Below are 55950 nucleotides of genomic sequence, written 5' to 3'. Positions count from 1 at the left end.
GCGCCCAGCCACCCGTAGCTAATGCGCCCAGAAGTGTGCAGCGGTTCTGGGACAACGACATGCATCAAAACAAAGACTTAAAGCGCGTCGCCTGAATCCGTTTCAGCGCGACGCGCTTTAGCAGCATAGGGCTGCGGCATTGAATTGACGCAGCGTTTGCGCCAAATAGGCCACAGCCGAAAGTTGGGGTCGATTTTTGGCAGCGCAGCGCGTAATTTCAAGATGTTATGGGCGTTTTGCGTCGAGCAAGGAGCCCGATGGTGAGTGCGATGAAAACGGCCAAATTCTCGATTGGGCAAGTGGTTCGCCATCGGCTCTTTCCGTTCCGTGGCGTGATCTTCGACGTCGATCCCGAATTCGCCAACACCGAGGAATGGTACGAAGCTATTCCCGCCGACGTTCGTCCACGCAGGGATCAGCCTTTCTATCATCTTCTGGCGGAGAATTCGGACACCGAATACGTCGCCTATGTGTCCGAGCAGAACCTGCTCGAGGACCGCTCAGGCGAGCCGGTGCGGCATCCGCAGATCGGCGAGATGTTCGACAAGCTGCCGGACGGCCGCTACGAGCCGAAACGCCACTCGAAGCATTGAAGCGCACAGGCTCGGCAACTTCGCCATGCAGCGGCGAAAACAAAAAAGCGGGACAAATTGCCCCGCTTTTTTCCGAGAAACGCTCGTCAATCAGTTCGCGGTCTTGGCCTTGTCCTGCTCATCCTTGAGCTTCTTGGCGAAGTCCTGGTTGTTCTTGGCAACGAAGTCCTGCAGCTTCTTCTGCCGGTCCTCGATGTCCGACTGCTGGAGCGGCGGACCGTCATAGGCGCCGCTGAAGCCGGTCAGCGCGACCTTGATCGGGTTCGGCTGGTTCTGGAAGTTGATCGACGTGAGCGTGATCTGCTGGCCCTTCTTGAAGGAGGCGACGAGCTGGTCGCTCAGCGGCACTTCCGCCACGCAACGGTCGGGGAAGCAGATCACATAGTCGAGCTTCTGCGCCTTGCCGGTATCGATCTGCAGGGCGATGCCCGGAGGGACGAGGCGGCCGGTCGGGACCGTGACCTGGAAGACCTTGCGGTTCACCTTGCCCTTGAGTTCGATCAGGCTGACACCGGTGACGAGCTGGCCGTTGCCCGCGGTGACGATGTTCTGCACATTGCAGATGTCGACGTCTTCCTGCTTGGTGCAGGCCTTGAACCAGCCCTGCGGGATCTGCGGCTGCTGTTGAGCCGAGGCGGTGAAAAGCCCGGCGCCCAGAACGCCGACCACGCCTGCAGCCAGCACCGAAAGGCGGTACGCGTTGATCGTCATATGGTGCACTTTCCTCTCAAATGATCCCGGGGACCGGCTTCTTCGTGCCGTGGTACAGCTACCTGTTGCCCAAATGAGGCAACAGGATGACTTCGGAGCGCGTGTTACACTGCCAGCGGCGTCGAATCCAGCCCGGTTTCCGCGATTTCTCGTGGTTTCGTGTCTCACGGGCGAGCATCGATTGGCGATGGAGCGGCAGAACCCGATTCCCATCGGCGCACCGATTCAATCGGGTAACGAAATGCTCTAGGGTGCATGGCGAATCACAAAACCGCCCGGCAAGGAGACGGTCATGGACCGCATTCTCGTTCGGCTGATCGCCGCGACCTCGTTTCTGGCCTTTACGCTCCTTCCGGCACAGTCGGAGCCGAAGCACGGCATAGCCATGCAAGGCGAGCCGGCGCTGCCGCCCGATTACCGGCATTTCGACTACGTCAATCCGGACGCGCCGAAAGGCGGAAACGTCACCTATTGCGTCGTCGGCTCCTTCGACAACCTCAACCCGTTCATCCTGAAAAGCCTGCGCACCACGGCGCGCGGCATGATCGATACTGTTTACGGCAATCTGGTCTTCGAGCCGCTGATGCAGCGCAATTATAACGAGCCCTTCAGCCTTTACGGACTGCTTGCCGACAGCGCCGACATGGATCCGGAACGCAAGAGCATCGAGTTCCATCTCAATCCCAAAGCCAAATGGTCGGACGGCCAGCCGGTGACACCGGAGGACGTGCTGTTCACCTATGACGTTTTCAAGGACAGGGGCCGCCCGCCCTACAGTGATCGCATGAGCATGATCGCCAAACTGGAGAAGACCGGCGAGCACAGCGTGAAATTCACCTTCAACGACAAGGCCAATCGTGAATTTCCGCTGATCGTGGCGCTGACGCCGATCGTCCCCAAGCACGCCTTCGACAAGAACACTTTCGACAAGACCACGCTGAAGCCGCTCATCGGCAGCGGCCCCTACACCGTCGACAAGGTGCTGCCGGGGCAGCGCATCGTCTTCAAGCGCAACCCGGACTATTGGGGCAAGGACGTCCCGTCGAAGCGTGGCTTCGACAATTTCGACCAGATCACCATCGAGTATTTTCTCAACGCCAACGCCAAGACGGAAGCGTTCAAGAAGGGCATCTGTGCCCTCGACGATGAGTCCGATCCGGTCAAGCGAGAGCGCGACGTCGACTTTCCGGCCTTTCGCAAGGGGGACGTCAAGCAGGAATATTTCGACACCGGCATTCCGCCCGTGATGACGGGCTTCCTGTTCAACACCAGGCTGCCGAAGTTTTCCAATCCAACCGTGCGGCGTGCGCTTGGCATGCTCTACGACTTCGAGTGGGCCAACAAGAACCTGTTCGCCGGCAAGTTCAACCGGACAATCAGCTATTGGCAGAATTCCCAGTTGTCCGCGCTCGGCCATCCGGCTGACGATCGCGAAAAGGCGCTGCTGGCCCCCTACCCCGGCCGCGTGCCGCCTGACGTGATGGACGGCACCTGGCGCCCACCGGTGACGGATGGCTCGGGCCAGGATCGCAAGGTGCTCAAAGCTGCCTTCGAACTGCTGAAAGGTGCAGGCTTCCACGTGCAGGACGGCAGGATGCTCGACCCGCAGGGAAACCCTTTCGGTTTCGAGATCATGACCTCATCCCAGGATGAAGAGCGGCTGGCAGCCGTCTACCAGCGCACGCTGGAAAAGATCGGCATCGACGTCGGCATCCGTACTCTCGACGGCGACCAGATCCAGTCGCGCAAGCAGCGTTTCGACTTCGAGGTCCTGATCGGCGCAAGCGGCTTCAGCAACTCGTTGTCGCCCGGCAGCGAGCAGCTCGGACGCTGGGGATCGGTCGCCGCGAAAACGGAAGGATCGTTCAATCTCGCCGGCGTTGCGGATCCGGCGATCGACGCCGCGATCGACGCGATGCTGAATGCACGCGCCAAGGACGACTACGTCGCTGCCGTCCGTGTTCTCGACCGGTTGCTGATCTCAGGCAACTACATCGTGCCGATGCAATACAACACCCAGCAGTGGCTCGCTTATTGGGGTTATCTGGAACATCCGCAAAAGACCCCCATATTCGGCTATCAGCTGCCGGCCTGGTGGCGAAAGCCCAACTGACGCAATCCCAACCCGATCGGAACCAGACAGGAGACGAGCATGAGCGCCGAGAACTCCATCACCGTCGATGTGGTGTCCGACGTCGTCTGCCCCTGGTGCTTCATCGGCCAGAAGCGGCTGGACAAGGCCATCGCCGCAGCCGACGTCGAAGTCCAGGTCCGCTGGCGGCCATTCCAGCTCGATCCGACCATCCCGCCGGGCGGCATGGATCGCCGCCAATACATGCTCGGCAAGTTCGGCAGCGAGGAACGCATCCAACAGATCCACGCGCGCATCGAACCGCTCGGCGAAGCCGAGGGAATCCATTTTGCGTTCGGCGCCATCAAGGTCGCCGCCAACACGCTGGACGCCCATCGCCTCATCCGCTGGGCCGGCGCCGCGGGTGAAGACGTGCAGAACCGGCTGGTCCGCCGCCTGTTCCAGTTGAATTTCGAGGAAGGCGCCAATCTCGGTGACCATGCCGTGCTGGCGAAAGCCGCCGGCGAAGCCCGCATGGATGCATCGGTGGTCGAGACGCTGCTGCCGACCGACGCCGATGTCGACGCCGTCCGCAACGAGATCGCCACCGCCTCGCGCATGGGCATCACCGGTGTGCCCTGCTTCCTGCTTGAGGGCAAATATGCCGTCATGGGCGCGCAGGATGCCGACACGCTTGCCGACGCCATACGCCAGGTCGCCCAGGCCAAGGCGCGCGGCGAGCTGGAAACCACAGGCTGAGCCGGAGTTACTTCGCGATCGCCTTGGTCGCCCGGCGAATTCCACCCTCGGCCGCAGCGCTGCCAATCCGGTCTGCCCACGCTGGTGAAACACGATCTGGTGAATCGCCTTCGACGCAGCGCTGATCTAGAGCAATTCCAGGAAAAGTGTGAGCGGTCAGGCTCGGCGGCTTCGCCGTAGCCTTCCGTCCGGAATTGCGTCAGGACAAAGAGATAGAGCGGTTCGCCGTTTCCGTGAAACGATGAAACGCTCTAGAGTTGGCAAGGCTGATTTGAGGGCAAGGGCATATGGCAGTCAGGCGTCGCGTATTGCTGCTGCTGTCTTTGCCTTTCGCCCTGGCGCTCCCATTGTCATTGCAACGCGTGTCCGCCGAGGAAGCCGTCATGTCGGCGACCTTCGACGGCAACCCCTGGACGGCGTCTTTCACCTTGGCCCAGACGATGCAAATGGCCGGCAAGCCGGTCTTGAACCTGTCAGGGACCGAGCAGGGCTCGCCGACCGGGACTTTCAATTCGATGCTGGAGTTGAAGGATCCGAACGACCTTGCCGGCAGCTATTCGCTCAAGGCCGGCTCCCCCGCGAACAGCGCCAACTTCAACATTCTCGAAGCCGGCGCCACGGTCGGCCATGTCCGCTTCAGCAACGGCGAGATCGTCATCGACAAGTACGACGCCGACAGCAAGACGACTTACGGCCATTTCAGCGCCTCCGGAAAAGACGAATCGGGGAAGCCTGAAGCGCTCACGGACGGTAGATTTTCGGGCATTCCGGCCACCGCGCAGTAGCCATTTCCGCTGACCGACACGCCTTTTCCGGTCACAAACCCGTGTTTTCCGCTTCCCTAAGGGAAGCTTTCCGCCGGCTGGCGCAATCACGTTTAACGGTCTGGAATAAAAGGCGAAATCCGCGCGATCGGCGGCCCCTCCGCATAGGCCTTCTGTTGCTCTCGCGCCACGGCAGGTAACCCTGTTCACATTCACCGGTAGAAAATTAATGGAAAATGATCAATTGGTGTTACTCTATGTAACAAAACTAAAAAAGGTTTGGGCGGGATCGTGATTGGGGTCGGTAGACCGCGACGTACAGTACCGGAGCAAACATCCAACGAGGCAAAGACCTCGTTCCTGACACCGGTATCGTCGATGCGTACATTCTGGGGGCTGATGCGAGCCTACTGGTTGTCCGACCGGTGGAAGGAAGCCTGGACGCTTACCATCGTCATCGCGCTGCTGACGGCGTTATCCAGCAAGGCTGGCGTCTGGTTTGCAATGGCGTTGGGTGAGTTGGGCAATTCGATCGCCTTCCTCCATGATGCCGCAAACCCTCACCCGCTGCAGACCATCCTGACCAATGCCGGCATATTGGTGCTGCTGGTGGCGCTGAAGGATGCCGGCTTCACCGGCGTGCGCAATCTCGTTTCAACGACTCTGCACCGCAAGTGGCGAGGCTGGCTGAACGGCCAGTTTAACCAAGCCCTGCTCGACGACAACCACACCCATTTCCATGCCCAGCATGGTTCGCCCGTAGGCGGCATTGTCGCTCCGGACAACATCGACCAGCGCATCCAGGAATCGATCAAGGACATGACCGGCGGTGCCATCGGGCTCGCCATGGGCGTGCTTGGCGTGGCGACTTCGCTCTATTTCATCGGCGAAAACCTGATTGGGTCCTCGGTCGAGGTCAAGGGCCTGGAATTCCTTGGCAGCTACGGCACCGCGGTGCTGGCTTTCCTTGCCGTCGCCTTCTATGTGCCGCTGAACACCTGGATCGCGGTCAAGCTCGGGCGCCTGCTTGAGCGACTCAATGTCCGCATGCAGCAGGCCGAGGGCAGCTACCGCAGCGAACTGACGACATTCCTGCGCCGCAGCTTCCACGTCGCCGCGTCGCATGGCGAGGGCGTGCAAAAGTCGATGCATGACAGGCTCTATGTCGATATCGACAAAACATGGGGGCGGCTCAATGTCGTCAACACCAGCTACACGTCGTTCGAGCTGATCTACAATTTCATCGGCGCCCGTATTGTCGCCTACGCACCGGGCCTCGTGTCGTTCATCCACAACCGCCTTGACTACAAAGGCTACATCACCGGCTCCGAGATGGTCGCCCAGTTGATCAGCCAGTGTTCGTGGTTCATCCATGTGATGCCGGCGATCGCGACGCTCAGAGCCAACAGCCAGCGCGTGACCGAACTCGCCGACGCCATCGAGAATGTCCAGCACCCGCGGGAATTCTATCAGCAGACCGGCCGCTCCGACTTCAGCTATGGCAGCCAAAACCCCGTCTTCGGTCTCACCATCCAGAAGCTGGAACTTGCGCACCAGGGCGAGGACGCGACGCCTTTCCTCAGCGCCGCGAACCTGCGCTTCCGCCGTGGCGAGTGGACCTTCCTCAAAGGCGAGTCCGGCTGCGGCAAGACCTCGCTGATCAAAGCGATCAACGGCCTGTGGCCTTATGGCCGTGGCACCATCGTATTCCCCGAGGGTGTGACGAATTTCTATGCCGCCCAGGAGGTCAAGCTGCAGCAGGTGTCGCTGAAGCAGCTCGTTTGCCTGCCGGGTTCCGAGAGCGATCACACCGACGCGCAAGTGGCTGCCGCGCTGCACAAGGCCGGCCTCGGCGACTTTATCGAACACCTGGGCGACGAGAGCCGCGAAGGCAAGGTCTGGGATCAGGTGCTTTCCGGCGGCCAGAAGCAGAAGCTGGTGGTCGCGCGCATCGTCCTGCAGCAGCCGGGACTGCTCTTCCTCGACGAGGCGACCGGCGCGCTCGATCCCGAGGGCAAGATAGCTTTCCACCAGGCGATCAAGGACAATTGTCCGAACGTCACCGTGATCAGCGTCATGCACGAGGCGGTGCCGCCACGCTCGCTTTCCGGCGAGGAATTCTACCATAGCGTGGTCGCGATCGCCGACGGCGTCGCCACCAAGAAGCCGCTCGCCCCCAGCCTGCCGCGCGAGCTCACCACCATTCTCGCCCAGCCTCAAAGGCCGGTCGAGGACAAATGGCTGCGCTTCCGCCGGCTGAAGCAGAAATAGCAGTCATATCAAGCCTTTGACCGGTCGCGCCGGCTCAGCTCAGGCTGCCCTCGATCACAGTCTCGCGATCGGCCTCCCCGCATTCATTTTCAGTTCTCTTCGCGATTGACTCGCAAAAATGGGCGCCTATGTTGCGCCCGCTCGCAGAATTCAAAACTCGAACCCGGCGAGCAGAAAGGTCACGCGCCATGCCTGGCGACAGTCACAGTCGAACGCAACCGCCGTCCGCTCTGACGTGACCTGAAGGCTCACGTCCTGCCGGACGGCAAGGAGTGAGCCATGAACGAATTCGCACCCGTATTGGACGACGAGGCGGTCGCCGTCGCCCGTGTCCTTGCCAACGATCACGCCGCCGACGTGGTCGAAGCCCTCAACCACGAACCCCGCGAGACGGCCATCGAGCTGCTCTGCGCCGTGCCGTTCGAGCGGCTGGTCGAGATTTTCGACCAGCCTGAACTCGAAGCCGCGCCTGAGCTCGCGGAAGCCCTGCCGCGTCCGAAGGCGAGCAAGCTTTTGACCGCCATGTCGGTCGACCGCGCGGCCGACATTCTGCGCGAGCTGGATGAACCGGCCCGCTCGGAGCTGCTCGGCGCGCTGGCCCCGCCGCTGCGCGCGACACTGCTTTCCATCCTGGGATATCCGGAGGGCAGCGCCGCGTCGATCATGACGACGGAATTCGTCAGCGTGCCCTCGGATTGGACCGTCGGGCGCACGCTCGACTACATCCGCAAGGTCGAGCGCACGCGTGAAACCATCTATGCCATCTACATCGTCGATCCGGAGACCCAGCTCCTGCTGCGCGCCACCGGACTGCGCCGGCTGATCACCGGCAATTCGGACGATTCGATCCTGTCGGTGGCGCCCGATCGCACGCCGGTGACGGTTACGCCGCTCACTGATCGCGAGAACCTGGCGCAGACCATCTCCAAATACGATCTGCTCGCCCTGCCCGTGGTGGACCACGGCAGAATCCTCGGCATCGTCACTGTCGACGACATCATCGACACGATGATCGAGGAGACGACCGAGGACGTGCATCGTTTCGGCGGCATGGAGGCGCTCGACGAGCCCTATATGAAGATGAGCTTCCTCGCCATGATCCAGAAGCGGGCCGGCTGGCTCTGCGCGCTGTTCCTCAGCGAGATGCTGACGGCCAACGCCATGCAGAGCTACGAAGGCGAGCTGGAGAAGGCGATCGTGCTGACGCTGTTCATCCCGCTGATCATGAGCTCCGGCGGCAATTCCGGCTCGCAGGCGACCTCGCTGGTCATCCGCGCGCTGGCGCTGCGCGAGATCGGCCTGCGCGACTGGTGGCGGGTGGCCTTGCGCGAGCTGCCGACCGGCCTGGTACTCGGCTCGATCCTCGGTGTCGTCGGCATATGCCGCATCGCACTCTGGCAGTATTTCCGCCTTTACGACTACGGCCCGCACTGGATGCTGATCGCGGCAACGGTCGGAGCGACGCTGGTCGGCATCGTCACCTTCGGCTCGCTGTCGGGATCGATGCTGCCTTTCGCCCTAAAGCGCATCGGCTTCGACCCGGCGAGCGCCTCGGCGCCGTTTGTCGCCACGCTTGTCGATGTCACCGGGCTGGTCATCTATTTTTCGGTGGCGCTGGTGATCCTGCGCGGCACGCTGCTTTGACCTTGGACACCGTCGCCGGCCTTGCGGCGACGGTGCCCGGTCCACGGTTTAGACGCGTTCGCCGTTCTTCACCCGGTAAGTCGGCTTGTACATGGTCACCAGCTCCTCGGCCGCCGTCGGGTGCACGGCCATGGTGCGGTCGAAATCGTCCTTGGTCAGTCCCGCCTTCAGCGGAATACCGAGAAGCTGCGCCATCTCGCCGGCGTCCGGCCCGAGGATATGGGCGCCGATCACCTTTCTGCTGGCGCCGTCGACCACCAGTTTGATCAGCATCTTCTCGTCGCGGCCCGACAGCGTGTGCCGCATTGGACGGAAGGATGCGCGATAGATCTCGACATCCGGATAGCGCTTGATCGCGTCGTCTTCCGACAGGCCGACGGTGCCGATCTCCGGCTGCGAGAACACCGCCGTCGGAATGGTGTCGTGATCCGGCGCCGTGGGATTGTCCTTGAAGGCAGTCTCGATGAAGCATATCGCCTCATGGATCGCGACCGGCGTCAGCTGGACGCGATGGGTGACGTCGCCGATCGCCCAGATATTATCGATGTTGGTGCGCGAATATTGGTCGACCACGATCGCGCCCGTCTTACCGAGTTCTATGCCGACGCCTTCGAGCCCCATATTTTCCGTGTTGGGGATGCGACCGATCGCCAGCATCACCTGGTCGGCCGTCAGTGTCTGGCCGGTGTTGAGCTGCACGTCCAGCCTGCCCTCTGCTGTCTTGCGCACAGATTCCGAAACCGCATGGCAGAGAATCCTGATCCCCTTCTTCTCCATCGTCTCGTGCAGAGAGCGGCGCAGATCAATGTCGAAGCGGCTGAGGATCTCCTGGCCGCGATAAACCAGCGTGGTATCGACGCCCAGGCCATGGAAGATGTTGGCGAACTCGACGGCGATGTAGCCGCCGCCTTCGATCACGATCGCTTTCGGCAGTTCCTTGAGATCGAAGGCCTCGTTGGAGAAGATGCAATATTCATGGCCGCTCAGCGCCGGGTGCGGCGCAGGCCGGCCGCCGGTGGCGATCAGGATCTGGTCGGCGCTGACGGTGCGGTCTTCGGCAACCAGATAGATGGAATGCCGATCGACCAGCACGGCACGCGAGTGAAAGGTCTCGCCGCCTGAGCCCTCGACATTCCTCTTGTAGATCGCTTCGAGCCGCGCGATCTCCTTGTCCTTGTTGGCGACCAGCGTCTGCCAGTCGAAGCTCGCCTCCGGCACCGTCCAGCCATAGCCGGCCGCGTCGGCGAAATGCTCGGGAAATTGCGAGGCATAGACATAGAGCTTCTTCGGCACGCAACCGCGGATGACGCAGGTGCCGCCGAAGCGGTACTCCTCCGCGATGGCGACGCGCTTGCCGAGGGCCGCCGCCACCCGGGCCGCCCTCACGCCGCCGGAGCCGCCGCCGATGACGAACAGATCATAGTCATAACCGGCCATCGTAGCGGGCTCCTGGGGATGAGAAAGACGCGTCACAGGTAGGCTGCAAAGCGGCAAAAGAAAAGCCCGGGCAAACCCGGGCTTTGTGGTCCAGCGGCCGTCGGCCGAATGAATAGGGTTCAGTTCTGCGAATCGTCCGCCGGGGCCGAATTGTCGGCCGGTGCGGAACCATCCGCCGGTGCGGCAGCGTCTGGAGCCGGTGCTGCCGGCGCGGCGGCCTTGGCCGCGGCGGCGATCGTTTCGCCGACCTGCTGGGCGAGATCGCGGGCAACGCCGTTCTGCCAGATGTCGGCGGCCTTCACGAGATCACGCGTCACCGCGGGGCCGCTGTCCAGCAGCTTCTTGCCGGCCTCCGAGCTGTAGAAAGCGGCGATGTCGTTGAGGTCCTTTTCGGAAAACACCTTGGCGTAGGCCATCGCGGCTTCCTTTTCGAGGTCGGCGCGCCGCGAAGCAAGGCCAATCGCCTTCTCGGACACGGTCTTGCCGATCAGCTCCTGCATATCGGGGTTCTTCTGGATGAGCTGCGCCTCAAGCGCGCCGGCCGCCTGCGGCAGGATGTTGTCGAACGAGTCCGTGGCATGGATCGCGGCGACTGCCGCGCGCGCGGCCTTCAGGTGCGATTCGCTCACATCCTGCGCAAACACCGGCGAGGACAGCGCAAGGACGGCCGAGGCCGCCAGAAGCATCGAAAGGCGGCGAACTCGTTTATGCAACATCATAGTCGGTAGAACTCCCTGGTTTCAGGCTGCATGGACGGTTTCGATACCGTCGCCGCTGGCGATGATGGCCGTTGACGCCAGCCCGATGAATAGACCGTGCTCGACGACGCCTGGAATGGCGAAGAGAGCATTCGATAGCGCTCTTGTATCCGGAATGCGGCCAAAAGATGCATCGAGGATAAAGTGGCCGCCGTCTGTAACAAATGGCTGGCTTCCCGTCATCCTCAATGTAACCGGGCCGGAAAGGCCGAGCTTTGCGGCGGCAGCGCCGATCGCGATCTCCGTGGCGCGCAGGCCGAATTTGTTGACCTCGATCGGCAATGGGAACCGGCCGAGGGTCCCGACCATCTTGGACTTGTCGGCAATGACGATCATGCGATCGGATGCCGCCGCGACGATCTTTTCGCGCAGCAGCGCGCCGCCGCCGCCCTTGATCAGGGTCAGGTCCGGATCGACTTCGTCGGCGCCGTCGATGGTGAGGTCGAGTTCGGGTGTCTCGTCGAGCGTCGACAGCGGCACGCCGAGTTCGCGGCAGAGCGCCGCGGTGCGCTCGGAGGTCGGCACGCCGATGACCTTGAGGCCGGTCGCGACCTTCTCGGCCAGCAGCCGCACGAATTCTTCCGCCGTAGTGCCGGTGCCGATACCGAGCCGCATGCCGCTGCCGATATGGGCGAGCGCTGCCCGCGCGGCTTCGACCTTCAACTGCCTTGCATCCATGGGGAGCCCCGATTTCGCCGGTTTCGCGCGCCTCCTATTGCATGTCGCCCAAAAGTGCGCAGCGGTTTTGGGAGAACGACATGCATCAAAACACTGACCTGAAGCGCGTCACTTGGATCCGTTTCAACGCGACGCGCTTTAGCATTTTTGCCTGTCCCGTCAAAGGCTCCTCCCTGAAGACTGTGGACCGATCGAGGCTTCTTGCTTGAACCCGGGCCAGCCTGTATCGGCTGCGGCAACGCAATTGCCGCAGGACCGCCCATGACCCGCCCGATCATTGTCTTCGACCTCGACGGAACGCTGGTCGATACGGCGCCGGACCTGCTTGACAGCCTCAACCACAGCCTGGCGGCGAGCGATCTCGCCGCCGTCGATGAAGCCGGCTTCAGGCGCTTCGTCGGCCATGGCGGCCGCGTCATGATCGAGCGCGCGCATGCCGCGCAGAACAAGGCCCTGGTGGCAGAGGAGCACGACCGGCTGCTGAAACTGTTCCTCGACCATTACACGTTGAACATTCCCGGCAAGTCCCGCCCCTACCCCGGCGTCATTGCCGCGCTCGACCGCTTTGAGGCCGCCGGCTACCTGATGGCGGTCTGCACCAACAAATATGAAGCCAACTCCGTGGCGCTGATCGGCGCACTCAGCATGTCAAAGTATTTTGCCGCGATCTGCGGCCAGGACACTTTCGCTTTCCGCAAGCCCGACCCGCGCCATCTCACCGAGACGATCAAACTGGCCGGCGGCGATCCGGACAGCGCGGTGATGGTCGGCGATTCGCAGACCGACATCGACACCGCCAAGGCCGCCGGCATTCCGGTGGTCGCGGTCGATTTCGGCTACACCGACCGCCATGTGCGCGAATTCGAGCCGACCCTGGTGATCTCGCATTTCGACACGCTGACACCGCCACTGGCCGAGCGGCTGATCGCGGCGGCGCGCTAGGCTTGCAAGCATTAAACTAAATTGGTGGAACTCGTGAGATCATCCAACCTTTTCAGCAGGTTGGATGGTGGGCGATGCAGGGATTGAACCTGCGACCCCACCCGTGTGAAGGGTGTGCTCTCCCGCTGAGCTAATCGCCCGCTCGTCGCCCGAAGGCCAAGCGAGCCGCGATATAAGGGAGGCAGGCTCTCGAAGTCAAGGCGATCTGCCGACGATCTTCCAAAGCCGCCAAGCCTCGATCACGCGAGAGCTAAATCAGCCCTCGTCTCACATTCAACCGCGTCACCGCCGTCACCAGAACAGCGCCGGTCATGAAATAGAGCGTGGCGATGATGTGGCCTTGGTGGAAATGCAGCCCGGCAAACAAAAGGGCCATGACTACGGCAAGGAAGGCGATGATGCGGGAGAATGCATCGGGCATGGGGCGACCTTGTGCAATGTGTTGAGCGGCCGCCCTCATTCAGCCGATCGCTCCATAGAGCGGTTTTCTATTTTTCGCAATCGGCTCAGTGGCGAACTCTCAGGCCAAGTCCACCTCGACCCACAGTCCACCCGTTCCGCGAGCCGCATCACGCGGCACACTGCGCACTGCCTGGATCGAGCCGGACGGCGCGGCAAAAGCCGGCTTTCCGTTCTTGTCGGCCAGCCACGCATCATCGGCGCGGATGACGCGGCCCTTGGTCTTTGTCTCGAGCGCGGTCAGGATGCCGTCATATGGCATCTCGCCCCAATGCACTTTCAAGGCGTCGACCTTGTTGGTGGGGATGAAGGCCGACAGGTCGGCGCTGGTCAGCAGATCGAACCCCTGTTTCTGCGGCGTGGCGTTCTGGCTGCCGTGATGGGCGACCTTGAGATAGACTATGCGCGCCAGGAGATCGGCCGATGTGACGGTGCCCTGCCCCACCGGCCATTTCAGGTCTTTCCAGCTCAGCCAGTTGCCGATCTGGGCGTCACCCGGGAACAGCAGCACCCGGCCCGAGTCGATGAATTCGAAGGCAAGCACCAGGCTGGTGTTGTTGACGCCGCGGTCGAGCTGCAAGGCAAGGTCGGCGGCGATCCCCATCCAGTCGGCATCGACGCGCCGCCAGGACTGGTCACGGTCTTCCATGGATGCCGCGGCCGAAACCGGCCCGGAATAATGCTTGCGGACATAGGTGCCGACGTCGATCGCGGGGTCGCTGCCCTTGTCGCCGGTGAGCGCCGCGGAAAGCGGCGTGCCGACATTGCGTTCGAACGGACTGAGCTCGTCGACATAACCGGCGTCGGCCGCGTCGTTCATCTTGAGGCCGCTCGTCAGCGCCCGTGCGAACGGACCGCCGCTGGCCAGCGGGAACATCTCGCTCGCCCTCTCCTCCAGCCGCAGCGCCGCCTTGTCGCGCGGCGGGCCAAGCACATAGATCCGCAGGTTGGGCAACGCATCGATCGACACCGGCGGCCCGCAGGGTTCGAAATAGGTCGGTGACGGTTTTTGCGACAGCTTGGCCGCTGCGTCGCGGGCCGAGCGCACCCGCTCGCCGGCGGCGCCGAACTGGAAGCCGAGCACCGATTGCAGACCGTCGCGGACGCCGGCCATGTATGAGCTGAGCTGCTGCATGCCGTCGAGTTTTTGACCCACGCCTTGCAGCGCCGCGAGCGCCTGGCCCTTGAACTTGTCCAGTTCCACGGCCTCGGCGTCGGCGGGATTCTCAGTCCATGCCATCCAGACATCGGCGACGGCAAAGTCCTTGAAAAGGTCCTTTGCAGTCAGAAACCCGGAGACATGGTCCCAGTGTTCGTGGGTGACGACAAGAATGTCGATCTTGCCGCCGGTCTCTTTCCTGAGGTCGGCGACGATGTCGGCGACCAGCGCCGGGCCGCCCGCGATCGAAACATGGATGCCGCAATCGATGAGCATGCGGAAAGGCTTTCCATCCGCCTTCTTGAACGTAAGCAGATGGCAATCGCCGATACCCTGGCAGTAATGCCGAACGGTCACGGCCGATGCCTGTGCCGCCGCGGGAGCCGCTTTCGCCCGCCTTGTCCTTGCCGCTGGCTTTCTAGACATGGTCGTCGTCCCCGTCGCTGGCATGCAGCAAGGCAAAGGGCTCCGACACCTCGCCGCCGAAATAGAGCGCTCGCAGCGGTGACAAATAGTTGGCCGCCATCGTCCCGGCCTGGCGCTTCTGCCGGTCGGCGCTGCCGGTGTTCTTGATGATCGAGTAGCGGATCTCCTCGAAGCCCTCGCGCGGGTCGATAATGATCGTGGCGCCGCCGCGGAACCAGAAGAAGCCGTCGCCCTTGGTGATGCCCTGCGGCATCGCCGTGCCGTCGAGCGCGACCGGAATGCGCTGCTGGATGACAGCCACGACCTCGACGCGGAACGAGCCGTCCGGCTCGACGCGCCGCGTCGGGCGCACGCTGTAGATGTCGAAGGTCGTCTCGCCTTTCTTCGGCGCATGCATGACCGTGCCGTCCTCATTGTAGCGCGGCAGATCGGGCAGCAGGCCGAACTGCTTGTAGACGTCCGGATTGGAGGCGAAAGCCTTGTGCATCGCCTTCCACAGCGCATAACGGTTCTTGTCGTTGAGCGCGAAGATCTCTGCCCGCTTCAGTTTCTGGTTCCAGCCGAGGTCGATCTTGCTGAGCAACCCCTCCAGCCAGGTCGGCGACGGGTCCTCGGGCGCGCTCCAGGCAAGCGTCTCCTCCGAGATGGTGCGAACGTCGCGCGGCAGAAGCTTCCATTTGCGGAACGATTCCAGGAAGGCCAGGCGATAGTGGAGCGGGTCGTCGGGGTAGGCGTCGCGATCGGCGGTGATCAGCGCGCGCAGATATTCGCCGAAGGTGATGTCGACCGCCGGGCAATAGTCGAGCGCGCGGAGGCACATGGTCAGCATCTGCCGCGCGGTCTTGGCGACCTCGTCGGTCAGGCGCTCGACCAGGCTAGGGTGCAAGGTTCCCGCCGGCAGGATGCCGGAGCCGCCGGTCGCAAGCTGGATCAGGTCGTCGGTCCGCCGATCGGTGATCGCGAGGAAAGCCTGATAGACGGCGAAGACCAGGATCGAGCCGCGGTCATGGGCCTCAAAGGTCTTGTCGTAGTCGAGATCGGCCATGGCGGCGCCGCCATATTCGCGCAACGGCCCGGCCCGGCCGCTGCCTTCGCCGAACTGCTTGGCAATACCGGAAAGCAGCGAGGCGGCCGACAATTCGCCCCTCGCCTTGCCGATTTCGAAGCTGACCAGTTCCTTCAGCGTAAAATGCTGGAACAGCGCAACGATGTCGGCGAAAGCCTCGTGGAACGCCGGCACATCTGGATTGGACGCTTCCTGGAAGCGGCGATGCAGCCCGTCGAGCAGCGCGTGCGACATCTCATGCGCGACGATGTCGCTGGACAGGCAAGAGAACACCGTCGTTCCAGGTGTGGTGACGTCGCCCTGGTTGCTGGTCGCCGGGAAATAGCCGAACAGCAGCGCCTTCTTTTCCGGGCTGTAATAGGCATTCTCGGCGCGCAGCGCATGCGGATAGATACGCAGGCGCGGCACATAATGCGCCTTCACCGTCATGTCCCCGCTCCGGCCGGGAGCCTCGACGTAGTGCGGCGCCCACAATGCGCGCCGGCCAAGCGCACGCTCGAAATGGCCGATCGTGGTCATGGCGACAGCGTAGACCATCTGCTGGTGGAATTTCGGATTGCCCTCCGAAGGCGGCAGGCCGTCCTGCGCCAAGAGCACTTTGTCGTTGAGGTCGACCGGGTCGTAGACGCGGTCGGACGCCGGGTCGATATCGACCACCTCGAGATATTCGCCGATCGGGCCAGGCAGCAGCGGCCTGTCTGTCGCAGGCTCGTCATCCCACGGCACGGAAAGCGTCGCCTGGTAGACCGAGACCGAATCCAGCCGCTTGGCCACCGACGGATCGAGGGCATAGATGCGCAGGCGCCGTTGCGGCGGCGGCAGCGGCCGCGGCTTGCGCCTGATGGCCGGCGCAGGGCCCATGACCGGCGCCGGAACGGCGGCGCTGGCGCCTGGCCGGCCGAGCCACCCTTCCAGAAAGGCCTTGAGCGGCTTTGACGGATTGCCCTGGTCGAGCGCCGCTTCGAGATAGCGGTTGCGTGCCGCGGCCGAGACCTTGTCCGGATCGCCATCCGGGTCGGCGATTGTCTGTTCGATTGCCGCAGTTGCTTGCGCCATCTGCGTCAGTTCCAGCGCAAACATCATTCGCTGCCGAAGTGTCGCTGGCGGTGGCGGAGCCAACGAATTCCCTCCGGTCAAAAGGTCCAGCCAGCTCCACGTGTAGGTGGTGGGCGCAAGCTTCGTGAGGCTTGCCGCCGCCGGCGGCGCAAAGTCCAGCGCATCGAGGGCGCGCAACACGCCCTGCCCGATCTTCTCCTTCGTCTGCGCCGCGTTCATTTTGGCTGTCGATTTCGAGGCTTTGGCGAACAACGCCTTGCGTACCGCCTCGATGCGCATCCACGGCTGGGGATAGTTCTTCACCACGTCCCAATGCTCGGCCAGCCAGAGAGCGGCCGCGGCAGCGACCTGCGGGGTCGCGGCCGAAGTGCCGCTGCCGTCCATGTCGACGATCTTGCGACAATCGATCTCGGCCCAGGGCACGTTCGGCGTGTAGGCTCCGAGCGCGGTGTCCATCTTCGACGGCGGCCCGTAATTGCCTTGCATGGTGCCGAAATCGAGCCCGGCATAGGCGCGCCCGTCGCCCATCACGCCGCATGCCGCAAGCACCCGGTTGTAGCGCGCGGGATAGACGATGCTGCGCGGCGTGATGGTAAAATTGTTGCCCGCCGCCGTGACCATCACCAGGCCGTGGTCATAGGCAAGGTTGACGGCGTCGACCAGAGCCTGCGAGGTGAGACCGCCCATGCTCATCGACAACACCTGCGCGCCTTGCTGGCGTGCGTAGTCGATGCCTTGCACCATGGTGCCGGTGGTCAGCCGCACCACCCAGTCGGCGATCCGCACCGGCAGGATTTTCGTCAATGGCGCGCCGCCGACGAAATCGGTGAAGCCCGGCCAGTGCGGCGAGCTGCCGTCGAGCTTGTTGCCGGCAAGCAGGCTGAGCGTGCCGGTTCCATGGCCGCGGTTGCTGGTCAGCGTGCCGGCCGGAGCGTGGTCGGTCGCATTGTTCGGACCGGTTCCGTCGCCGACGAAATTGCGCTGCTGCGCTGTAAGAAGCGCGGCCGGAAGGGTTTGGTGGCCCGGATCGAAACCGGTATCGAGATGGGCGATGGTGATGTTGGCCTGCTTGGCGCCCACCCTGTTGCGCGCCGCCGCGAATTGGCTGAAGTCCGGCGCGGCATTCCAGGCGACGCGACCTGCGACCACCGCCTGTCGGCCATGCGGGTCCTGGTCATCGAAAGCGCAGACGGGACTGCCACTCGCCGCCATGCCGCGATCGCCGCCGCTGTCCCTGTAATCCCATTGCTGCAGGATATCGGGCTCGACCGCGAGCACTTCCGCGCCCGCGGCCGCCAAGGTCGGATTCCGGGCGACAAGATCGTGGGCGTGGTCCCAGGGATTGTCCGAATCGGCGGCCTCCGCCGCCAACCGCAGCCAGGTGGCGCCGCGATCCCCGGCCGCGGCCGGACTTGCGCTGCCGGCGCCAGGCGGAAGAGTGAGGATCGGTTCGGCTTCGATCCCGCCAATCCGGGGCGGTCCGCCTCGCACCGAAAGCCCGGCGCCGCCGCCGCGAACCTTTACAAGGAGTCCCTTCGCGGCTGCCATGGCGTGCCCCTCACCATATATCTATAAAATAACAATCGCTCTGCCCGACCAGCATATCTGTGATCGCCTTCACATACGTCAAACTGGGTTCGCGCGCAGATATGGCAACGGCGGCATCAACGGCCTCAGCTGATCTACAGCATCCGAAGACGGCTTCCGGACTGCAATGTATGCGGTTTCTCAAGAAGGAATTTTGATCACCTAGCCATTTTCAGATTTGCTGTCTGCGCGCTGGGTACCTCCCACCCAAGCGCGCGGACGGCGTTCTCAGAGCATGATGCCGAAAAGTGTGAAGCGGTTTTCGGACGACATCATGCTCTGTCTCTTGGATTAGAGGCGGATTCAGATTTCAGGTCGATCCGACCTGAAATCATCCGGCTCTAGGATCGGCTCGCAACCGCCAGTGCGCCCGGTCTCCTTACAGTTTGCCGGCTTATCCAATTTCGACGCGACAGGCGTGACATTCGAACTTCTGTCAGCCACCGCCGAACTCGGTTAGCCACCACAGAAGGAGACGACACTTTGATCGAGCACGCACTTGTCATACAATTTCCGCTCAACGAGAGGCGGAATCGCATCATGGTTGCAAACGGCGCGGACGACAGGAACCTGCCGCGCCTGGCGCGCATTGACCCGCGCCAGTTCGACCTGCTGTTCGGCGGCTGTAAGCTGGAGCGCTATGCCGCCGGCCAGCATTTGTTTGTCCAGGAGGACGCGTCCGACCGCATCTATGGCGTGATGAGCGGCACCGTCGAGATTTCGATCTATTCGCCGGGCGGGCAGAAGCTGGTGGCCAATATCGAGCTGTCGCGCAGCCTTGTCGGTGAGATCGGGGCGCTGGACGGTCGCCCGCGCACGGCAACCGCCATCTGCCTCACGGCATGCGAGCTGGTTTCGCTGAGCCGGACACAACTCTTTGACCGCATTGAGAAAAACCCGCTTCTTGCACGCGCGATGATCGAATTGCTGTGCACCCGGCTGCGCTGGGTCAGCGGCGAGCTAGGCGACCAGGCCTTTTTCGGCATCGAGGCCCGACTGGCGAAGCGGTTGGTGTTCCTGAGCGGCGTCATGGCCGACTCCGCCGGCTGGATTCCGATTTCCCAATCGGAGCTCGGCGAGTTCCTCGGCGCGACGCGCGAATCGGTCAACAAGACGCTCAACGACTGGCGCAGCCGGCAGATGATCGCCATCAAGCGCGGCGGGCTGCGCATCACCAACGCCGCCGCGCTGAACCAGCTCGCCGATTCGCAGGACGACGACTGAGCAAGCTCGGCGACTTCGCCGTAGCTTTCTCGACGACTTCGCCGCCTTCCATCGGTTCGTCATTTCCACAAAACGATGAACTGCCTTCAGCGCCCTCGATCACAGCCGCGAGATCAGAAAGCGCAGCGCCGAGCGGCTCGGCATGAAGAAATAGCCGCCGCCTTTGGTGGTGACGAATTGCGGCACATCCTTGAGCACGGTGACCTTTTCCCAGGACGGAATCGAGAACCGGCCGCCGCCGCCGCGCGAGCCGATCGTCGGATCCGTCTCGCCCACAAGGCCCTGGAAGGAATTCGACGAGACCCAGGTCTGCTGGATGAACTCATATTGGCGCTCGATATCGGCGTTGAGACACATGAAGAGCAGGCCCTTCTCGGTCTTTCCGCCCCTGTCCTTCTTCTCATAGGTGCGGCCGACGCGCAGGATGCGGTGGCGCTTGCCGATCCGGATCTGCGTATCGCGGTCCTCGCCGAGTGAATCGCGCGGGTTGGAACGGCGGACGTGGGAGCCGAGTGGACAGGCGTGCCCTTGCGGATCCTCGGAGCCGAGCGCGAAATCATTGTCGACGCCGCGGCCCGGGCGCCCGTTCGGATTGCGCACCAGCGAGCTGCCGTCCTGCCAGCGGCCGAGCATCTTTGCCGCCACCCAGCGTGGCGTGATGGCCGCATCGCCGGTCTCGCCTGCGGCCTGAACGGCAGCCTTCTTGCAGTAATCGTCGAACCTATCGACATGCTGCTCGAACTGACGCACGACCAGGAACGTGCCGTTGCGGCCGAAATCGCGCGGCGGAGGCGGCTGCCCCGGTATCTGGCGGTTGCGCCGCACCTGCGACAGGATGCCGGTTCGGTCCAGCGCCGCCTCGACCGACGGCGAAGCCGGGTAGAAGCCATGCTCGTCGCGATAGCCGAACAGGAACTCGCCCGGTGCGAGCACATGCATGGGCGCGGCTCCCTTGCTGGCGCGCGCCGTGCCCCGAACGATCGGCTGCGAGACGCCGTCGACGAAGCCGAAATGCTCGACCGCCCGTTTGCCGTCGCGCCGCACCATCAGCGGCAGCTCGGCGGCCACGGACATGCCGGCGCCGGTCGTCTGTCGCTTCATGGCCGCGATTTCGGCCTTCAACGCTGCCGGCGTCTCGGCGTAGCAGACGATGACGAGGTCGACGGGCTTGGCGGGCGAACCCCACTGCCATTTGTCGGGAGCGTCGGGGCCGGTGTCGTTGAGGATGCGGCTGCGCTCGGGCGTGCCCATGCCTTGGCGGAAGGCGACCGGGAACGTGTCCAGCGGTTCATCGTCGACGCCGCCTTCCAGTCCGAGTCGGCGCAGGCCGTTGGGGCCGAACGCCACGGTCATGGCGCGACCGGCCGGCACGCCGTCGCCGAAGCTGGTTTTGTCGATGACGAAGTCGAGCCACGCCTTGCGCTTCGTTGAAGACAAACCTTCCGGCACCTGGATCGCAAGCATATGCGCATGGCCGAGCGCGCCGAACGGTCCGAAGAAGATGGATTGGATTTCCCCGGATTCCAACTCCTCCAGGGGCGAGGACGCAGGCTCTGGCAGGCTGGTCGCGTCCGCGGGCCGTGCTTGCGGGCGCGGCAGGGAACCGAACAGGCTAAGCCAATCGCGCGCTTCGTTGCCGGTGGCCGACGCGAGGCCGCGCCTGATCCTGGAATTGATGCGGATGCGCGTGGTGTTGAGGTGCGGATAAGCGGTGTACCAGAACAGCGTCGGCACCTGCTGGCGCCGTGCCCAGCGCTTGAAGCGATCTCCGTCGCGCGCCCCGTCGAGGAACAGCCAGCGTGTACGCGGATAGCCTTCGGTGTTGCTCCACACGCCGGTCAGGCCGGCCGAGGCCTTGGCAATGAAATCCTCAAGATAGCTTTCCCAGCTGCCTCCGTAGTTGGAGAAGAACATCAGCCTGTCGGTGCCGGGCAACAGCACCCAGCGGGCGAAATGAATGGTGTTGATGGTGGCGAGAAAGCCCGGCTTGAACACTTTCTGCGCCGATATCGAGATCAGATAGAAGGAGAGCCTCAGCGCCAGCCGCCGCAAGATGCCCGCCTTCATCGTCGAAATCGCCGTCAGATTGTTCTGCGCGGTGTGGTCTTCATGGGCGAGGATCTTTTCCAGCGCGCCGATGTCGACGGGCGTGTTCGCCGGCCGGTCCTTGTCCTCGAGCCGCCGCAGCGCCAGGAAGCAAAGGCCCACGAGCAGGGCGAGAATGGCCAGCAGGCCCATCACCGAAAGCAGAAGCGCGGCGCCGGCGATGGCGATGTTTGCGAAGGTAACGCCATGCGGGTTTCCGAATACCAGCACATAAGTCATGCGCCAGAAGGCCAGAATGACGATCGCGACTGTGGCGAACATAGCCGGCGTCAGCAGCGTCGTCGTCAGCGCACGCGACCAGTGGCCCGGCGGCCTTTCCAGCAGGCTTTCGGCAGGCTCGAACGCCCAGCCGAATTGCCCAAGGCACCGGACATGCCGGCGCGCCTCGGCAAGCACGTCCATGGCATTGCCGTTGCCCGCGCGCGGCTTTTCGGCGATCTCGCGCACGCTGTCGGCGAGCCTGGCCTCGGCCAGGATGCGGCGCACGGAATGCCCCGGCGTGCCGGAGAAAACCAGCCCCGCGGCGCTGCCGAAGGATGGCGATATCTCGATGTGGTGCTTCTTCAGGAAGTCGTCCAGCGAGCCGCCATCCGGCAGGCCGCACACATCCCTGAAGATCGGCCGCAGCCGGTGGCCGATTGATTGCGCCACGGCGGCAATGACATCGTCGGTGTTGCCGTCGCCGGAAATTTCGAACACCAGCGCACCGGTCTCGAGCCCCGATTTTTCGTCCTTGCCGGTCGGAGCGACGGCCAGGCTGGTGAAATGAATGGTCCCGACCTTGTCGAGCGCGGCGCGGAGCTCGCCAATGCACGGGTTGCCGAGGCCGGCGACCTTGTCACGCACGGCATCAAGCGGCATCGGACGGGTGATCGGGCAGACCACCGTCACCATCGACTGGTCGGCGGTGCGGCAAAGCGGCGAGCGTTCGAAATCGATCTTGAGGCTTGCCGGATAGGCGCCGATATTGACCAATCTGCCGGCCCTGCCCCGCGCGCGAGCAAGCTTCGGTTTGCTGAACAGGGCGCGGATGCATTCGCCGATCTGGATACGGGCGATCTCGGCGCCGATGCACAGGTGGATGCCGTGGCCGAAAACCATGTAGTCGCGATGCGGGCGCGAGGTATCGAACTCGTTCGGCCGCTGCACGATCTCCGGATCGAACATCGCCGAAAGCGTCGCCGGCATCACCACCGTTCCGGCCTTGACCAGGCGCTCGCGGCGGGTGCCCTTGCCGATGACCGCGTCGCGCCTTGTGTAGCGCCAGGGCCCGATCCAGATCGGCTTGAAGCGCATGGCTTCCATGATCGCCCGGTCGAGCTTGCCGGTATCGCTGGCGGCGACAGCCTCATCCACGGCCCGCCGCGCATCGGTTCGCGACAGGATCAAGTCCAGGCAATTGCTGGCGGCAAGCACATTGGTCGGCACAAAGCCGGCGATCATGCCGAGCATGATGGAATGAATGTCCGCCAGCGACAGGCGCTCCTGGTCCATCAGCGCGACGAGACGGGCCAGCGGCCGGTCGTCCTTGCCTGCCTTTTCCCGGACCGCGGCGATCGAGCGGTCTATGATCTTGATCAGCCGGTCGCCAGCGACCACCGCAAGCTGGCGCGTGGTGGGATTTGCCGTCGGATCGGAAAAGAACAGCGCGCTGAGCGCGATCGACCAGTCGGCGAACTCGCTTTCGTCATCGATCTCGAGGCCGAAATAATCGCGGCAGATGCGCACCGGCACGATCTTCATCAATCCGGCGATCGCATCGAAGCCGGGGCTGGCGCGGGTCATGATATCGCGCGAATGGCGCTCCGCGATCGGCCTGACGGCGGCTTCGACTTCCGCCGGCGGGAAAGCGCTCAGCACCGCCGATTTCATCTGCCGGTACGCGGCGCCGTCCTGCATGCCGAGAATGAAGTTAGAGCCCCGGGCCAGCTCGGTCATTTCCGGCCCGTACGGAGTCTCGAACTCGTCGCCGCGTTCCAGTATGTCGCGCACATCCACGCCCTTGGTGACGAGCAGGAAATTGCCGAAGCCGAGATTCGGCCAGAAATGGCGCAGCAGCGTCAGCAGCCAGCGCGGATCGCCGAGAAGAAAGCCGGCGATGCGGGAAGCAATGCCGTCCTTTGAACGCAGCCGACCGATGTCGAACGGCGGCATCTCTCCAACCGGACGCTGGCTCTTCTGGGCGGCCCGGACAGCGGCGAAGTACTTCAATGTGATCATGCGCGTTCAAGCCCCCCGGCTGTCCACGTCGATGCGATGCCGGCATCATCTGGCCTAGGTTTGCATCGGTCCGGCGTATGTGAATTCGTTCACAGTCATATGTTGTCGGTCCCGGCGATCATGCGGCTGACTTGGCCAGATCGAAATTGGCGATCAGAAAATTGTTCTTGGCCGGGTCGACGAACGGTATCCAGCGTATCCTCTGTTCGGAAAAGTCGGGATGCCTGGTCATGAAAATGGCGAGTTCCCGCGCCGCCTCGTCGCGCCTGCCGCTTCTCATCAGGGCGCCGATCTTCAGGAACCTGGCGTAAAAGTAACCTGGCGACAGGTTGAGCGAACGCTCGGCGGTGGCAATCGCGGCCGGCCAGTCCTCGACAAAGCAATAGGCCGCCGCCAGTTCCCCCAGATTGTGGAAGCGGTAGAGGTCGAACGGGCTCAACCGATCGGTATCGAGGAAGAACGGTATCGCGCCGGTCGCGTCGCCGAGCAGCAGATGCGCGCTGCCCATGGCCGAGCGAGCGAAGGCGAAGCTCGGATTGATGTGGATGGCCTCGGCGAGGTGCTCGGCCGCCAATGCCGGAAGGCCGCGCATGATGTCGGCCGCACCGAGATAGGCGTGCGGGCGCGCATCGAGGCTGTCCATCAGAAGCGCCTTGCGCGCAAGCGTCTCGACTTTCTCCAGGTCGTCGCTGTCGCCGAAACGCAGCCAGGCCCGCCAGAAGTACCACCAGGCGAGCTCGTTCAGCACGGCGCTCGAATTCGGATCGTCGCGGTAGCCCTTGTCGAAGAAATCGAGGGCGATTTCGGTGTCGCGGCGCGTGCGCCTGTTCATGTGCCAGCGGCCGCGTCGGACCAGTTGCCAGGTCTCCAGGCTTTCCCACGGCACCTGGAACGTACGCGCCTGCTCAGCGCGGTCGACCTCCTTGTCGAGGATGGAAACGATCTCGCTGCCGATCTGGTCGCGCAGGCTGAAGATGTCGACGAGGTCGCGGTCGAAGCGCTGCGACCAGACCAGGCGTCCGTTCGACGTGTCGGTGAGCGACGTGTTGAGACGGATCTGCCTGTCGGAGCGCGCCAACGTGCCGCTGACGATATAGCGCGCGCCAAGCGCGTTGCCGATGAGCCTTGTGCCCAGGCTGTCGTCGCGAAACTGGAAGCTGGACCCCTTGGCGATGACCGAAAGCCAGCGCGTGTTGGAAAGACCGTAGATGATGTCCTCGGCAATACCGTCCGCCATATAGCCGACGTCGGGTTCGCTGCCATTGCTCTGGAACGGCAGCACTGCGATTGCCGGGGGACCCTTTGGGGCCGGCCTGTGGTGGCCGGGCGCGGCGGGGATAGAAGCGAAGGAAGCCGCCCCGGCGGGCCCGTTGCCGCCGCGGCCGGCGATCAGGACCTGCACCGGCAGGGCGATGTTCTTCAGGCTGAACTCGCCGAGATCGGTGAAGACCGCCGCCGTCTTGTCCTTCACGTGGTGCCATGTCGTCGCCGAGATGGCGACGCCGTCATGCGGTGCGAACTCCTGAAGCCGGGCGGCGATATTGACGTCGTCGCCGTAGAGACGGCCTTCACGGACAATGACATCGCCGGTGTTGATCCCGGCACGAAACGGCATGCGCATATTTTCGGCGACCGAGGCATTCAGCGCCACGATCCGGGCCTGGAAATCGAAGGCCGCCCGCAAGGCTTCGATCGGATTGCCGAATTCGGCCATGATGCTGTCGCCGGCATCGCCGAAGGTGCGCCCGCCAAATGCGCCGCAACTGCTGGCGATGATGTCGCGCCTCTCCTCGAAGGCAGCGACAGCCAACTCGTCGTCGATACCCATCAACCGAGAGAATCCAACTGCGTCGATTGAAATGATTGTCGCAAGCTGACGGGTATAATTCCGTTCAGCCATGATTGAGCCCCCAGTCCCGCTGCACTCCTGAACGGGCGACCTGCGCTCAAAAAAACGCGTCGCCGTCTGCCGACGGAAATCCTCGGCAGGCCCGGCGCACCGTTGCCACCCTGTTATGTCCGGAATTCTATCAGGGTCTTGCTGAAAGCTCTACCACGAACAGCTAATATGACGAACTCGGCGTCCGGCGCATGGTTAGTCATTCGTTACATCGAGGGACACATTCGCATCACGCTTCTACCCTTTGAAATCACATACTCTTTCGTTCTCGGAAACACTGAATTTCTTGCTGCCTGGCGAAGTTCGGCCGCAACGGGGTGGGCGCATTGAGAGGCGTTTTTTTACGCTGCGGAACCAATCCGCCCGCATACGAGTTTCTCACCGCGTCCATGCCTACGAGATTTGAGGGGCTCTCATGCGCACTGTTCTTCTGGCAACCGGTATCGTGGTCTTCCTTGCCGGCGGAGCGGCCTTCGCGGCAGACGACCAGCCACTGCCGCCGCAAAACGCCAAGAAACTCTCGGAGATCATCGCCAAGGTCGAGCAGCGCAAGGACTTCCGCTATGTGAAGGAGGTCGATTGGGATAGCGACGGTTATACCGTCACCTACTACACGACGGACAAGGCCAAGGTAGAAATCACCTACGACCCTGTGACCGGCGAGCCCAAATAGGCCGCGCGCGGCCCGACGACGGCCTGCAAAGCCCAGGGGCGCACCTCTACGCCTCGGCCCCCTTGCATCGTTACAACTTTGGTGGCTGACTGCCCGCCATGATTGCGGGCACGGGGGGTGCATGGCAATGATTGGCTACGTCCTGAAGCGTATCCTCATGGTGCTTGTCGGCTATCTGGTCGCGGTGCTTGTAGGGTTGATCGCAGTGGCGGTGATCTACGCGATATTGAGCGCGCTGCCCAATGCGCCGGGTTACTTCGATCTCATGGCAATCACGCCCATCGCCGTGCTTGCGGTGCCGCCGCTCGGCATGTTCGTCTACTTCCTGACGATCATCTTGACAGGGATGCAGACGCTGGTCTTCGCCCTGATCGCAGAGTTCTTTTCGCTGCGAAGCTTTTGGCTGCACATGCTGTTCGGCTCTGCCGCGGCGGCTGCCGGTTTCATGCTGATCTGGCCCGACGCCGCCGACGATCCGGAACGCTGGGCCGACACGGGCATCATCGCCGGCGCCGGCCTCGTGGCCGGCCTGGTCTATTGGCTGATCGCCGGGCGCGACGCCGGCTTCCGCCAGCCGCTCATCAAAGCAATTCCAGGAAAAGTGTAAAGCGGTTTTCCGTCCGGAATTGCGTCAAAACAACAGCCTTCAGCTTGATGGGGTGCGCACCGCTTCAGTCGCGTCGAGCGCCTGCATCAGCTTGGAATCGCGGTCATAGACGTCGTCGAAATACTCGACCTTGCCGGACATGTCCGGCCAGGCGGTGAAATAGGCGACATAGACCGGGATGACGCGCGTGACGTTCTCGGTCGAATGCCCGTGCTTCAGCTTCTCGGCGATATCGTCGACCGAGGTGCCGAGCACCGCGGCGGCCATGCCGCGCGGATCCTGCAGCCGGACGCAGCCATGGCTGAGCGCGCGCATGTCGCGCGCGAAGAACGATTTCTGCGGCGTGTCATGCATGTAGATGGCGTGCTTGTTGGGGAAGAGTATCTTCAACTCGCCCAGCGCATTGGCCTCGCTCGGCTGCTGGCGCACGCTGAACGGGATGTTGGCGCCATAGGCGCCCCAATTGACCGCCGAGGACGGGATGCGCTTGCCGCGCGCATCCGTCACCTCGTAGCCGGCGCGGTCAAGATAGCCTGGATCGCCGCGCAGCCTCGGCAGCATCTCGTTGACGATGATCGACTGCGGCACGCCCCAATAAGGATGGAAATCGACCTGCTTGATCTGGTTGTAGAAAAAGGCGGTCTGGTTGGCGACCCGGCCGATGACCGCACGGGTCTTCAGCTTCTCCTCGCCATCGTCGATATAGCTGGCGGTAAAGGCCGGCTGGTTGATGAAGACGCGCGGACTGCCGAGATCCGACGGCATCCAGCGCAACTCCTCCAGCGCGACCTTGACCTTCTCGATCTTGTCGGCCTTCGACGTACCGGCCAGTAAAGCCACCGTCCGCGGGCCGATGACGCCGTCGCCCTTCATGCCTTCCCGTTGCTGCACTGCCTTGATCACCGGCACCAGTTCGGGATCGTAGAGCTCGCTCTTGCCTAGCCTGGCGAGCACTTCGCCATAGTTGCCACCCATCTCGTCATCGAGATTGCGGGAGATAAGCGTCAACAGCTTCGGCAATTCAGGGCTGCTTTCGCCGGGTTTCAGCAGCAGCTTCGGATCGACGACGATCTCGTTTTCCTCGCTCGCCTCGAGCGCTTCCAACTCGACGCGCAGCGCCTGGTACTCGGGATTCTGCGGATGCCGCGATTCGAGATAAGTACGCACTTCCTGGGTATGAGCCAGCGTTTTCAGCGCGCCTTCCAGGTCGAACGGCTTGGCCGGAAAATCGTAATAGGCGGTCATGCGGTTGGGCTCGACGCGGCCGCTTTGCGCATCCTGCGCGTAGCGCAGCACGCGTGCCGACAGCGCCATTTCGAAGCGGACCAATTCCTTGGTGCGCTCTTGCGGGGTGACGGTGGCCGCAGCCGCCGGGACATCGACGTTGTAGTCGGCCGGTGTCAGCCCGTAGCTTGCCGCCTCGCCCAGCACCCGCACCGCATCCTGCGCCCTGCTGTTGGGCGCGTTGTCGCTCACCCATATGAAATCCGGATTGGCCGAATAGTAGGCGATCAGCGCCTTGGCGATGTCAGGCTCGGCAAAGAGTTCGTAATCGGTGAGGCCGGCCAGTGCGTCGCGAAAAGCGCCATTGCCGGTTACGGACGGCACATAGGCCGCGTCCTGCGCCGCGGCCGCGACGGGTTGAGGCGCCGGCAGCAGCGACTTGAAGTCGACACGAACAAGCTTGTCGGCCCGGTAGGTGTTGTAGGTCGGGCTGCTGATCCTGACGCTGCCACCACCCTCTCCAGCCAGCGCGTCTGGCCGTATCTTGCGTGGCTTCGGCGGTGGCGGAAATTCGCCTTGCGGGTTGTGCCGGACGCCGCCTCCGAACAGCATGTCGAACAGCCCCTGCGCGCTTGCCGGCTGCTGCCCGAAGGCAAGCGTGGCCGCGATCGCAATAGGCATGACAGCCTTTTTGTTCCCGAGGATTTTCATGCTTCACCCGCACCGGTTGTGACCGGTTCCCGTTCCGCGCCGCTGGACGGTCCCGCCTTCCGCATGGCGGATGTATGACGTGACTATACCGATTCATACCGATTTCGTTAAGCTTCCATAAATTTTCGAAGCCGTGTTGCAGAACAGTTTCACATCATTGTGAGACCCGAGGCAGCGATTGCTCCGGGCCTCACGCGCTCGCCAGCGTTGAAAAACAATCAGGCATTGGCGCCGCCGTCTATCGTCAACGAGGCTCCCGCGACGAAGCGGCCTTCAGGGCTTGCCAGCCAGGCTACCATCCCCGCAATCTCCTCGGCCTCGCCGAAGCGCGGTGTCGCCATCTTGCGGCGCTGGTGCTCGGCATGCGGCCCGTTGGCCGGGTTCATGTCGGTGTCGGTGGAACCCGGATGGACGATGTTGGCGGTGATGCCGCGCGGGCCGAGATCGCGCGCCAGGGCTTTCGTCAATCCGATCAGCGCCGCCTTGCTGGTCGAATAGGCGCTGAGACCCGTATCCGTCACGCGCTCAGCCAGGTTGCTGCCGATCGAGATGATCCTGCCGCCATCCGCCATATGCCGGGCCGCGGCCTTCGAAGCGACGAAAGGCGCTCGCAGATTGACCTCCATGCTCTCGTCGAAATCGGCGAGCGACAAGGCATCGATCAGCGCCGCGCGCCAGATGCCGGCGCTGTTGACCAGGATGTCGAGCCGTCCGAAAGCATACATCGCCCGGTCGACGGCGCTCTCGATCGCCTGGGCATCGCGACCGTCGGCCTTGATGGCGACGGCACGCCCGCCGGCCGCCTCGATCTCATCGACGACGATGCGCGCCTGCGCCTCGCCATTCACATAGGTCAGGGCGACGCTCGCGCCGTCACGCGCCAGTCTTTTCGCGACAGCCGCGCCGATACCGCGGCTGCCGCCGGTCACGAATGCGGCCTTGCCGTGCAATTGCTTGGAAGACATCGGTTTTCTCCTTTATGTAACGATCGATACACAAATCCCTGCCAAGCTTGCCGGATGCCGTCAAGTGAATTATGTATCGATCAACACAGAAAGGATGCCCAACTGAAGGATACCATGTCGGAGAGAGGCCGCCCGCGAAGCTTTGATCGAGCGTCCGCCCTGCATCGGGCAATGGAGGTTTTCTGGGCCAAGGGTTATGAAGGCGCGTCGCTCAGCGACCTGACCGCGGCCATGGGCATCAATTCGCCCAGCCTCTACGCCGCCTTCGGCAGCAAGGAGGCGCTGTTCCTTGAAGCGACCGATCTCTACACGCGCAGCGAGGGCACCGATATCTGGTCGACGCTGGAAGAAGCCCCGACCGCGGAGCTTGCGATCGAAGGATTTTTGACCCAGACGGCCAAGGCCTATTCGCAAGCCGACCGGCCGCAAGGCTGTCTCATTGCCCTTGGAGCCCTGCACCAGGACTCGACCCAGGGGCTGATCTGCCAGGATCTGCGCCGCCGCCGCGCCGAAAATCAGGCAGCGCTCGAAAGGCGTTTGGAGCGCGCCGTGGCCGAAGGCGAATTGCCCGCGGATTTCGACTGCCGGACCGCGGCCACTTTTTTCGCCACCGTCCAGCATGGCATGTCGATCCAGGCGCGTGACGGCGCAACATATGCCGCCCTGATGGCGACCGCTGCAGGCGCCATGGCGGCCTGGGCGACGATGGCCGGCGTCCGCGCCTGACCCCCGTGACAAACGCAAGGCTTTGTGATCGAAATTTCGGCGGCCGCAACAACCGTGGCCGGGAGGATTTGCCGTGAAGAAAGGTTATCGCCAGCTTCTCGACGAGGCGAATGCCGAGATCGAGGTCGTGTCACCGGAGGAGGCAGCCGGGCTGCTGGAGCACGACGACACGATCTTCGTGGACCTGCGCGATCCTCGAGAGGTCGAGCGTGACGGCAAGATCCCCGGCGCCAGGCACGTGACGCGCGGCATGCTGGAATTCTGGATCGGTCCCGAAAGCCCCTACCACAAGCCGTTCTTCGCCTCGGGCAAGACCTTCGTCTTCTTTTGCGCCGGCGGCTGGCGCTCGGCGCTCGCCACCAAGACGGCGCAGGACATGGGCCTGACGCCGGTCAAGCACATCCTCGGCGGCTACACCGCCTGGAAGGCGGCCGGCCTGCCCGTCGAGCCGGGGCAGAAGAAAAGGGCCGACTGATCCCGGTTTTCCCCAACGTCTGGAATCGATCGACGTCAATGGTTTTCTGGATAGCGAGTGCGGTTGGATTGGCGATCGCGTACCTCCTCGGCTCCACGCCCACCGGCTATCTGGCCGGCAAACTGCTCAAGGGCATCGACATAAGGGAGCACGGCTCCAAATCCACCGGCGCTACGAACGTGCTCAGAACCTTGGGCAAATGGCCCGCGCTGGCGGTGCTGGTGGTCGATGTGCTGAAAGGCGTGGCTGCGATCGTCTTTGCCCGCTGGTTTTATCCCTGGTGCTGCACGCTATCGTCCGCCGCAACGCCGACGGCGCCTGACCTGCAAACCTTGGTGCCTTGGGCCGTTTGCCTTGCGGGACTTGCCGTCTTGCTGGGGCATGGCCGGTCGATCTGGCTGAATTTTACAGGCGGAAAATCCGCAGCGACGGGCCTGGGTGTGCTGCTGGCGATGTCATGGCCGGTAGGGTTGGGGGCCGCGACGGCATTTGTCGTCACGCTCGCTCTTTTCCGGATGGTTTCCTTGAGTTCGATGCTGGCGGCGCTGACGGCGGTCGCGCTTGTCTGCGGGCTGGAGCAACCGCTGCCCTATCGGTTGCTGGTGATCGCCGGCAGCCTCTACGTGATTGTGCGCCATCGCGCCAACATCCAGCGACTGCTGGTCGGGACAGAGCCGCGCCTTGGCCGCAGCCTAGGTAGCACCTAGTGCAGGATCGATTCTCGCTGCCCGGTCACGAAACTGACCGCGCGCGCAACGACATCTCTATCGGCGAGGATACGGCGGTGCCCAAGCCCATCGGCCCAGTGCAGGTGGACATGCTCGCCAGCGCCCGCATAGCGCTTCGCATGGTCGGCGTGAACCTCGCGATCGTCCGGCGCATGGATGATCAGCGTCGGCACGGGCGCTGCCGCAAGCTGGCGATCGCCGGTAAATTCGCTGAGCGGCCGGCCCGACAATTGCTTCACCCGATCCGCCATGGCGACGCGGGAGCGCGGCCCGACATTCATCATGCGACTGAAGTCGTCGAAGATTGCCGGCAGCGAGCTCGGCGCTGCGATCAGCACCAGCTTTTGCGCCGCCAGCGGCGGCATGCCCTTGACCGATGCCGCGACGGCATTGGCGGCAATCGCACCGCCGAAGGAATGGCCGACGACGGCAGCAAACGGACCGAACCATTCGCCGGCAACGCGCGCCGCGTCCACGGCATTCACCATGTTGAGATGGCGGCCGAGCGAATGGCCATGCCCGGGCAGGTCGAGCGAGACGACCTTGTAGCCGGCGCCACGAAAACCTTCGATCAGGGTGCGCATATATTCGGTGCGCGAGCGCCAGCCGTGGATGACGAGCACCGTGCCACGCAACTCCCTGCCCGGCTCCGGCCGGAACTCATGCACCGCGACGCAATCTCTCTTCGTCTTGAGCCGATGATGGCGTGCCTCGGCCATGAAGGCTGAGGCACGTTCGACGGCACGGCGTTCGCCATCGCTCAAGGCCTTGGCGCTCGGCGTGCGGCAAAACAATTCGAAGGCGGCGCGGCCGCTGAGGCGCGGCGCAACATGCTCAGCCGCGCCAAAAACGCCCCGGATGACCTTCATTCCAAATGATGCCATATTGGCAGTCCATCCATTCGTTCAAGCATGAACATAATAGTTCAAACATGAACATTAAACAAGAGCTGCCCTGGGACAACCCGCGCTTCCGCAACTGGGTTGCGGTGGCGCGCGCCTGCCATGTGCTGGAGCGCACGCTGGCGGTGAAGCTTGCCCCGCTCGACCTCAAGCCGGCGCAGCTCGACGTGCTGATGAACCTCTACCGGCATCCCGGCATGTCGCAGCACGACCTCGCCCGCAAGCTCCTGGTCGGCCGCTCCAACATCACGATGCTGTTGCCGCAGCTCGAGGCGCGCGGCCTGCTGCGCCGCGAGGGCGACGAGAAGGACAAGCGCGTGCTGCGGCTGAACCTCACCGAGGCGGGCGAGGCTCTGCTGATGAAGGCGCTGAAGGTTCACATGGCGCTGATCGAGAAGGCCATGAGCCAATCGACGCCGGAACAGTGCGACATGATCGGCGAGCAGATGCGCAAGATCGCCGATGTCCTGAAGGAAGCCTGAGGCGGGAACCCGCGTCGCAAGGCGTATTGAGATTCAGGTCAGGCCGAGTCGAAAACGATGGTTTCCGAGAACCGGAGCGGAGCGTACTTAAAGTACGTGAGCACCGGAAGCGCAGGAAACCATCGTTTGCAGGCCGGCCTCAGCTGAATATCAATACGCCTACCACATCGTCTTCTTTGCTCTTTCCGGCCATTCCTTGTCATAGGTCTCGGCGTCGATGTTCCTGCGGCTGGTGACCTCGAGGATCTGGCCGGGCGTTGGCAGCGACTTTGGGTCGACATGCCTCGCCGGGTTCCAGAGATCGGAGCGGATGATGGCGCGGGCGCATTGGAAATAGACGGTGTCGACATCGACAACGGTGACCGAGCGCGCCGGCTTGCCGTCGACCATGAAGGAGGCGCAAAGCTCGGCATCAGTTGTGATGCGGGCGCGGCCGTTGACGCGCAGCGTGGTGCCCGAGCCAGGCACAAGAAAGAGCAGCCCGACGCGCGGATCGCGGATGATGTTCTTCAGCGAATCGGCGCGGTTGTTGCCGCGCCGGTCCGGCATCATCAGCGTTTTCTCATCGACGAGGCGCACGAAGCCGGCAAGATCGCCGCGCGGCGAGCAGTCGAGACCTTCCGGTCCGCTCGTCGCCAGGGCGACAAAGGGCGAGGCCTCGATGAAGGCGGCATATTCGGGGATGATATGGTCGAGTTCCTTGACCGTCGACGCTTCGCCGGGCAGGCCGTACAGCGCTTCGAGTTGTTCAACCGATGTGATCTCAGTCATCTTCCCGTCTCCGAACCTTTGCCGGCGTTACCCCAACTCTATGACGTCCTCGCGACGCGCACAGCCTGACAATCAGGAAACGGGTGTCGATGCAACGATTTCAGGGGCAGACTGTGGTGACCGTACAAAACGGACACGGAGATCGAAATGGACAAAGCACTTGAACCGCGAAGCACCGCCATGGAACTTCTCGAAAACATGTTCGATGCCGAAATGCGCTTCCTGCAATCGAGATCGGGCAACGTCGACATGCTGACCGGCGCCTTCCACCGGGACGTCATCGTGCATGAGCCACAATCACTCCCCTATGCCGGGGACTGGAGCGGTCTTGAAGGCATCGCAGCCCTTTTCCGCAAGATGCAGGAAAGCTGGAGCAATGTGGCGGTAGAGAACCTTGAGGCGGCGCAAAACAATGACATCGTCTTCATGAGCTGCACGCTTTCGCTGACGTCACGAGCCAACGGCATGACAATCAAGCAGCCTTTTACTGAAGTGCTGCGCTTTAAAGATGGCCGATTGTTTGATGGCACACCCTTCTACTACGACACCAGCGAGATCCTGACGGCTCTGGCTAAGCCGACACCTGCGAGCAGGACGGCTTAACGGTCGCGGCTCAGCCCCTTCTCCTGGAGTTCCGCGAGATAGGCGTTCCAGCGCTCGTCTTTTTCGTGGCCGAGCGTATGCAGGTAATTCCAGGTGAAGATGCCGGTATCGTGGAGATCGTCGAAGGTGATGCGCACCGCGTAGTTGCCGACCGGCTCGATCTTGAGGATCGCAACATTGCGCTTGCCGGGTACCGTCACCCGCTGCTCCGGCGAATGGCCCTGCACCTCGGCCGATGGCGAGGCCACACGCAAAAACTCGGCCGGCAGTTCGAATGGCTGGTGACCTGGAAAGGTCACGGTCAGCAGTTTGCGGTCCTTCGAGACCCTGAGTTCCTTTGGCGCGGTCATGGCTGGTCCTGCGTGAGATGGCGCCCTTCCCTACGCCGCTTCGCGCGATGCGGAAAGGCCATGCGAAGCAGCCGACATTGAATGTCGGTCGGGGAATGTTACCAAAGATCAAGACCTTCTATCTTGAATGCGCGGTTGGATCGTATCACATAGCCATATATAACGACGTCGTTCAGGCTACGGGAAACGCTTTGCAAATGGACATGATCGACCCCTTCGGTCGCACGATCAGCTACCTGCGCGTGTCGGTCACCGACCGCTGCGATTTCCGCTGTACCTATTGCATGGCCGAGGACATGACCTTCCTGCCCAAGAAGGATCTGCTATCGCTCGAGGAGCTTGATCGGCTCTGCACCGTTTTCATCGACAAAGGCGTGAAGAAACTGCGGCTGACCGGCGGCGAGCCGCTGGTGCGCAAGAACATCATGCATTTGATGCGCCAGCTGTCGCGGCACCTCGAGAGCGGCGCGCTGGAAGAGCTGACGCTGACCACCAACGGCTCGCAGCTCTCACGCTTCGCCTCAGAGCTCGCCGACTGCGGCGTCAGGCGCATCAATGTCTCGCTCGACACGCTCGATGCCGACAAATTCCACCAGATCACGCGCTGGGGCAACCTCGGCAAGGTCATGGAAGGCATCGATGCCGCGCAGAAGGCCGGGCTGAAGATCAAGCTCAATGCGGTTGCGCTGCGCGACTTCAACGATGCCGAAATCCCTGAGCTGATGCGCTGGGCGCATGGCCGCGGCATGGACCTCACCCTCATCGAGACGATGCCGATGGGCGAGATCGACGCCGACCGCACCGACCAGTATTTGCCGCTGTCGCTGCTGCGTGCCTCCCTGGAGCGCCAGTTCACGCTTTCCGACATCCCCTACAAGACCGGCGGCCCTGCCCGCTATGTCCACGTCGCGGAGACCGGCGGCCGGCTCGGCTTCATCACGCCGATGACGCATAATTTCTGCGAAAGCTGCAATCGTGTCCGGCTGACCTGCACCGGCACGCTCTATATGTGCCTTGGCCAGGAGGACGCGGCCGATCTCCGGGCGCCGTTGCGTGCGTCCGAAGGCAACGAACTGGTCGGCGAGGCGATCGACGAGGCGATCGGCCGCAAGCCCAAGGGCCATGATTTCATCATCGACCGCCGCACCAGCCGCCCCGCGGTATCGCGTCATATGAGCGTCACCGGCGGCTGATTTTTTCTCTGTGTTGATGCATGATCGCCTCTGGTCAAAATCCAGGGGGCACGATGCTACGTCTTCGCTCTATCGCTGCGTCGTTGGCGATCGCTTTCTCCTTGTCGGTGATCGCCATGACAGCCGCAATTGCCAAGCCGTTCACTTACGTGAACGCCCGCTTTGGCCAGTCGTGCACCTTCCCTGACGAGATTTTCAACAACCCGATGCCCGAGCCGGAAAATGGCGACGGACAGCAATGGCTTAGCGCCGACGGCGCCAGCCTGACCTGTTCCGGCATCTACAATGTCGACAATGACACTCCGCAGGGTTTCGTCGCCGCAGAGAAAGCAAGCACCGAGCCGGGCTACAAGGTCACCTACGGCATGACGGGCAAGAACTGGGCAGTGCTTTCCGGCACCAGGGACGGCAAGATCTTCTACGAACGGCGCCTTTTCGGAAAGGACGACGTCATCCGCACCATCTGGATCGAATATCCCGCCGCGCTGAAGACGAAATACGACCCGCTGGCCGGCGCCATCGCCAAGAGCCTGCGCGGCCCTTGAGGCAGCCTGGCTGCATCGAAAATAAAGCGCTCGCGCCACCTTCCGCCTGATTTACCGCCAGCCTTTTCCAGCCTAGCCTCCGAGTGCGATTTTCGCTCTTAGGGGGAGTGCCATGCGCACATTCATGCTTTCACTTGCCATGCTTGGGCTTGCCTCGCTACCGGTGGCGGCCCAGTCGATCGGCGGCACCTACACCGTCGCCGGCACCAATTTCGACGGCTCGAAATATAGCGGCGAAGCGACCATCACGCTGACCAGCGACACGACCTGCACGATCCACTGGGAAACCGGCGGCTCGACCTCGGACGGCATCTGCATGCGTAACGACGATGCCTTTTCCGCCGGCTATGCGATGGGCAAGGAAATCGGTCTCGTCGTCTACAAGATGGAGAAAGATGGCTCGCTGCACGGGCTGTGGACCATCGCCGGCCAGAACGGCAACGGCACCGAAGTGCTGACGCCGAAGTAAGCCTTCGAATCCTTTGTAAAATCGATCTCATGGGCCGCGCGGAAATTCGTGGCCCATTTCTTTGGCGTTGCTGGTTCCCGGCTGCCTGCTACAGGCTCAGTCCAAAATAGAATCCGGAAACGCCTTTTGCCCCTCTCGCCAAATCTGCGCGGCGCGCTGTTCATGATCGTGGCCATGGTCGGCTTCACCTTGAACGACGCGATCACCAAATTCTCTTCCGAATCGATGAACATGGCGCAGGTCATGCTGGTGCGCGGCGCCTTCGCGTCTCTCTTCGTCGGCCTGCTTGCCTGGCGGCGCGGCGCGCTTGCCAATCCGGCCGCCATGCTGCAGCCGATGGTGGCGATGCGTGTCGCGGGCGAAGCCGGCGCCACGGTGTCGTTCCTGATAGCCCTTGCGCAACTGCCGATCGCCAATGTCTCGGCCGTGCTTCAGGCGTTGCCGCTGGCGGTCACGATGGGCGCGGCATTGGTGTTCGGCGAAGGCGTCGGCTGGCGGCGCTGGATCGCTATTGCCGCCGGTTTCGTCGGCGTGCTGATCATCGTACGGCCGGGTTTCGAAGGGTTCAGCGTCTATTCGCTGGTGGCATTGACCAGCGTTGCCTGCTGCGCGGTGCGCGACCTCTCCACCAAGCGTATCCCGCAAGCGATCCCGACCATGCTGGTGTCGACGGCGACCGCGCTTGCCATGACGGTCCTGGGCGCGCTGCTTTTGTCGCCGATGGGAGGCTGGACACCGATGAGCGGCCGGGCGACCGCGCTGCTCGCGCTGGCGGCGGTGCTGGTGCTGATCGGCTATCAGTTCATCATCATGGCGATGCGCTCGGGCGACATCTCCTTCATCGCGCCGTTCCGCTACACCGCGCTGCTGTGGTCGATCCTGCTCGGCCTCGTCATTTTCGGCGATGTCCCCGACCTGCCGATGATCGTCGGCGCCGCTATTATCATCGGCTCCGGTCTCTATGCGCTCTACCGCGAGCGCGTCGTGGGTCGCAGACAGCCTGCGGCGGAAAGCGCTGGACCCGATATGGCGCCAGACGGCATATAAGTGCGATGGAGCGAAGTGTTGCAGGGATAATTCTGGCGGGAGGCCAGTCGCGCCGGATGGGCGGCGGCGACAAGCCGCTGCTTTCCTTGGGCAATGTCAGGCTGATCGATCATGTCGCCGCGCGCCTGAAGCCGCACGTCGCGACCCTGGGGCTCAACGCGAACGGCGATCCGGCGCGATTTGCCGGCATCGACCTGCCGGTGATCGAAGACACGGTACCGGGCCACGCCGGGCCGCTGGCGGGCATTCTCGCCGGTCTTGAATGGGCCGCGACGCAAACTGGCCGCCGGTCGCTGGTAAGCGCGGCCGGCGATACGCCGTTCTTTCCCGATAACCTCGTTGAGCGCCTGAGCGCAGCAGCTCACGATCAACCGGGCGCGATTGCGGTCGCCAGTTCGGACGGCAGACGACATCCAACCTTCGCGCTCTGGCCGCTTGGCCTTCGCGATGCCTTGCACCATTTTCTGGTCAATGAGGACAACCGGCGGGTTTCCGACTTTATGCAGCGCCAGGGTTATGTTGAGGTCGAGTTCCCGATGATGGAGGCTGGCGGCCAAAGGATCGACCCGTTCTTCAACATCAACACGCCGGACGACCTTGCGGCGGCGAAAAGTCTGTTGCAAAGCCTCAGGCCATGAGACGCGTGTTCGGCATCACCGGCTGGAAGAATTCCGGCAAGACGACTTTGACGGAAAAGCTGGTCGCCGAACTGGTGGCGCGCGGCTGGACGGTCTCGACGGTGAAGCACGCCCACCATGACTTCGACATCGACAAGCCGGGCGCCGACAGCTTTCGCCACCGGCAGGCGGGTGCGACGGAGGTCGCGATCGTGTCCGGCCGGCGCTGGGCGCTGATGCACGAGTTGCGCAGCGAGGACGAGCCGTCGCTGGACGATATACTGGCGCGGCTGTCGCCCTCGGATATCGTGCTCGTCGAAGGCTACAAGCGCGAAGCGCATAAGAAGATCGAGGCCAGACGTCTCGAAGCCAAGGACCGGACGCCGCTTTCGACCAGCGATCCCAACATTATCGCGGTCGCCGCAGACTTTCCGGTCGAAGGCGAGAAGCTGCCGGTCTTTGACCTCGACGACACGAAATCGATAGCCGACTTTGTCGAGCGCAACACAGGTCTCGCAGCTCAAACCAACTAACGCTGCGGCAGATCGTGATTGTCGTTTGCCGTTGATTTGCGGTTGCTTTTTTCTCGCAAAGAGTGGGAGTATCCGCTCTAGCGGGCGGTCAGGAAACGACCGCCCACAAGAGCCGCACGGGACAGCGGCCATGACAATATGAGAGGATTATCATGCGTATTGCACTGCGTATCGCGCTTGCCGCTTCGGCGGCGCTGCTGACACTTGGCGTCGCCCAGGCTCAGGAAAAGACCCTGAGGATCGGCACCGAAGGCGCGTACCCGCCCTTCAACAATCTGACCTCGGACGGCCAGTTGGTCGGCTTCGACATCGATATCGCCAAGGCTCTCTGCGACGAAATGAAGGTGAAGTGCACCTTCGTCGCGCAGGATTGGGACGGTATCATCCCGGCGCTCCAGGCCGGCAAGTTCGACGCCATTGTCGCCTCGATGTCGATCACGCCCGAGCGCGCCGAGAAGGTCGACTTCACCCACAAATATTACAACACCCCGTCGGCCATCGCCGTGCCGAAGGACTCGCCGCTCAAGGGCGTGACCAAGGAAGACCTCGCCGGCAAGAACATCGGCGTCGCCACCACGACTACGCACTACAACTATGCTTCCAAGACCTACACGGACAGCACCATCAAGGGCTATCCGAGCAGCCCCGAGGAACAGGCTGACTTGGCCAACGGCCGTCTCGATGCGATCGAGGACGACATCGTCGTGCTCCAGCAGTGGCTGGATACGCCGGACGGCGCCTGCTGCAAGATCCTCGGCCAACCTTCGCCGCAGCCGGTCGAGATCTTCGGACCGGGCGCCGGCATTGCCGTGCGCAAGGGCGAAACCGATCTGGTCAACAAGCTGAATACCGCGATCGACACCATTCGCAAGAACGGAAAGTACAAGGAAATCAACGACAAGTACTTCAAGTTCGACGTCTACGGCGCCGAATCCTGATCGATAGCCAAGGGCGGCGAGGAACCCCTCGCCGTCCTTAAATTCTTCCGGGATCGCCACGGAGACACCACCCGTCAATGCCGGCCCAAAGCATTTGGACACTTCTCAGCTGGGGACCGGATGGCTGGAGTGACGACATTGCGTCTGGCGTTCTGGTCACCATCGCGCTGGCGCTGGCCACATTGCCGATCGGCCTGGTGATCGGCTTTTTCGTCGCCTTCGCCAAGCAGCAAGAAGAGCCCGCGCTGCGGTTGGCCGGCAACATCTACACCACCGTCTTTCGCGGCCTGCCCGAACTGGTGACGCTGTTCCTGTTTTTCTTCGGCATGCCGCTCCTGCTGCAGCACCTCGTCCGGCTGTTCAATCCTGACGCGACGATCGACGTGAACGGCTTCGTCGCCGGTATGATCGTGCTGTCGCTGATCTTCTCGTCCTATGCCAGCGAGGTCTTCCTCTCCGCCTTTCGCGCCATCCCGAAAGGCCAGTATGAGGGCGGCTACGCCATTGGCCTGTCGAAATGGCAGACGATGCGGCTGGTTGTCCTGCCGCAGCTGATACGCATAGCTTTTCCCGGCCTGGAGAATTGCTGGCTAAGCCTGCTCAAGGACACTTCGCTGGTCTCGGTGGTCAATCTCGCGGAGACCTTGCGCCAATCCGGTGTCGCGGCGCGCGTCACCAAGCATTCCTTCCTCTTCTACAGCGTTGCGGCGCTGATCTTCCTGCTGCTGGCCGTCCTGTCGTCGATCGCCACGAGCTACATCCTGCGCCACCTCGGCCGGAGGGAAGCGCGATGACCGTCAGCCAGGCTATCGCCATCGACAAGCCGCCTCCGCAAGCGCGCGGCTGGCCGCGAGCCCGCATCCTCGGCTACGCGCTGGTCGGCATCTGGGTGCTGTTCGGTGCCGGCATCGTTGCCTACCTGGTCTATGCGTGGAACGCCGAGTTCTTCGCCAGATATGCTCCAGCCTATCTTCAGGGCCTGGGAACCACGCTCTCGCTGGTGAGCATTTCAATGGTCCTCGGCGCCATCTTCTCGCTGCCGGTCGCCTATGGCCGCATGTCGAAGAACCGGATCCTGTCGGGGCTTGCCTATTGCTATGTCTATTTCTTCCGCGGCACGCCGCTGCTCGTGCAGACCTATCTGGTCTATTACGGCGTCGGCTCGTTCCGGCCCGAGCTTGAAACGGTCGGGCTGTGGTGGTTCTTCCGCGAAGCCTTCTATTGCGGTGTCTTCGCCTTCTCGCTCAACACGGCCGCCTATCAGGCCGAAATCCTGCGCGGCGCCATCGAAAGCGTGCCGCGCGGCCAATGGGAAGGTGCAGCCTCGCTTGGCCTGCACAAATTGCAGACGCTGCGCAAAGTGGTCCTGCCACAGGCGATCATCGTCGCGCTCAGGCCCTACGGCAACGAGCTTATCCTGATGATCAAGGCATCCGCCATCGTCGCCATCATCACCGTCTACGACCTGATGGGCAACGCCAAGCTCGCCTACGCAAAATCCTTCGACATCCAGGCCTATATCTGGGTGGCGATCGTCTATCTGGTGATGGTCGAGATCCTGCGCCACGGCGTCGAATGGATCGAGCGCCGGATCACCATCCACCTGCACCGATAAGCCCCGCACATCGCCCTGCACCAGTCAATGCGGCGCTGCATTGCCTTGACGAATTTTTCGCATGGCCTAGACCTTCCGGCACTGAAATCTCTAATTTTGTTGGAAGGCAGGCTTTATGGCATCGGTTGCATTTCTTGGTCTTGGCGTCATGGGCTACCCGATGGCCGGGCATCTCAGGAACAAGGGCGGTCATGACGTCACCGTCTATAACCGCACCAAGGCAAAGGCCGAGCAGTGGGTCGCCCAGCATGGCGGAAAGCTGGCGCTGACGCCGGCGGAAGCGGCAGAGGGCAAGGATTTCGTCTTCTGCTGCGTCGGCAATGACGATGATTTACGCTCGGTCACGACCGGTGCGAACGGCGCCTTCGCAGCGATGAAGAAGGGCGCAGTCTTCATCGACAACACCACCGCCTCGGCCGAGGTCGCGCGCGAGCTCGACGAGGCCGCGCGCAAAGCCGGCTTCTCCTCCCTCGACGCGCCGGTGTCCGGTGGCCAGGCCGGCGCCGAGAACGGCGTGCTGACCGTCATGGTCGGCGGCGAGCAGGCCGCCTTCGACAAAGCCAGGCCGGTCATCGACGCCTATGCCCGCATGGTCGGCCTGATGGGGTCGGCCGGCGCCGGCCAACTGACGAAGATGATCAACCAGATCGCCATTGCCGGTCTCGTCCAGGGGTTGGCCGAAGGCATCCATTTCGGCAAGAAGGCCGGCCTCGACATCGAAAAGGTGATCGAGGTGATCTCCAAGGGCGCCGCCGGCTCCTGGCAGATGGAAAACCGCCACAAGACGATGATCGCCGGCAAATATGATTTCGGCTTCGCCGTCGACTGGATGCGCAAGGATCTCGGCATCTGCCTGGCGGAAGCCAACCGCAACGGCGCCAAGCTGCCGGTGACGGCGCTTATCGACCAGTTCTACAAGGATGTGCAGGACATGGGCGGCAAGCGCTGGGACACGTCCTCGCTGCTTGCCCGTCTCGAAAAATAGGCGTCGCGATGCCCCTGCCCGATCCGAGCTGGAGCGCCGACGACATCGTCGCGCACTTGCGCTCGATCGGCACGCAGGAGAACCGCGCCGGAATGGCACGCTTTGGCATCAACACCGTGAGCGCGCTCGGGGTCGGCAATTCCGACCTGCGGCCGCTGGCGCGCAAGCTGAAGAAGAACCATGAGCGGTCGCTTCTGCTGTGGGACAGCGGTGTCCGCGAAGCCCGGCTGATGGCGGTCTTCACGGGCGAGCCGAAGAAGGTCGACATCGATCAGTGCCGGCGCTGGGCCGCGGATTTCGACAGCTGGGAGATCGTCGACACCGTTGCCGATCTGTTTGCCGAAACACCGTTCTGGCGCGAGTTGATCGACGAGTTCGCCGAAGACGAGCGCGAATTCGTGCGCCGCACCGCCTTTGCCATGCTGGCCTGGAGCGCGGTGCATCGCAAGAAAGAGCCGGACGCGACCTTCCTTGCCTATTTGCCACTGATCGAAAAACATGCCGGCGATCCGCGCAATTTCGTCCGCAAGGCGGTCAATTGGGCGCTGCGGCAGATCGGCAAGCGATCGATGAGCTTGCACGCCCCTGCCCTTGCGCTGGCCGAGAAACTGGCGGCCTCATCCGGCAAGACGGCGCGCTGGATCGGCAAGGATGCGGTCAAGGAACTGACGGATGCCAAACAGCTTGAAAGGCTCGCGGCCGCAAGGGCCTGACCTTGCCGGCATTCGCTTCGTCGAGGTGACGCAAAAGACGCGCGGCCGTTTCGAGGCGCTGTTCGAACAGCCCGGCGCGCCGAAATATTGCTGGTGCATGGCCTGGCGCCATTCCAGCCGCGAGCACATCCAGAACGACGAGAAGAAGCGCATGATGATGGCGCGCATCGATGCCGGCAGGCCTGTCGGTATCGTTGCCGAGTTGGACGGCAGGACAGTCGGCTGGTGCTCGGTCGCGCCGCGCGAGACCTATCGAAAACTTTCAAAGCAGCAGGACGACACCGAAACCGGCATATGGTCGATCGTCTGCTTCTATGTGCCGAGGGCTATGCGCGGTGGCGGGTTGGCCTCCGCCCTGCTTGACGCGGCGATCGAGCATGCTTTCGCCAAGGGCGCGCGCATCGTCGAGGCCTATCCCGTCGACGAGGCCGCGCCGAGCTATCGCTTCATGGGTTTTCGCGCCATGTTCGTCGCGCGTGGCTTCCGTGAGATCGGCACCGCCGGCACGCGCCGGCATGTGATGCGGCTGGAACGTTGATTCCGGTCTGGGTGAATTGTCACGACACGGACACCGAGGTTGCTATCGGCGCAGATCGTGAACGCCGAGCTCCTTCCACATCCACTCGAAGCTGTAGGTCGCCATCGGATGGGTCGGATCCGGCTGCTTGGCAGTCTGATTTTCGAGGTATTTCAGCCAATCGGCAACCTTTTGGCGCCCGGCCGCGGTTTTGGCAGCCTGACGCGGCGTCTTGTTCCCCAACGCCTTGACCGGTTGGTCGAGCGTCTCCCGATAGTGCCGATCCAGGTACTCGCGGATGCCCTGTTCGGCGATTTCTGGCGGGATGTTCGATCGCGACGTTTCTGCACCTTTGCGTGGCCGTTCGGCCTTCATCTGCTCGACCGTGCGAATCTCGGTAAGCGGTGTCCGGACAAGATCGCCGAGGGCCTGCCGGATCAAGGCAGTCCCCTTTTCCACCCGCGCAGCGGAATTGGCCGACAGATGCAGGAAACGGCCCTTCAACTCGACGTTGCCTAGCACGAGCGGACCACTATCCATATTGGTATCAATGACAGGACCGGTAGCCGCTTTTGCTTTGTTGCCGCTTTTCGGGGTCTCCTCCAGCCAGTTCCAGAATTTCGCGTCCGCCTGCGACAAGGCTGGAATATCGTTCAATAGGGCAGCGATGTCCTCCTGTTTCGCGCCTGCTGCAAGCGGAAAGCGGACGCTATGGAATACGATTTCGTCACCATCGGTGTTCTGCAACCTTGGTCCCGCTACCCTTCCAAGGGTGTCGAACAGCCATGAGAGCGTGAACATGAATGCTGCAGCCTGCAGCTCATCATCCTTGATGGCCGGTAGCTTTTTCGCGTTTCTTTTGCCGAACAGGCCCCGCAGCCCATCGAACAACTTTTCGGTGGCCTGAGGGGCAAAGGGCAAGACACCGCCGGCCATGACGTTTTTGCCCATGACGGGGACGATCCTCGCGGCAAGCTTGTCCCACTGCTTCAAAGTCTTGGTGGCGCTGCCCTCGCTGACGGCGATCGGCTCGTCACCGCGGATAAGGTCGCGCGCCATGAAAGATACTCCCGGAACGACGTCGCTCACCTCATACAAACTCATGACGGAGCTGCGCAGCGCCGTCATATAGGCCCTTGCTTGCGCGCTTTCTTTCCAGCCACGGCGCTTCAGATACTCATCAACCATATTGCTGGGTTCGCCCTCGAAATCCTGCGTCAGGAAATCCTCGAAAGCGCAGCCCCAAAGAGCGTTCGTCCAATGGTCGCCGAGGACTTCGGCAAGGTCTTCAAAATCCCCTCCGCCGTCGAGGACCGGGCCGAAATGTTCGTTGAAAACTTCCTCGAAGCATTCGCGCCATTCGTCACGAGCTAGAAATTTCATCAGCCCCTTGAGATCATGACTGGTCGGCATGGAACTTCTCCAGGTACTTGTGCGCTGGGGATCGCGCGACACTGGCGCGCTGCCATCGTATCGTCGGGTATTTTCAGCGCCGTTCGCACGACCAGGCAAGACGTGGACGACGATTTCCCGCTGTTTCTTCAGCGCGGCGTTCCGCCAGAGCGCTTCGGTGGCTGCTGACCATTCCATCGGGCTGGAAAATGCTTCGAGATCACGGCAGTCTTACTCTCTCGCAATCACGGATCAGCCCCAATGCAGCCCATGAACAACCGTCTCGGTACAGGCGCGATTATCGCTGCAGTACTTGGCCTCGCCGTCAGTCACGCTTCAGCGGAAACCGCGCATATCTTCTGGAAGGATCTGCGCCCCGCCAAGCAAGCCGTCGCGGAAGACGCGAACCTGCCGATGATCGCGGCAAAACTTCCCGATCACGGCGAGACCTTGTCGCTCACTTTGCGGGACAGAAACATACAATTAGCCGGCTATGCATTGCCGGTCGATCGCGAGGGCGATCTCGTCTACCAGTTCCTGCTGGTGCCATGGACCGGCGCCTGCAGCCACATGCCGACACCGCCGCCGAACCAGATCGTGCTGGTCACGCCAGCACATCCCTACAAGATGACGGAAGCGTACGAGCCGGTCTCGGTCACCGGCGTGCTGAAGCCAGGCATGGAAAAGAGCCAGCTCTTCATTCTCGACGGCGTCTCGATCGTCCAGTCGGGCTACACGGTGCGCAGGGCCGAGGTGGCGAGCGTCGCCATCGTGCCGGACACGGTCACGCTGCCGGTCAACTCGCCGTGGAATTTCCTCAACAAATAAAAACTAACTCTCGTCGCTTCGCGCACAACGGGAAGCGGCGAGCGCCCGAGGGTCAGGCCGCATTGGCGCCCGACTCCTTGTCCAGCATCATGTAGTCGAGCGGGATCTCCGTCGTGTACTTGATCTGCTCCATGGCGAAGGACGACGACACGTCGCGGATCTCGATCTTGGCGATCAGCCGCTTGTAGAAGGCATCGTAAGCGGCAATGTCGGGCACCACCACGCGCAGCAGGTAATCGACGTCGCCGCTCATGCGGTAGAATTCGACCACCTCCGGGAATTCCTGGATCACCTCGGAGAAGCGCCGCAGCCATTCATGGCTGTGCGAATTGGTGCGGATCGACACGAAGACGGTGACGCGCACATTGACCTTCTCATGGTCGAGAATGGCAACGCGACGCTTGATGACGCCCTCTTCCTCGAGCTTCTGGATGCGCCGCCAGCAAGGCGTGGTCGACAGGCCGACTTTCTTGGCGACATCGGCGACCGCGAGCGTCGCGTCCTCCTGCAGGAGGCGGAGAATTTTTCTGTCGAGGCGATCCATAGGGGGAGCTCCAGGGGAATAGTTTGGCCATAATCCCTTTTATCGGAGCCTTTCACAAGAAAGAAATTCTGCCGATGACGGCAAAAGCGAGTGATTTCTTGCAAGATGCCTAATCGACGCGATAGCGGATTTCCGACCTCAGGAAGGGCAGCAATTCCATTTCAAACCAGGGATTCTTCCTCAGCCAGCCGGTGTTTCGCCAGGATGGATGCGGCAGCGGCAGCACTTTCGGCTTCGTCGGTCCATCCCATATGGCGCGCCAATTTCTGACCGTCTCGGTCAGCGACGGCAGGCGCGTCGTGCCCATATGCCATGCCTGTGCGTAGCCGCCGATGGTCAGCACCAGGTCGATCCGGGGCATCAGCGCCATCAATTGCGCGCGCCAGGCCGGCGCGCACTCGCGGCGCGGCGGCAGGTCGCCGCCTTTGGCGTCCTGTCCAGGGAAACAAAAGCCCATCGGGACGATGGAGAATTTTTCTGTGTCGTAGAATTCTTGCGCGCTGACGCCGAGCCAGCTTCTCAGCCGATCTCCCGAGGCATCGGTGAACGGCATGCCCGACAGATGCACCTTGGTGCCGGGCGCCTGGCCGGCAAGCAGGATCCGTGCGGTGGAGGACGGCTGCAGCACCGGCCGCGGCTCATGCGGCAGGGGCCGGCCGAGCGGCTGGTCGACGCAGATGCGGCAGGCCCGCACCCTCGCGGTCAGGCGCTCCAATGCTTCGCTCATATCGGGCGGATTGTCCAATTGCTGCCGCTCAGGCCGTCGCGCTCGGCCGGCCTGTAAGCGCCGCATACCAGCGCAGCACGTTCGTGCATTCCTCCGGCACCTTGATGCGGGCTGGTTTCATGAAATCGATGGCGATCATCCCGGTGATGTCGGCGACCGAATAGGCATCGCCGGCGGCGAACTCCCGCTCCGCCAGTTCATGGTCCAGGAGGCGCAGGAATTCGATTGCCTTCGGCTTGTTGGCCTCGCCCCATTCCGGAATTTGCGGCACTTCCCACTCCTTCATCGCCGGATGAATATGCCGGAACGCGGCGGTGACACTGCTCATCAGGTTCAACTCCATGCGTCGTTGCCACATCTCGACCATGGCTTTGCCGAGCGCGCCTTTGCCGAACAGCGCGGGTTCGGGATGCAACTCCTCGAAATAGCGGCAGATGGCGATCGATTCGGTGATGACAGTGCCATCATCGAGCTCAAGCACCGGCAGACGCCGCAGCGGATTGCGCCGCGCCACCTGCTCGCCGCGATGCTCCAGCGCGCCCATGTCGACAGGCACCAGCGGGACCGTCAGCCCCTTCTCGGCAAGGAAGACACGCACGCGCCGGGGATTGGGCGCGCGACCGCCATCGAACAGCTTCATTCCATCCTCCAGTTTCCCATCCTTCCTGCTTCTTGGCCGATCATAGGGCGCGGGTCCGCCCATCACCAGAAGCGAAAAATTTCGCGCACTGCATCGCCGAATGAGGCCAGCGTGCCATGCCTCCGCTCGACCGGCGCATCATGATGGCTGTCGCGCCAGTCTTGCGGCTCCTCGAAGGTTCCGGCCCAGATGCCGACCTTGGCCGCTCTCGCTACCGCTTCCTCGGTCTCGAAGTCGCCGAAGGCAACCGCCCATCCGGCCTGCACCTGGGCAAGGTTGAGATCGGTGTCTCCTGCCTTGCAATCGCCGAGCAGACGGCCGTAGCGGTCGCGCTGCCAGCCGCTGCAGGAAACAGGCCTGCCCGCGATCAGGCGCGCCAGCGACTGCCGGGCCAGCTTGCCGCAGGGATAGTCGGCGCCGGCCTTCCGGCAAGTCTGCTGATATTCGGGAGCATCAATGCCGCGCATGCGGATGCGCTCGGCCCCCAGCGTGATCGAATCGCCGTCGTTGACGATCGCCGTGCCTTGCTTCTTACGCGTCTCGAAGCGGTCGAGCCGCGCCGCCACCAGGATCAGCAGCCCAAGCAGAACAATGGCCAGTCCGTAGTCCAGCAGCTTGCGCAACAGGCTTCGCGGCGGGCTTGCCGCATAGCGCCGGCGCGGTCCTCGCGGCCCGAAACGGCTCATATGGCAAACAGTCTCTTAATCATTCGAACGTAGCTTAACGAACTGAAAATCGCTGCGCGCAGAAATTGAAGTCCGTATGCCTTTGCTACGCTCGAACACAGCGGATAAATTCATTGTGGACCGCCGTAAACCGCACCGCAACAGCGATGTGGCGCGCGCGGTGCGCAAGACGCGCGACCGCCTTTCGCAACAGGCCGGCAGCCTCGACTTCGACCGTGAACTCCTGAAACTGCACGCGCGCGCCATGGTGGTCAGCGCGGTCGCGATCCCGCTGCTCGTGCTTGCCGTGACGGCCATCGGCCGGCTGGCGGGCTTGGACAACCAAATCACCATCTGGGCTCTGTCGACGCTGCTTTGCTACACGATCGTCGCTTTCATGTCGCGGCGCGTGGAGCGAACCGAGGCAGCCGAGCTCGATCCGGTGCAGACGCGTCGCGACTTCCTGATCGGCCATTTCCTGTGCGGCCTTGGCTGGGCGTGGTTCGCATGGATCGGCTGCGACACATGCCAGGTCGACCAGTTCCATGTCGCCAAGGCCATGGTGCTGCTGGTCGCCATGGCGACGACCGCCGTGATGACCTCCTCGCTTGGCGGCGCCCTGTTCGCTACCTTTGCCATCCCCGTTGCCGTCTACGTCTACACCGTCGTGCGCCTGTGGACGCCGATCGAAGCCACTATGGCGGCGCTGCTGATCGTGGCACTTCCGTTCTTCGGTTACGTCGCGCGTCATCTCAATCGGGCCTCGTTGATGCTGCTGTCGTTCCGTTCGGAAAAGGACGCGCTGATTGCCGAGCTGGAGACGGCAAAATCGATGTCGGACGAGGCAAGGCGGCGCGCCGAGGACGCCAATCTGGCGAAATCGCGCTTTCTCGCCTCGATGAGCCACGAGCTCAGGACGCCGCTCAACGCCATCCTCGGGTTCTCCGAGGTGATGGCCAATGAAGTGTTGGGGCCGATGAGCAATCCGACCTACCGTGACTATGCCCATGACGTGCATGAGTCCGGCCAGCATCTGCTCGACCTGATCAACGAGATCCTCGACCTGTCGCGCATCGAGGCCGGCCGCTACCAGCTCAACGAGGAGCCGGTGGTACTGCTGACGATCGTCGAGGACTGCTGCCACATGATGGAGCTGCGCGTCCGCAACAAGGACATCCGCGTCATCCAGGAATTCGAGGAGACCCTGCCGCGCCTCTTCGCCGACGAGCGCGCGGTCAGGCAGATCACGCTCAACCTTCTGTCCAATTCGATCAAGTTCACGCCGTCCGGCGGTGAAGTGCGCGTACGCGTCGGCTGGACTGCGGGCGGCGGCCAGTACATTTCGATCAAGGACAACGGCCCCGGCATACCAGAAGAGGAAATCCCGGTGGTGCTCTCCGCCTTCGGCCAGGGCTCGATCGCCATCAAGAGCGCCGAACAGGGAACCGGCCTAGGCCTGCCGATCGTGCAGGGCCTGCTCGCCATGCATGGCGGCGAGTTCGAGCTCCATTCCAAGCTGCGCGAAGGAACCGAGGCGATTGCCATCTTCCCGCTCAGCCGGGTGATGGAGGAACTGCCGGCCCTACCGACCAAGACGGTCGTCGCGCGTGGTCGCCGCTGAGGCAATTTCCGTCGGCTCTAAAGCCGGACAGCCATCGCCATGCCGGAACTGGTCAACGCCGCGGCCTTGACGATACCGGCGGCGAGAGCGGCCCCTACCCCTTCGCCATGGCCGATGCCAAAATCGAGCAGCGGCCGCAGTCCGAGCTCTTCGGCCGCTTTGGCGTGGCCAGGCTCGGGTGACAGGCTGGCAAGCAGACAATGATCGAGCGTGCCCGGGTTGGCCGCATGCAGAACAGCGGCTGCCGCGGTCGCCGCGAAGCCATCGAGCAACACGGGGATCTTCTCCATGCGGGCTGCAAGAATGGCGCCGCAAATCGCCGCGAACTCGCGCCCGCCCACCCGTCGCAAGGCCTCGAGCGGATCGCCGAGGCCGGACCCATGAAATGCCAGCGCCCGATCCACGACCTCGGCTTTGCGCGCCATCATCGCCGCATCGGCGCCTGACCCCGGCCCGACCCAGTCTGCTCCCTTGCCGCCGAACAGCGCGGCGCAAAGGGCGGCAGCGATCGTTGAATTGCCGACCCCGAGGTCGCCCAAGCACAGGAGATCGGCGCCGCCTGCGACCGCCTCCATGCCGAAGGCCATGGTCGCGGCGCAGCCGCGCTCGTCGAGCGCGGCCTCTTCGGTGATGTCGCCCGTGGGAATGTCCAATGCAAGGTCGAAGACCTTCAGGCCGAGATCGTTGGCGATGCAGACCTGGTTGATCGCGGCCCCGCCGGCGGCGCAGAGCTCGACTTCATTGGCGGTCGCCGCCACCGGCCGCGGCGAAATGCCGTGCCTGACGGCGCCATGATTGCCGGCGAAGATCGCCACCAGCGGACGATTGATCGCCGGCGGCGCGCGCCCGCTCCAGGAAGCAAGCCAGGCCCCGATGTCCTCGATGCGCCCCAGCGAGGCCTTCGGCTTTTCCGCTTTGTCAAAAAGCGCACTGACACGGGAGCTCGCCGCGTGATCGGCGGGCGGCAACGCCGCCAGAAGGCTTCGGAAATCGTCAAAGGGCGTTGCGGTCATTTATGTCGGTCGCGGCTCGTTGCTGAAGTCGCGAGCGGCATAGCCGCCTTCTCCAGCCGGCACAACCGCCTGCGATGCCGCGAAAGCGCTGCCTTTCGGCGCATTGCGAAGGGCTTGCATTCCTCCGGCGGTTGCACCATGTGGAATGAACGCGAGAGAACAGCATGACCGCCATCGAATCCCCCTGCATCCTGGTCTGTTCGATCGATATGAAAACCGGCTTCTGCTTTGGCTGTGGCCGCACACGCGACGAGATTTCCGGCTGGCTCACGATGACCCCTGAAGTTCGCCGGGCGGTGATGGCCGAACTGCCGGCACGGCTGGAAACGGTCGAGCGTCGGCCGCGCCGGGAAACCCGGCGAACCCGCATGGCGCGCGAACGCGGCGTTTTGTGAGAAAGAACCGATGAACCGGCTGCTCTGGATCGTGATGGCGGTGATCGGCGTCGGGGTCGTTCTGCTCATGCTCAACAATTCGGCCGGCCGCACTTTCGGCATGGCCAACAACGACTTCGGCCGGCTGATCTGGGTCGGCGTGCTGGTGATGGTCATCGGTGCGAGCCTGCTCCGCTCGGGCCGGCCGATGGGCGACATGGCGCGCAATCTCGGCGTCTGGGCTGCCTTCGTACTCGTGCTGATCGCCGGCTACCAATATCGCTACGAGTTGCAGGACGTAGCGAGCCGCGTGACCGCAGGCCTTGTCCCGGGCAGTCCGCTGGCGCTCGGCGTGGAGAATGGCCGCCCGACCGTCACCCTCGACAAAGCCGACAACGGCCATTTCGAAGCGCGAATCCTGGTCAACGGCACGCCGGTGCGAGCCGTGGTCGACACCGGCGCGACCAGCACGGTGCTGACGTCCGAGGATGCGCAAGCCGCGGGTTTCAACCCGGCGGCGCTCAGCTACAGCGTGGGCGTTTCCACCGCCAACGGCATGGCGCGCGCGGCCACGGTGACGACCAACCAGGTGGCGATCGGCGGTATCGTGCGCAAGGACATGCCGGTGATGGTCGCCGCACCCGGCATGCTGGACCAAAGCCTGCTCGGCATGAACTTCATCAGCTCATTGTCGGGCTTCGACGTGCGCGGCGACCGTATGATCCTGCGGGACTAACCAATGCATGTCGCCCAAAGTGCGCAGCGGTTTGGGGGATCGACATGCATCAAAACAAAGACTTAAAGCGCGTAGATTGAATCCGTTTCAACGCGACGCGCTTTAGAAGTCAGGCTGCTTCGGCTTCCGCCGCCGCGAAATCGATTGCCGAAAATGCAGTCTTCAACACCTCCGGCCCAGCTCCGGGTTTATTGGCGTCGGTAGAGAGAATCTGTCGGAAGCGGCGCGCGCCGGGCAGGCCGTGGAACAATCCCACCATATGGCGGGTAATGTGGCCGAGCCGCCCGCCATGCTCGATATGGCGCGCGGCATAGCCGGCCATGGCGTCAATCAGCGCCGCGTAGTCGAAGGCGGCGGCTGCCTCGCCATAGAAGGCGGCATCGACGCCGGCGAGGATGCCTGGCGTATGATAGGCCGCGCGGCCGAGCATCGCGCCGTCGACATGCCCGAGATGCGCCAACGCCTCGCCGAGCGATTGAATGCCGCCATTGATGCCGATGAATTCATTCGGCTTTCTAGCCTTCAACCGATAGACGCGCGGATAGTCGAGCGGTGGGATATCGCGGTTCTCCCTGGGGCTCAGCCCCTCCAGCCAGGCCTTGCGGGCATGCACCCAGAGCGCGTCGGCGCCGGCGGCGAATACGCCGTCGGCGAGCGTGTCGAGAGCAGGCTCCGGGTCTTGGTCGTCGACACCAATGCGGCATTTGACCGTGACGGGGATTTTCACCGTGGCCTTCATCGCCGACACGCACTCGGCCACCAGAACCGGCGTCTTCATCAGGCACGCGCCGAACGTTCCCGACTGGACGCGGTCGGAGGGACAGCCGACATTGAGGTTGATCTCGTCATAGCCGAAGGATTCGCCGATCCGCGCCGCTTCGGCGAGCTTTCCGGGATTCGATCCGCCAAGCTGCAGCGCCACCGGATGCTCGACATCGTCGAAACCGAGCAACCGTTCGCGCGCGCCATGGATGACGGCGTCGGCCACAACCATCTCGGTGTAGAGCAGCGCCCGACGCGTCAACTGGCGGTGGAAGAACCGGCAATGCCGATCTGTCCAGTCCATCATGGGTGCTATGGCAAGCGTCGTCCGCATAGGCCTATTCATTCATTGCCGCAGGTCTCACAGCCCAAATCCACTGGCACGATCTATCTTATTTTCTTTTACTTTCAAGCAGTTCGAATGGCGAGGGGACAAAAGTCCCCACCCTAGAGGGACCATTTCCCGATTCACACTTTGTGTTAAAAAGCAATAGTTCGATTTGAACATTCCACAAATAAGCGTAAACTTTTTGCGCTCATGTTGAGCGGGAGACGTACAGGCAATCAATGCCTGCTGGAAGAGGGGCGGGTTGAGTATGCCCTCATCATTGATCCTTGGTGACCGCCATTGGTGGGTCCCCGATGCGCCCAGGACGCATCCCCCCAGAAATGCCTGACGGGGCATGGAGCGGGGGAGCGGCGGCCCTCTCAACACCCTCTACCCCTAAAGCCAAAGCATCACTCCAGTTTCCTTTAACGATGGCGCTCAGCGCTGGCCTGTCCAGTGCATGCGCGCCCATGCGGCCGGTTGCCAGCGTTGGCGCTGATATCGCGCCTGTCGCATTGAAACCAAGGAGAATTTGCAATGACGATCAGCTTCATTCTCAACGACGAGGCCGTCAACGATCAGACCGCTGATTTGCAAACCGGCGACAGCGGCGACGGTTTTACCGATACCGATGTGGCGTACTCTAGTCTGCCGGCTTCGTTCCGGACCTATCTGGAGACCACTCTCGGGTTGAACTCCGCGTTCCCGACCAATGTGGGCGTCGCGACCAAGACGAACTCGGTCACCGTCAACGCCACCGCCGGTTCCCAGCTCGCTGGCACCACCTTTACGGACGGTAGCGGCGGCGCCCTCGACGGCGACGACAGCTTGCTCAAAACCGCCGATGGCAAGGAAATCTTCCTCTACGCCGACGGAAGCGACACCGTAATCGGCAAATATGACAGCGATGGCGTCGGCGGCGTTGATTCGATCGCCTTCGTCATCTTCAAGCAGGACGTGTTGAATGCCGGCGGGACCAGCGACCAGGTAACGTTCAATATTGTCACCTACGTGCCGATCTTCCATAGCAACACCGGCGACGCGGATGACGCAGTCGATCTTGGCAACACCCTCAAGCTCGCGGCGACCGAGACGCTCAACTTCGGCTTTGCCGGAGCACCCTCCGGCAGCAATCTGTTCATGATGTTCGGCAGTCCGACCTCCGCCCAGATCGTGGTGATCGGCAAGGACCCGTTGAACCAGTCCCAAGGCGGAAACATCACCACCAAGGATGTGCTCAACATCAGCCAGGCCGGCAGCACCACCTCCTTCGGCGTCAACGGCAACCAGATCAATCCCGCCGAGGGCGCGTTCATCACCTATGTCACCGGCGCGGATACGAACTTCCTCGTGCCCAATCTGGACCAGAACGAGGCCGACGTCGAAGCCAACATTGCCTTCACGAACGTCGTCAATGCAACGGGGGCGTCCTTCACGGTCAACCAGACCAACCCGGGCGTCGGACCCGTCACCGTCAAGATAACGGCCTTCAACACCGCTGCAGAACCGGGGGTGAATTTCGTCGACGGGCTCACCAACGACACGCAGGTCAAAATCACATCGGCCTCGGTCACCGACTTCGTCGTCAAGACCGGCAATACGCAATTTACTCCGGTCGCCACGGTCAACGCCGACGGCACCTTGACGATCACCGGCCTGAGCACCGGCGACAAGGTGTCGTGGACGACCAGCGGAATCCACGACCGCGTGCTGATCGAAAACATCAGCGACGCAGACGGCGTTAGCGGCAACGACAACAATACTTTCGACATCGGCGGCTTCGGCATCGTGTCTTCCAGCGGCTCCTCGACGTTCGTAGGCCAACAGATCGTGATCGAGGACGACGGCCCGACGGCGAGCCAAGCCCAGCAGACCGGCACGGTCGACGAGGACGGGGTGCCCGGGGGCATTGCCGGCGGCATCGGCGACGTGGCCGGCGAGGCCACCCAGGCCACCGGCAGCGTGACGCCGCTGTTCAACTCCGGCGCCGATGCGCCACTGACCTTCAGCCTCAATAGCATCACCAGCGGACTGCCCGCGCTGACCTCAGGCGGGGTGACGGTGACCTACTCCGTCGTCGGCAACACGCTGACGGCTTCG

Annotated in this window: 54 protein-coding genes and 1 tRNA gene; 32 read left to right on the top strand and 23 right to left on the bottom strand. The window is 62.8% G+C overall.

The window, feature by feature from the left end:
* Positions 1-269 precede the first annotated feature (269 nt).
* Positions 270-593 carry a heat shock protein HspQ gene (gene hspQ / locus YU3_RS0128315; protein WP_027169387.1) on the top strand — a complete coding sequence of 108 codons (324 nt, stop codon included), beginning with the start codon at positions 270-272 and terminating at the stop codon, positions 591-593.
* Between the two features lie 90 nt (positions 594-683).
* Here hspQ and YU3_RS0128310 read toward each other — a convergent pair whose 3' ends face one another.
* Complete coding sequence (locus YU3_RS0128310) at positions 684-1304, bottom strand: invasion associated locus B family protein (RefSeq protein ID WP_036259749.1); 621 nt, start codon at positions 1302-1304, stop codon at positions 684-686.
* 292 nt (positions 1305-1596) lie between these two features.
* Between YU3_RS0128310 and YU3_RS0128305 the strand changes: the two genes are divergently transcribed.
* The 5 genes from YU3_RS0128305 (at position 1597) to mgtE (ending at position 8813) form a co-directional block, all read left to right on the top strand.
* Complete coding sequence (locus tag YU3_RS0128305) at positions 1597-3417, top strand: extracellular solute-binding protein (protein WP_027169385.1); 1821 nt, start codon at positions 1597-1599, stop codon at positions 3415-3417.
* A 39-nt stretch (positions 3418-3456) separates the two neighbouring features.
* Positions 3457-4134: a DsbA family protein gene (locus tag YU3_RS0128300; protein ID WP_027169384.1), complete on the top strand. Its 678-nt coding sequence runs from the start codon at positions 3457-3459 to the stop codon at positions 4132-4134.
* 383 nt (positions 4135-4517) lie between these two features.
* A complete protein-coding gene (locus tag YU3_RS0128295) occupies positions 4518-4919 on the top strand; it encodes a DUF6252 family protein (protein ID WP_156913622.1) in 402 nt (133 codons plus the stop codon).
* A 357-nt stretch (positions 4920-5276) separates the two neighbouring features.
* A complete protein-coding gene (locus YU3_RS0128290; protein ID WP_027169382.1) occupies positions 5277-7169 on the top strand; it encodes an ABC transporter ATP-binding protein/permease in 1893 nt (630 codons plus the stop codon).
* A gap of 279 nt (positions 7170-7448) precedes the next feature.
* Positions 7449-8813, top strand: coding sequence for a magnesium transporter (mgtE, locus tag YU3_RS0128285; protein ID WP_027169381.1), 1365 nt, complete (start codon positions 7449-7451; stop codon positions 8811-8813).
* Positions 8814-8861: 48 nt separating this feature from the next.
* Here mgtE and gor read toward each other — a convergent pair whose 3' ends face one another.
* The 3 genes from gor to rpiA all read right to left on the bottom strand — a co-directional run bounded on the left by gor (position 8862) and on the right by rpiA (position 11686).
* Entirely contained in the window at positions 8862-10250 is a 1389-nt protein-coding gene (gene gor, locus YU3_RS0128280; protein ID WP_027169380.1) for a glutathione-disulfide reductase, read from the bottom strand.
* Between the two features lie 119 nt (positions 10251-10369).
* Entirely contained in the window at positions 10370-10969 is a 600-nt protein-coding gene (locus tag YU3_RS0128275; protein ID WP_027169379.1) for a DUF2059 domain-containing protein, read from the bottom strand.
* A gap of 21 nt (positions 10970-10990) precedes the next feature.
* Entirely contained in the window at positions 10991-11686 is a 696-nt protein-coding gene (gene rpiA, locus YU3_RS0128270; RefSeq protein ID WP_027169378.1) for a ribose-5-phosphate isomerase RpiA, read from the bottom strand.
* Between the two features lie 261 nt (positions 11687-11947).
* Here rpiA and YU3_RS0128265 point away from each other — a divergent pair, with 261 nt between their 5' ends.
* A complete protein-coding gene (locus YU3_RS0128265; protein ID WP_027169377.1) occupies positions 11948-12628 on the top strand; it encodes a phosphoglycolate phosphatase in 681 nt (226 codons plus the stop codon).
* Between the two features lie 65 nt (positions 12629-12693).
* On the opposite strand, the gene YU3_RS0128260 is transcribed toward YU3_RS0128265, so the two are convergent.
* From YU3_RS0128260 to YU3_RS41875, 5 genes are all read right to left on the bottom strand, one after another.
* Positions 12694-12768 (bottom strand) — tRNA-Val (locus YU3_RS0128260).
* Positions 12769-12878: 110 nt separating this feature from the next.
* Positions 12879-13049: a hypothetical protein gene (locus tag YU3_RS41375; RefSeq protein WP_198021730.1), complete on the bottom strand. Its 171-nt coding sequence runs from the start codon at positions 13047-13049 to the stop codon at positions 12879-12881.
* A gap of 99 nt (positions 13050-13148) precedes the next feature.
* A complete protein-coding gene (locus YU3_RS0128250) occupies positions 13149-14672 on the bottom strand; it encodes an MBL fold metallo-hydrolase (RefSeq protein ID WP_198021729.1) in 1524 nt (507 codons plus the stop codon).
* Positions 14665-18342, bottom strand: a complete 3678-nt coding sequence (locus YU3_RS0128245) for a S8 family serine peptidase (RefSeq protein ID WP_027169375.1) — start codon at positions 18340-18342, stop codon at positions 14665-14667. Before YU3_RS0128245 ends, YU3_RS0128250 begins: the two co-directional genes overlap by 8 nt.
* 495 nt (positions 18343-18837) lie before the next feature.
* Positions 18838-19038 (bottom strand): hypothetical protein, encoded by a 201-nt coding sequence (locus YU3_RS41875; RefSeq protein WP_245273687.1) that lies wholly within the window; start codon positions 19036-19038, stop codon positions 18838-18840.
* On the opposite strand from YU3_RS41875, the gene YU3_RS0128240 reads away from it, so the two are divergent.
* Positions 18952-19605 (top strand): Crp/Fnr family transcriptional regulator, encoded by a 654-nt coding sequence (locus YU3_RS0128240; RefSeq protein ID WP_245273686.1) that lies wholly within the window; start codon positions 18952-18954, stop codon positions 19603-19605. The two genes, YU3_RS41875 and YU3_RS0128240, sit on opposite strands and share 87 nt — an antisense overlap.
* Before the next feature lie 99 nt (positions 19606-19704).
* On the opposite strand, the gene YU3_RS0128235 is transcribed toward YU3_RS0128240, so the two are convergent.
* Together YU3_RS0128235 and YU3_RS0128230 are read right to left on the bottom strand one after the other, a co-directional pair.
* Positions 19705-23931 (bottom strand): cytochrome P450, encoded by a 4227-nt coding sequence (locus YU3_RS0128235; protein WP_027169373.1) that lies wholly within the window; start codon positions 23929-23931, stop codon positions 19705-19707.
* Between the two features lie 118 nt (positions 23932-24049).
* Positions 24050-25831 (bottom strand): adenylate/guanylate cyclase domain-containing protein, encoded by a 1782-nt coding sequence (locus YU3_RS0128230; protein WP_027169372.1) that lies wholly within the window; start codon positions 25829-25831, stop codon positions 24050-24052.
* Between the two features lie 415 nt (positions 25832-26246).
* Between YU3_RS0128230 and YU3_RS0128225 the strand changes: the two genes are divergently transcribed.
* Positions 26247-26504 carry a PepSY domain-containing protein gene (locus YU3_RS0128225; RefSeq protein ID WP_027169371.1) on the top strand — a complete coding sequence of 86 codons (258 nt, stop codon included), beginning with the start codon at positions 26247-26249 and terminating at the stop codon, positions 26502-26504.
* A gap of 121 nt (positions 26505-26625) precedes the next feature.
* Positions 26626-27111, top strand: coding sequence for a hypothetical protein (locus YU3_RS0128220; protein ID WP_027169370.1), 486 nt, complete (start codon positions 26626-26628; stop codon positions 27109-27111).
* Positions 27112-27150: 39 nt separating this feature from the next.
* On the opposite strand, the gene YU3_RS0128215 is transcribed toward YU3_RS0128220, so the two are convergent.
* Positions 27151-29046, bottom strand: a complete 1896-nt coding sequence (locus YU3_RS0128215; protein ID WP_027169369.1) for a murein L,D-transpeptidase — start codon at positions 29044-29046, stop codon at positions 27151-27153.
* A 218-nt stretch (positions 29047-29264) separates the two neighbouring features.
* The gene (locus YU3_RS0128210) at positions 29265-30011 is read right to left on the bottom strand and encodes a 3-oxoacyl-ACP reductase family protein (RefSeq protein ID WP_027169368.1); all 747 of its coding nucleotides are present in this window, start codon (positions 30009-30011) and stop codon (positions 29265-29267) included.
* Between the two features lie 114 nt (positions 30012-30125).
* Between YU3_RS0128210 and YU3_RS0128205 the strand changes: the two genes are divergently transcribed.
* The 3 genes from YU3_RS0128205 to plsY all read left to right on the top strand — a co-directional run bounded on the left by YU3_RS0128205 (position 30126) and on the right by plsY (position 31919).
* Positions 30126-30737, top strand: coding sequence for a TetR/AcrR family transcriptional regulator (locus YU3_RS0128205; RefSeq protein WP_027169367.1), 612 nt, complete (start codon positions 30126-30128; stop codon positions 30735-30737).
* 73 nt (positions 30738-30810) lie between these two features.
* A complete protein-coding gene (locus tag YU3_RS0128200; protein ID WP_027169366.1) occupies positions 30811-31212 on the top strand; it encodes a rhodanese-like domain-containing protein in 402 nt (133 codons plus the stop codon).
* Positions 31213-31250: 38 nt separating this feature from the next.
* Positions 31251-31919 carry a glycerol-3-phosphate 1-O-acyltransferase PlsY gene (plsY, locus tag YU3_RS0128195; RefSeq protein WP_027169365.1) on the top strand — a complete coding sequence of 223 codons (669 nt, stop codon included), beginning with the start codon at positions 31251-31253 and terminating at the stop codon, positions 31917-31919.
* Here the strand turns inward: plsY and YU3_RS0128190 are convergent.
* Positions 31916-32824, bottom strand: a complete 909-nt coding sequence (locus YU3_RS0128190) for an alpha/beta hydrolase (protein WP_027169364.1) — start codon at positions 32822-32824, stop codon at positions 31916-31918. The genes plsY and YU3_RS0128190 overlap by 4 nt on opposite strands.
* Positions 32825-32871: 47 nt before the next feature.
* Here YU3_RS0128190 and YU3_RS0128185 point away from each other — a divergent pair, with 47 nt between their 5' ends.
* Positions 32872-33324: a MarR family transcriptional regulator gene (locus YU3_RS0128185; protein ID WP_027169363.1), complete on the top strand. Its 453-nt coding sequence runs from the start codon at positions 32872-32874 to the stop codon at positions 33322-33324.
* Positions 33325-33483: 159 nt separating this feature from the next.
* Here the strand turns inward: YU3_RS0128185 and YU3_RS0128180 are convergent, their stop codons facing one another.
* Entirely contained in the window at positions 33484-34095 is a 612-nt protein-coding gene (locus YU3_RS0128180) for a pyridoxamine 5'-phosphate oxidase family protein (protein ID WP_027169362.1), read from the bottom strand.
* A 147-nt stretch (positions 34096-34242) separates the two neighbouring features.
* Between YU3_RS0128180 and YU3_RS0128175 the strand changes: the two genes are divergently transcribed.
* Positions 34243-34698 (top strand): nuclear transport factor 2 family protein, encoded by a 456-nt coding sequence (locus YU3_RS0128175; protein ID WP_027169361.1) that lies wholly within the window; start codon positions 34243-34245, stop codon positions 34696-34698.
* On the opposite strand, the gene YU3_RS0128170 is transcribed toward YU3_RS0128175, so the two are convergent.
* The gene (locus YU3_RS0128170) at positions 34695-35048 is read right to left on the bottom strand and encodes a DUF971 domain-containing protein (protein ID WP_027169360.1); all 354 of its coding nucleotides are present in this window, start codon (positions 35046-35048) and stop codon (positions 34695-34697) included. The two genes, YU3_RS0128175 and YU3_RS0128170, sit on opposite strands and share 4 nt — an antisense overlap.
* 197 nt (positions 35049-35245) lie before the next feature.
* Here YU3_RS0128170 and moaA point away from each other — a divergent pair, with 197 nt between their 5' ends.
* The 12 genes from moaA to YU3_RS0128110 all read left to right on the top strand — a co-directional run bounded on the left by moaA (position 35246) and on the right by YU3_RS0128110 (position 44241).
* A complete protein-coding gene (moaA, locus tag YU3_RS0128165; RefSeq protein ID WP_027169359.1) occupies positions 35246-36241 on the top strand; it encodes a GTP 3',8-cyclase MoaA in 996 nt (331 codons plus the stop codon).
* Between the two features lie 116 nt (positions 36242-36357).
* Positions 36358-36786, top strand: a complete 429-nt coding sequence (locus YU3_RS0128160) for a hypothetical protein (RefSeq protein ID WP_245273685.1) — start codon at positions 36358-36360, stop codon at positions 36784-36786.
* A gap of 112 nt (positions 36787-36898) precedes the next feature.
* Positions 36899-37255, top strand: coding sequence for a hypothetical protein (locus YU3_RS0128155; protein ID WP_027169357.1), 357 nt, complete (start codon positions 36899-36901; stop codon positions 37253-37255).
* Positions 37256-37381: 126 nt separating this feature from the next.
* Positions 37382-38302, top strand: coding sequence for a DMT family transporter (locus YU3_RS0128150; RefSeq protein ID WP_027169356.1), 921 nt, complete (start codon positions 37382-37384; stop codon positions 38300-38302).
* 5 nt (positions 38303-38307) lie between these two features.
* Positions 38308-38940, top strand: a complete 633-nt coding sequence (mobA, locus tag YU3_RS0128145; RefSeq protein WP_027169355.1) for a molybdenum cofactor guanylyltransferase MobA — start codon at positions 38308-38310, stop codon at positions 38938-38940.
* On the top strand, positions 38937-39452 hold the full coding sequence (gene mobB, locus YU3_RS0128140) for a molybdopterin-guanine dinucleotide biosynthesis protein B (RefSeq protein ID WP_027169354.1): 516 nt from the start codon (positions 38937-38939) through the stop codon (positions 39450-39452). Before mobA ends, mobB begins: the two co-directional genes overlap by 4 nt.
* Positions 39453-39604: 152 nt before the next feature.
* Complete coding sequence (locus YU3_RS0128135; protein WP_027169353.1) at positions 39605-40390, top strand: ABC transporter substrate-binding protein; 786 nt, start codon at positions 39605-39607, stop codon at positions 40388-40390.
* A gap of 77 nt (positions 40391-40467) precedes the next feature.
* Entirely contained in the window at positions 40468-41184 is a 717-nt protein-coding gene (locus tag YU3_RS0128130; protein WP_027169352.1) for an ABC transporter permease, read from the top strand.
* Positions 41181-42005, top strand: a complete 825-nt coding sequence (locus tag YU3_RS0128125) for an ABC transporter permease (RefSeq protein ID WP_027169351.1) — start codon at positions 41181-41183, stop codon at positions 42003-42005. The genes YU3_RS0128130 and YU3_RS0128125 overlap by 4 nt, the downstream gene beginning before the upstream one ends.
* A gap of 115 nt (positions 42006-42120) precedes the next feature.
* Positions 42121-42990, top strand: a complete 870-nt coding sequence (locus YU3_RS0128120; RefSeq protein WP_027169350.1) for an NAD(P)-dependent oxidoreductase — start codon at positions 42121-42123, stop codon at positions 42988-42990.
* Between the two features lie 8 nt (positions 42991-42998).
* A complete protein-coding gene (locus tag YU3_RS0128115) occupies positions 42999-43703 on the top strand; it encodes a DNA alkylation repair protein (protein ID WP_027169349.1) in 705 nt (234 codons plus the stop codon).
* Entirely contained in the window at positions 43663-44241 is a 579-nt protein-coding gene (locus tag YU3_RS0128110) for a GNAT family N-acetyltransferase (protein ID WP_051334106.1), read from the top strand. Before YU3_RS0128115 ends, YU3_RS0128110 begins: the two co-directional genes overlap by 41 nt.
* A 42-nt stretch (positions 44242-44283) precedes the next feature.
* On the opposite strand, the gene YU3_RS0128105 is transcribed toward YU3_RS0128110, so the two are convergent.
* Positions 44284-45633 (bottom strand): hypothetical protein, encoded by a 1350-nt coding sequence (locus YU3_RS0128105; protein WP_027169347.1) that lies wholly within the window; start codon positions 45631-45633, stop codon positions 44284-44286.
* Positions 45634-45882: 249 nt separating this feature from the next.
* Between YU3_RS0128105 and YU3_RS0128100 the strand changes: the two genes are divergently transcribed.
* On the top strand, positions 45883-46440 hold the full coding sequence (locus YU3_RS0128100; RefSeq protein WP_027169346.1) for a DUF3299 domain-containing protein: 558 nt from the start codon (positions 45883-45885) through the stop codon (positions 46438-46440).
* 52 nt (positions 46441-46492) lie between these two features.
* On the opposite strand, the gene YU3_RS0128095 is transcribed toward YU3_RS0128100, so the two are convergent.
* The 4 genes from YU3_RS0128095 to YU3_RS0128080 all read right to left on the bottom strand — a co-directional run bounded on the left by YU3_RS0128095 (position 46493) and on the right by YU3_RS0128080 (position 49037).
* The gene (locus YU3_RS0128095) at positions 46493-46984 is read right to left on the bottom strand and encodes an Lrp/AsnC family transcriptional regulator (protein WP_027169345.1); all 492 of its coding nucleotides are present in this window, start codon (positions 46982-46984) and stop codon (positions 46493-46495) included.
* A gap of 109 nt (positions 46985-47093) precedes the next feature.
* A complete protein-coding gene (locus tag YU3_RS0128090) occupies positions 47094-47711 on the bottom strand; it encodes a uracil-DNA glycosylase family protein (protein ID WP_027169344.1) in 618 nt (205 codons plus the stop codon).
* A gap of 28 nt (positions 47712-47739) precedes the next feature.
* Positions 47740-48351 carry a glutathione S-transferase gene (locus YU3_RS0128085; RefSeq protein WP_027169343.1) on the bottom strand — a complete coding sequence of 204 codons (612 nt, stop codon included), beginning with the start codon at positions 48349-48351 and terminating at the stop codon, positions 47740-47742.
* Between the two features lie 62 nt (positions 48352-48413).
* A complete protein-coding gene (locus YU3_RS0128080; protein WP_027169342.1) occupies positions 48414-49037 on the bottom strand; it encodes a thermonuclease family protein in 624 nt (207 codons plus the stop codon).
* Positions 49038-49113: 76 nt separating this feature from the next.
* On the opposite strand from YU3_RS0128080, the gene YU3_RS0128075 reads away from it, so the two are divergent.
* Complete coding sequence (locus YU3_RS0128075) at positions 49114-50637, top strand: HAMP domain-containing sensor histidine kinase (RefSeq protein WP_027169341.1); 1524 nt, start codon at positions 49114-49116, stop codon at positions 50635-50637.
* A 17-nt stretch (positions 50638-50654) separates the two neighbouring features.
* On the opposite strand, the gene YU3_RS0128070 is transcribed toward YU3_RS0128075, so the two are convergent.
* Positions 50655-51650: a nicotinate-nucleotide--dimethylbenzimidazole phosphoribosyltransferase gene (locus tag YU3_RS0128070; protein WP_027169340.1), complete on the bottom strand. Its 996-nt coding sequence runs from the start codon at positions 51648-51650 to the stop codon at positions 50655-50657.
* A 164-nt stretch (positions 51651-51814) separates the two neighbouring features.
* Between YU3_RS0128070 and YU3_RS0128060 the strand changes: the two genes are divergently transcribed.
* Positions 51815-52045, top strand: a complete 231-nt coding sequence (locus tag YU3_RS0128060) for a DUF1289 domain-containing protein (RefSeq protein ID WP_027169339.1) — start codon at positions 51815-51817, stop codon at positions 52043-52045.
* 10 nt (positions 52046-52055) lie between these two features.
* Positions 52056-52760 (top strand): TIGR02281 family clan AA aspartic protease, encoded by a 705-nt coding sequence (locus YU3_RS0128055; protein WP_027169338.1) that lies wholly within the window; start codon positions 52056-52058, stop codon positions 52758-52760.
* Between the two features lie 109 nt (positions 52761-52869).
* Here the strand turns inward: YU3_RS0128055 and dusA are convergent, their stop codons facing one another.
* Complete coding sequence (dusA, locus tag YU3_RS0128050; RefSeq protein ID WP_245273683.1) at positions 52870-53856, bottom strand: tRNA dihydrouridine(20/20a) synthase DusA; 987 nt, start codon at positions 53854-53856, stop codon at positions 52870-52872.
* 531 nt (positions 53857-54387) lie between these two features.
* Between dusA and YU3_RS37635 the strand changes: the two genes are divergently transcribed.
* Positions 54388-55950: hypothetical protein (locus YU3_RS37635; RefSeq protein WP_198021728.1), on the top strand; the 1563-nt coding region annotated here is incomplete at its 3' end.

The organism is Mesorhizobium sp. WSM3224 (assembly GCF_000427725.1).
Lineage (GTDB): Bacteria > Pseudomonadota > Alphaproteobacteria > Rhizobiales > Rhizobiaceae > Mesorhizobium.
The sequence above is the reverse complement of the archived record's forward strand: the minus strand, read 5'-3'. Positions and strand labels throughout refer to the sequence as shown.

Coding starts and splice junctions, on each gene's coding strand:
- YU3_RS0128130 (WP_027169352.1), top strand. CDS start 40,468: ATGCCGGCCCAAAGCATTTGGACACTTCTCAGCTGGGGACCGGATGGC.
- YU3_RS0128095 (WP_027169345.1), bottom strand. CDS start 46,984: ATGGATCGCCTCGACAGAAAAATTCTCCGCCTCCTGCAGGAGGACGCG.
- YU3_RS0128205 (WP_027169367.1), top strand. CDS start 30,126: ATGTCGGAGAGAGGCCGCCCGCGAAGCTTTGATCGAGCGTCCGCCCTG.
- YU3_RS0128120 (WP_027169350.1), top strand. CDS start 42,121: ATGGCATCGGTTGCATTTCTTGGTCTTGGCGTCATGGGCTACCCGATG.
- YU3_RS0128070 (WP_027169340.1), bottom strand. CDS start 51,650: ATGACCGCAACGCCCTTTGACGATTTCCGAAGCCTTCTGGCGGCGTTG.
- mobA (WP_027169355.1), top strand. CDS start 38,308: ATGGAGCGAAGTGTTGCAGGGATAATTCTGGCGGGAGGCCAGTCGCGC.
- hspQ (WP_027169387.1), top strand. CDS start 270: ATGAAAACGGCCAAATTCTCGATTGGGCAAGTGGTTCGCCATCGGCTC.
- YU3_RS0128080 (WP_027169342.1), bottom strand. CDS start 49,037: ATGAGCCGTTTCGGGCCGCGAGGACCGCGCCGGCGCTATGCGGCAAGC.
- YU3_RS0128170 (WP_027169360.1), bottom strand. CDS start 35,048: ATGACCGCGCCAAAGGAACTCAGGGTCTCGAAGGACCGCAAACTGCTG.
- YU3_RS0128175 (WP_027169361.1), top strand. CDS start 34,243: ATGGACAAAGCACTTGAACCGCGAAGCACCGCCATGGAACTTCTCGAA.
- dusA (WP_245273683.1), bottom strand. CDS start 53,856: ATGCGGACGACGCTTGCCATAGCACCCATGATGGACTGGACAGATCGG.
- YU3_RS0128075 (WP_027169341.1), top strand. CDS start 49,114: ATGCCTTTGCTACGCTCGAACACAGCGGATAAATTCATTGTGGACCGC.
- YU3_RS0128185 (WP_027169363.1), top strand. CDS start 32,872: ATGAACATTAAACAAGAGCTGCCCTGGGACAACCCGCGCTTCCGCAAC.
- YU3_RS0128310 (WP_036259749.1), bottom strand. CDS start 1,304: ATGACGATCAACGCGTACCGCCTTTCGGTGCTGGCTGCAGGCGTGGTC.
- plsY (WP_027169365.1), top strand. CDS start 31,251: ATGGTTTTCTGGATAGCGAGTGCGGTTGGATTGGCGATCGCGTACCTC.
- YU3_RS0128155 (WP_027169357.1), top strand. CDS start 36,899: ATGCGCACATTCATGCTTTCACTTGCCATGCTTGGGCTTGCCTCGCTA.
- YU3_RS41875 (WP_245273687.1), bottom strand. CDS start 19,038: ATGCTGGCCGGCGGCATAGCGCTCCAGCTTACAGCCGCCGAACAGCAG.
- YU3_RS0128220 (WP_027169370.1), top strand. CDS start 26,626: ATGGCAATGATTGGCTACGTCCTGAAGCGTATCCTCATGGTGCTTGTC.
- YU3_RS0128295 (WP_156913622.1), top strand. CDS start 4,518: ATGTCGGCGACCTTCGACGGCAACCCCTGGACGGCGTCTTTCACCTTG.
- YU3_RS0128250 (WP_198021729.1), bottom strand. CDS start 14,672: ATGTCTAGAAAGCCAGCGGCAAGGACAAGGCGGGCGAAAGCGGCTCCC.
- YU3_RS0128210 (WP_027169368.1), bottom strand. CDS start 30,011: ATGTCTTCCAAGCAATTGCACGGCAAGGCCGCATTCGTGACCGGCGGC.
- YU3_RS0128090 (WP_027169344.1), bottom strand. CDS start 47,711: ATGAGCGAAGCATTGGAGCGCCTGACCGCGAGGGTGCGGGCCTGCCGC.
- YU3_RS0128055 (WP_027169338.1), top strand. CDS start 52,056: ATGAACCGGCTGCTCTGGATCGTGATGGCGGTGATCGGCGTCGGGGTC.
- YU3_RS0128085 (WP_027169343.1), bottom strand. CDS start 48,351: ATGAAGCTGTTCGATGGCGGTCGCGCGCCCAATCCCCGGCGCGTGCGT.
- mgtE (WP_027169381.1), top strand. CDS start 7,449: ATGAACGAATTCGCACCCGTATTGGACGACGAGGCGGTCGCCGTCGCC.
- YU3_RS0128115 (WP_027169349.1), top strand. CDS start 42,999: ATGCCCCTGCCCGATCCGAGCTGGAGCGCCGACGACATCGTCGCGCAC.
- gor (WP_027169380.1), bottom strand. CDS start 10,250: ATGGCCGGTTATGACTATGATCTGTTCGTCATCGGCGGCGGCTCCGGC.
- YU3_RS0128060 (WP_027169339.1), top strand. CDS start 51,815: ATGACCGCCATCGAATCCCCCTGCATCCTGGTCTGTTCGATCGATATG.
- YU3_RS0128230 (WP_027169372.1), bottom strand. CDS start 25,831: ATGGCTGAACGGAATTATACCCGTCAGCTTGCGACAATCATTTCAATC.
- YU3_RS0128305 (WP_027169385.1), top strand. CDS start 1,597: ATGGACCGCATTCTCGTTCGGCTGATCGCCGCGACCTCGTTTCTGGCC.
- YU3_RS0128235 (WP_027169373.1), bottom strand. CDS start 23,931: ATGATCACATTGAAGTACTTCGCCGCTGTCCGGGCCGCCCAGAAGAGC.
- moaA (WP_027169359.1), top strand. CDS start 35,246: ATGGACATGATCGACCCCTTCGGTCGCACGATCAGCTACCTGCGCGTG.
- YU3_RS0128265 (WP_027169377.1), top strand. CDS start 11,948: ATGACCCGCCCGATCATTGTCTTCGACCTCGACGGAACGCTGGTCGAT.
- YU3_RS0128215 (WP_027169369.1), bottom strand. CDS start 29,046: ATGAAAATCCTCGGGAACAAAAAGGCTGTCATGCCTATTGCGATCGCG.
- YU3_RS41375 (WP_198021730.1), bottom strand. CDS start 13,049: ATGCCCGATGCATTCTCCCGCATCATCGCCTTCCTTGCCGTAGTCATG.
- YU3_RS0128225 (WP_027169371.1), top strand. CDS start 26,247: ATGCGCACTGTTCTTCTGGCAACCGGTATCGTGGTCTTCCTTGCCGGC.
- YU3_RS0128110 (WP_051334106.1), top strand. CDS start 43,663: ATGCCAAACAGCTTGAAAGGCTCGCGGCCGCAAGGGCCTGACCTTGCC.
- YU3_RS0128135 (WP_027169353.1), top strand. CDS start 39,605: ATGCGTATTGCACTGCGTATCGCGCTTGCCGCTTCGGCGGCGCTGCTG.
- YU3_RS0128190 (WP_027169364.1), bottom strand. CDS start 32,824: ATGGCATCATTTGGAATGAAGGTCATCCGGGGCGTTTTTGGCGCGGCT.
- mobB (WP_027169354.1), top strand. CDS start 38,937: ATGAGACGCGTGTTCGGCATCACCGGCTGGAAGAATTCCGGCAAGACG.
- rpiA (WP_027169378.1), bottom strand. CDS start 11,686: ATGGATGCAAGGCAGTTGAAGGTCGAAGCCGCGCGGGCAGCGCTCGCC.
- YU3_RS0128160 (WP_245273685.1), top strand. CDS start 36,358: ATGACAGCCGCAATTGCCAAGCCGTTCACTTACGTGAACGCCCGCTTT.
- YU3_RS0128100 (WP_027169346.1), top strand. CDS start 45,883: ATGAACAACCGTCTCGGTACAGGCGCGATTATCGCTGCAGTACTTGGC.
- YU3_RS0128105 (WP_027169347.1), bottom strand. CDS start 45,633: ATGCCGACCAGTCATGATCTCAAGGGGCTGATGAAATTTCTAGCTCGT.
- YU3_RS0128180 (WP_027169362.1), bottom strand. CDS start 34,095: ATGACTGAGATCACATCGGTTGAACAACTCGAAGCGCTGTACGGCCTG.
- YU3_RS0128290 (WP_027169382.1), top strand. CDS start 5,277: ATGCGTACATTCTGGGGGCTGATGCGAGCCTACTGGTTGTCCGACCGG.
- YU3_RS0128300 (WP_027169384.1), top strand. CDS start 3,457: ATGAGCGCCGAGAACTCCATCACCGTCGATGTGGTGTCCGACGTCGTC.
- YU3_RS0128245 (WP_027169375.1), bottom strand. CDS start 18,342: ATGGCAGCCGCGAAGGGACTCCTTGTAAAGGTTCGCGGCGGCGGCGCC.
- YU3_RS0128275 (WP_027169379.1), bottom strand. CDS start 10,969: ATGATGTTGCATAAACGAGTTCGCCGCCTTTCGATGCTTCTGGCGGCC.
- YU3_RS0128125 (WP_027169351.1), top strand. CDS start 41,181: ATGACCGTCAGCCAGGCTATCGCCATCGACAAGCCGCCTCCGCAAGCG.